A 57,671-nucleotide genomic window follows, 5' to 3' on the forward strand; every position below is an offset into this window, starting at 1 on the left:
ATAGTTAAATCTCCCGTATTTTCTCTTATTGAACCGAATATTTCACATAAAAATACTTGGTCTGCCTTACTTAAACTCTCAGCAAATTCGTTTAAAAATGCTTGAGTTCTTGAGAACGTATGTGGTTGAAAAACGGCAACAACATCTTTTTGTGGATATTTTTTTCGCGCTGTCTCAATTGTAGCACTAATTTCTCTTGGATGGTGTGCATAATCGTCTACTAATACTTGATTTGATACTTTTGTTTCATTAAAACGACGTTTTACACCACCAAATGTTATCAGGGCTTCTTTAATATTCTCTACATTCATGTCTTCTAAATAACTAATTGCTATTACAGCAAGTGCGTTTAGAATGTTGTGATTTCCAAATTGTGGGGATAAGAATTGATCATAAAATTCACCTTGAATATATACATCAAATTGCGTACCCTTTTCAGTAATTTGAATATTTTTAGCATAGATGTCATCTGTTTCTTTAAAGCCATAATAATAAACCGGAATATCCACATCTAATTTACGTAAATATTCATCATCACCCCAAGCAATAATTCCTTTTTTAACATTTAACGCCATATGTTGGAATGCATCATAAACATCATCGATATTTTTAAAATAATCTGGATGGTCAAAATCAATATTAGTCATAATTGCATAATCAGGATGATAACTTAAGAAGTGCCTACGGTATTCACAAGCCTCAAAAGCAAAATAGTCACTTCCTGGTAGTCCCATACCTGTACCATCACCGATTAGGAATGAGGTCTTTTTATCTCCATTCATCACATGTGATAACAAACCAGTTGTAGACGTTTTACCGTGTGCGCCTGTAACAGCAACAGATGTATATTGATTTATAACATGACCAAGAAAGTCATGATACTTAATGACATCAAGCTTTAATTCATGTGCTTTAACAATTTCTTCATGATTATCAGGAAATGCATTACCTTGGATGACAACCATTTCTTTTGTAATATTATTTGCGTCAAAGGGTAAGATTTTTATCCCTTTATTTCTTAAGGCAACTTCTGTAAAAACGTAAGATTCTATGTCTGAACCTTGTACTTCATGACCGAGGTCATGCATGATTTGTGCTAATGAACTCATGCCTGAACCTTTAATTCCGACAAAATGATAGTGTGTCATTTCAATACTCCTTACTCATTTTATTCTTTATTTAAATCCGCTTCTGTAATATAAACATCCCTTGGTTTAGAACCATTAGCACCTGAAATATATCCTAATTGTTCTAGTTGATCGATAATTCTTGCCGCTCTGTTATAACCAATTTGGAAATGCCTTTGGATAAGAGAAGTAGAAATATGTCCCTCTTCAACCATAAACTCACATACATCATCAAATAAATCATCTTGTGCTTGAGTTTGTGTTTTCTTTAATAATTCTTTTTCTTCAAATAAATATTCAGGATCACGCTGTTGCTTAATAAAGTCAACAACTTCATCTATTTCGTCATCTGAAACAAATGTACCTTGAACACGTATAGGTTTATTCATACCGCTACCTAGATAAAGCATATCACCATAACCTAATAATCTTTCAGCGCCACCACTGTCTAAAATCGTTCTAGAATCAACACTCGATGAAACCATAAATGCAATTCTAGTAGGTATATTAGCTTTAATAAGACCAGTGATTACATTCACTGATGGTCGTTGTGTAGCAACTAACATATGGATACCACAAGCTCGAGCTTTTTGAGCTATACGTGCAATTGATTGTTCTACATCTTGTGGTGCCATCATCATGAGATCAGCTAACTCATCAATAACTATAACAATTTTAGGCATTCTTTGCTCATAAGGTGCTTTTTTATTGAAAGCAGTAATATTTCTGACATGATATTGAGCAAACAATTTATAACGTTTTTCCATTTCTTCAACAGCCCATTTTAAACTTTGTGTAGCTGCTTTTACATCTGTTATTACGGGTGATACAAGATGTGGTAAATCGTTATACGGTGCAAGTTCTACCATTTTCGGATCAATGAGTAATAAACGCAATTCTTCTGGATGATTTTTATAAAGTAAAGACATTAAGATACTATTGATACATACTGATTTGCCTGACCCTGTAGCACCAGCGATAAGTGCATGAGGCGTTTTAGCGATATCCATCAATAAAGGTTCATTATTAATTCGATATCCCATTGCAACCGTAAGTTTGGACTCTGTATTTTTAAATTTAGGAGATTCAATAATTGACCTTAAATTCACTTTCGTAGGATTTTGATTTGGCACTTCAATACCTACTAAACTTGTACCTGGAATTGGTGCTTCAATTCTAATATCTTTAGCAGCTAAAGCCATTTTTATATCATCTTGTAATGCAGTGATTCTTGATACTTTAACACCTTTTTCAACAGATAATTCGAATCGAGTAACACTCGGTCCTTCTGTTACATTTTTCACTTCCGCAGGCACGTTGAAATAATATAATGCGTCATTTAATTCTTGCTTTTTATTATCTATCCAATCTTGATCTTTTTCATGTGGTTCTGGTTCTTCCAATAATTGATAGCTCGGCAATTTAATATTCGGACCTTTACGAATACGTTGAAAATTTTGATTTGATGTACTTGAATTTGAAGTTTGTGTATCAATATTTTCACTTTCATTTGTTGAATATTGCGACCGTTTTGAATGACTTATATTACTTTGATTGCCAGTTTCATTTGAATTGTTAGTTTTAGCATGGTTTGGGTTCTCAAAATGAAAATCATCTTGTAGCTTTTGTATTTGCTCATCGTGTTGTTTGGATGATGTTTCATGTACGCGATTATAACTTGCTGAATTAATATCATGCTCAATGCCATTAGCTTCATTACTATTAGAATCCGTTTTTCTATTATTATTGATTTGTTTAAATTCTTCAGATTTATTAGATTCCCTGTCTTTTCTATGATTTGCATTCGCTTTTCTTTCAGGTGTAAGCTCTGGAACACTTATTTTTTTGTGTTTTTGATCCATCATTCTCTTTTTATCTGACGGTGTCATTAAAACATTAAACGGTCTACTACCACCAAAACGTTGTTTTCTTGTTTGAACTGTATCAGAATTTGAAGATTTGGATGAATTTACATTTTTTAATTTTACATTCTTATCTTGTTCTAAATAATTGTTTGTATTAGATTTAGTCTTCTCGTCACTAACTTTTGCACTTGTTGTTTCATCTAAGTGTGTAATTTCTGTATCATTTTTATCCTCATTTGGTTTAGCTCTTTCAGTGTCATTATCTACACTTGCACTGATTGCATTATCATCCATATTTGAATTAATTGATTCTGAACTAATTATATCCTCTTGGGACTTACTTTGGTTTTGTTGTCGGTTATCATCTAATTCGTGATATTCGGCATCTTCTACTTCCGAATCATCATTAGAATGATAATGATTAGATGATACTAAATCTTCATCAATTTTAGATTCAGTTTCTTCTTCATTAACTTTATATACATCTGTTGTCGCATCTAAGTCAATTTCTTCGTAGTTAAATGAAGGTGCATTATTTTTCACTTCTTTATTGTCTATGTTGTTGCTGTTTGTTTGTTTCTCAAGGCTATTAGGTGACGAATCTTGATTGCTTTCATTTTCTAAATCCAATGAACTTTCGCCTGTATAATGCTGGGCTTGCTTCGCATACATTTCATCAATAGCTTTTTGAATTGAATCTTCTTCTGACTGTTGATTTTGTTGACGTTTTTGTTGTAAGGCTTTCTTAAAACGTCGTTTCTGAAGAACTTTACGTTCTCTTTCTCTTCTGATTTCTTCTACAATTTGTGAAGCATAGATGTTTTCAATATTAATCGTATTATCTACTTTAGAGTAATTTGGTGTTTTACGCTTAGTAGTTTGATAATTGGACTTTTCAACATTATGAATATTTTCTGATGATGACTCAGTTTGAGCAGTTGTTTGTTGTTTTTTCTGTTTATTTTTTTCAACATTATCATCGTTAGTATTAGAAACATTTATTGACGCATCTATTGATTTCGTTGAATGTGAGACTTCATCCTTTTGAACAATCTCTTTATCATTTAATTCCTTATGTTCAGGTGGTATGACACCATTTTCAATCGGTCTTCGTTTTTTTGTACCAAAAATCGCTGAGGGTACCTCACTTGATTTAAAACTATGATTTAAATATGTAAATTCAGGAGATGTCGACGTATTCTTAGTGTTTGCTTTGTTTTTAATATTTTCAGATTGTATTGATTTGCGTTGTTGTGAAGATTTCTGATTGTCGTTTTGATTAAAAACACTGTTATTATTTGTATAATTATTATCTGCAAATTGCTTTTGCTGTGTAATCTTAGATTGATTGTGTTTTGAATACGCTTGGCGACGACGTCGATGTCTTTTACCAGAAGAATCAAAATCAAGGTTATCATGCTGGTTATATGAACTCATCGTATCATTTGTTTCTTCTTGGCTATGTTCATTATAACTTTCATTTTTTTGCGTATATTCATTTTCAGAAACTTGTATAGGAAATCTAAATTTACCTCTTGGTCGACTATAAATATCATTATTTTGAGGCAGTAATGAGTCTTGATTATTTTGTTTTGATTGCTGAGACTGACGTCTATTTTTATTTTTGCGTAACAAATCGTCATTCGAACCGTTGTCATCGCCAAATAATTTATCAAACCAGCTCATAATTACACTACCTTTCTTAATTATTCAAAAAATGCCTGACCAATATCATAGTCATCATTAAGTACCATAATTCCTTTTTCTTTAGGAGCATTAGGCAAATTTAATTCTTTCATTGAGCAAATCATACCACTAGAATCCACCCCACGTAATTGGGCATCTTTGATTACCATGCCACTTGGCATAACGGCTCCAACTTTTGCAACAACGACCTTCTGACCAGATTCTACATTTGGAGCCCCACAAACAATTTGAAGTTTTTCAGTACCAACATTTACATTTAACACACTTAGTTTGTCTGCATTAGGGTGTTTTTCTTTAGTTTCTACGTAACCCACTACAAATTTAGGCGATACATCAGTATCAAGTTGATAATCAAAACCTGCTTCAGTAATTAGTTGTTGGAAATCTTTGATTAATTCAGTAGTTAGTTTAATATGTCCATTATCATTTATTGTCACATTGTTAGACACACGAAATATATTATAACCTACGACCTTATTTTCTTTTTTTATTTCTACCACATTCTGTTTTTGCTCATATTCAAAGGGGCCAACTGAAGGTTCAATTTGAATAAATGCAACATCTCCAACACCTTTAGGATTGTAAAATAAGTTCATTTATAAAACTCCATTTCTTTCATTAATCTTTTTTGAATTTTTTTCTGTTAGCTTCTAAACGTTGAATAACGTTAGGGTCTCTTTTTTGTTTATTATTTTTTCCCAAAATAAATATTGGCTCTAGATGTCCGTTATCATAACCAAATGATAAAGAAGTAATCGGAACAAGTCCTTTAGTAAAGAATTCCATAGTCAAATGAGCCATAACATCATAACCTGTTTTATTTCTAATATCCGCAAGAATTAATACATCTTGATGTGGCACACCAACAAGCATTTCACCTTCACATTGGTGTTGAATATGATTTAAAAAGGAAGTATTTAAAATACGACTTGCATCATATCCATCATTTGTGTTGATAAAGTAAAAAATATTACCTTTAACTTCATCCGTACTATAGCGACACTCTAACTTACGAACATTAAATAGTGACATTTCTTTCACTTGTTGAGCAGTTAAATTTAATGTTTGTAACATATTTTCATCTATTAGCCGGTAAGATTTTCCTAAATCAAGAGCGTAATATATATTAGTTTCAGCAGTATGTTCTGTTAACACAAATGCATGACCTTCTTTAGTTTCTTTATCGAAACTTGTAGCTCTTATAACCGGCATAATTTGTATGTCCTCAACATTATTTATCTCTTCATCACCCATCTGAGCGATTGCTTCCTCGACATAATAACAAATTTCATCTATAATCTTTTCTTTTTGTTCTTCGTATTTTGCGACGATAGCGTTAAGTTTAATCGTTACACCTTTGTGATTGTCAATTCTTACAATACGTAACGTTTCTTCTTCTCTATCAAACTTGAATTCTACGTCTAATTGTTTTAAACGCGCTTTCAATTTATCTCTCATTTGGAAGACATTCATTATTAACACTCCCTATTTTCGCACCTTTTTACAGTTTACAATAAATAATGTTGAGTTAACAGAAAAAACTCAGATAATCACATTAATTTGTTATTATAAATTAATGTAGATTTGCTGAGTCATTTTCTGACTAATTATTAAATGTGTTGAGATAAAAATTGATCAATTTGATCAATTGATTTTCTCTCTTTACCTATATAACTTCCTAAAAGTTGACCTTCTTTAAAGATAAGAAAACTAGGAATACCTAAAATATCATTTTGAACACAAATATCTATAAATTGATCTCTATCTACAGACACAAATTGTAATTGACTGTATTTTTTCTCTAATTTAGGTAAATCCGGTTCAATCACCTTACAATCTGGACACCATTCAGCAGTGAATTCAAATACTGTATACCCTTTTTTTAATTCTTCAAATTGTTGTTCTGATTCAAGTTTAATCATAAATGTCAAAGTTCCTTTCCATATTGTAATTGTTGAATTTGTTCACTTGTTAAATGAATAATACTTTCTTTTAACAAGTGACGTGCAGCAAAATAATCTCTAATATCAAACACCGCATCTGTACTATGAATATAGCGTGCACACACTCCAATAACAGCTGTTGGTATACCTTCATTCGCTTTATGAATCTCCCCACCATCTGTACCTCCAGGTGATATATAATATTGATATGCAATCTGATTTTCTTGTGCTAGCTTAAGGAGATAATCTCTAAATATTGGTTTAAGTATCATAGTACCATCTTTGATACGAATTAAAGTCCCCTCCCCTAACATACCAGAAAGTTGTTGTTTACCTTTGATATCATTTGCAGGGGAACAATCGACAACGAATGCAATATCAGGATCAATTTGCTTTGCGGCAGCTTTAGCTCCTCTAAGACCAACTTCTTCTTGTACATTGGCACCAACATATAAATCAACATCTAGTTGAACGTCTTTTAATAATTCTAATATCTCAATAGCTAAGACACAACCATATCTATTGTCCCAGGCTTTCGCGCTGTATCTGTTTTTTGACAACTGAGTCATTATTGTGTGAGGAACTATTGTATCACCAACCTCCACACCCCGATTGCGTACTTCTTCTGATGAAGAGGCACCAATATCTAACATTAAATCTTTGATTTGAGGTATGCTTTCATTTCCTGTTCTAAAATGTTTAGGAATATTAGCAACTACTCCGATAATTTCTTTACCGTACCTATTTTTTATCTTTAACCTTTGCCCTTGCCAAATATCATTAGCTACGCCACCTAAATTTGAAAATTGAATCATTCCATTATCATTAATATGAGTAATCATAAAACCTATTTCATCCATATGTGCTGCTATCATAACTCGAGGTGCGTTTTCTTTATTTGATTTTTTTATTCCATAGAAACCACCCATCTTATTTTGAATAAACTTATCCACGAACGGTTCCATTTCACTCTTCATATAACTTCTCACTTCATCTTCAAAACCGGGTGCTCCATGAAGTTCTGTTAATATTTTAATTCGTTCCAATGTTTTTGAGTTATCAATAGTCATATAAATTCTCACTCCTTATGCTTAATTATATCATCTTCAATATGGTAAACTAATGATATGAATTATGTAAGAGGAGAATTTGTAATGAAGTCAGTTAATTTTAAAAAAATAACCATATTGTTTTTTTCTACAGCTTTTTTAATATTAATCTTTTCTCTCATTTTTTTGACGAAGAAAAAACTGTATAACGCCGAATTATTACTTAATGAAGTCAAAACTTATTTTAGAGAAGTAAAAGGTTCCTATATTGTGCAAGAACCAATTGTTTTAGAAAATATAAATCAGAACCAACCAATATACCAAGGTGGCATCACAGTATTAAAAAATGACCGTCTTATTAATTATGAGTTTTATGCAGATGCTGTGTCAGGACAAATTATTGACATTATTGAACTCTGAGTCAAAATTGATATTATATAATAACAAAACCCTATCACAATAACTTCGCCCCAAATGAATTTATATTTAAAATCATTTGGGGCTTTTTGTAAAAAAACCAACTTTCATGATAATTTTAAACATAAAAGTTGGTTTGATATTAATCATAAGTTACTTATTCTATTCAAAACATTTATGAAATTTAGCTTCCATTCGATAAATACGAGATCCCTTTTCAGAAAATTTCTTCTCATATTCTGTCACAATATTATCTTCATCATCTTCATCGTGTAAATTTAAATTCATTTTAGTAAAATACATTCCAAATTGCGACATACTTTCTATACTAAATGCGAACAAACCACGATTATCAGTTTTAAAATGAATTTCACCGTCATCTTTAAGTATTTGTTTATATAATGCAAGGTATGTATGATACGTTAGACGTCTTTTTGCATGGCGCTTTTTAGGCCAAGGATCTGAAAAATTTAAGTAAATTCTAGATATTTCATTATCTTGAAAATACTCATTAAGCTCAATAGCATCATTACAAATCATTTTTAAATTTTTTAGGCCCATCTCTTTAGTTTTATCAAGAACTTTGTACATCACACTTTTTTCACGTTCCATTGATACAAAATTAATCTCTGGATATTGTGCTGCTAATGTTGTTATAAATTGTCCCATTCCTGAACCAATTTCAATATAAATCGGTTGTTCTTTTTCGAACCACTCAGACATTTTACCAGCGTGAGCACCGTCCATGTCTACTAAATCAGGATGGTTCTTTAAATAATCTTCGGCCCACGGTTTGTAACGAACTCTCATCATTAATTACTCCTTATATAAATAAGTTACTATTCATTACTTCATTTAAAAATTTCAGCCATGTATTCATATCTTTATAGCGTTTTTGTTCTTCATACCACTGAATGAGACCAATTGCTTGAATAACTGTGTACCATTTCATACGTTTATTCAAATTGACACTTTCTTCAACGCCATAAGTTTTAAACCACTGAGACCATTTGTTTTGAGGAACGTAATTGTAAAGCAGCATACCAATGTCAATCGCTGGGTCTGCAATCATTGCACCTTCCCAATCCACAAGGTAAAGTTCATCACGATCTGATAATAACCAGTTGTTATGATTAACATCTCCATGTACAACAGTAAAGAAACGTGCGTCTAAATTCGGTATATAATCTTCAAGATAGGTTAAAGCTCTTCTCACAACATGATGCGTTAAAACTTCTCTTGAAAGTGATGCGTTAATTTTATTCAACATAATTTCAGGCGTAATAGGTTCCATCTCCATACGCTTTAACATTGTTAATAAAGGTCTTGAACCATGAATTTTATGTAGTAGTTCAGCAACTCTGGTTTGATTCATTTCATCTTCATTTAATTCTCTACCATTTTTCCAATGCTGAGCTGTTACTACTTCACCTGTTTCAATACGTTTCGTCCAAACAAGTTTAGGTACAATACCTTCTGCAGATAGCGCAGCAATAAAAGGATTTGAATTGCGTTTTAAAAATAATTTTTGTCCATCTTGTTCAGCCATATATGCTTCACCAGAAGCACCTCCTGCTGAATCAAGTGTCCACCCTAACTGATAAAACTGCTCCAACACGTTCACCTCACTTTCAACTAGAAAATGGCTCAAGAAATAGTTTTTCTGAGCCATATATTCTAATTTTTACAAAGCGTTTGTTTTTTACGCTTTACATTTAATTTGTTAACAGTTTATGTGAGCTATTTAAGTCAATATTTAGTCCCATCTTAATTCGACTTATTTAAGTCCGTTCATAATTTATCACTCATAAAAGATTTTATAATTTTTAGGGTTACATTTCAACTAAAAATCAGAAACAAAAAGATACATTTTACTAGTCTAATGTCTCTTTGATTTCTAAATCGCTTTATTATAAATTATAACACATTATCAGATCAGATTTTCGGTGAAATAAGACAATTATTTTAAATTTTCATCCTCAAACTATAAATTTAAAAATTCTAAATACTATGTGATTGAATATACTTTTCAAATCCTTGTTGTAATTGGCGTGTTATAGTACCAACTTGTCCATCTTTAACATTTTCACCATCAATTTTTGTAATTGGCATAACTTCTGCAGAAGTACTAGAAATGATAACTTCATCAGCATTTTTAAGAAATTCTACTGTAAATGTTTCTTCTTTGAATGGTATTTGTTCATCCTCTGCTATCCACTTTATGACACGGCGTGTAATTCCGTTCAATATAAAATTATTGACAGGATGCGTGTATATTACTCCATCTTTAATTGCGTAAACATTACTAGATGCACCCTCAGTGACAATATCACTTCGGTGTTGTATAGCCTCTGCAGCATTATATTTAACAGCATATTCTTTAGCTAATACATTACCTAATAAATTTAAACTTTTAATATCACAACGTAACCATCTAATATCTTCAGTTGTAATGGCATAAACACCTTGTTCTAATTCTTCATAAGGTCTATCATAACTTTTCGTAAAAGCCATAATAACAGGTTTTACAGGTGGTGTTGGAAATGAATGATTTCGGGGAGCAGCACCACGGGTAGCTTGTATATAAATACCGCCATTCACAACGTTATTTTCTTTTAATAATCGACGTACTAATTCAACTAATTCCTCGATAGTAAAATTTAAATCTAGACCTATTTCTTCAGCACTTCTTAAAAATCTTTCAAAATGCTCTTTAACGGTAAACAATTTCCCATCATATGCACGGATATATTCATAGATTCCGTCCCCAAACACGTATCCTCGATCTTCGTATGAAACCTTAGCATCCTCTTCATTAACAAATTCACCATTTATAAAAACTTTTGTCATAAATTAATCCTCCACACATAAAGCGTAAATAGCTTCTAAATAAATACTTGTTGCATTGATCAATTGCTTTTTAGTTATATACTCATTTTTTTGATGCATTAAATCTTCTGAATCTGCAAACATCGCACCAAATGCGACACCCTTATCTAAATTTCTCGCATATGTTCCTCCACCAATCGTATATGGTTCAGTCATATCACCTGTTTGATTTCTATATGCGTTTACAAGTGTTTTTACAAATGGGTCATTTTTATCAACATAATGCGGTTTTTGAACTTTACCAAGTTCTAAGCTAAAACCTAGTTCATTAATTTCGCTTTTAAATCTTTCGATTGCGTCTTCAAATTTAAATCCTTCGGGATATCTTAGATTAACACCATAACGGCCTGCTTTTTCTTTATCATAACTAATAACCCCGATATTAGTAGTGACATCTCCCATAATATCAGTATGGAACTTCATACCCATTTTTTCACCAAAGTGAGATTCAAATAAGTATCGCTCATTGAATTCTACAAAATCTTTTGCGCTTTTATTTAGATTAAGACTTACTAAAAATTTCAGTAAAAACAACCCTGCATTAACACCTAAAGATGGATCCATGCCATGAACTGCTTTACCTTCAACTGTTAATATTAAAATACCACTGTCAACTGTACTTTCACCCTGCAGTTGATTTTGTTGTAAAAAGTTTTCAAAGTTTTGAATGACATCTGTCATATTTTCTTTGACGAGCACTTCTGCCTTAGCGTGATCAGGAACCATATTGTATCTTTGACCAGATTCAAATTTTAATAACTCATAGTCAGGTTCATCTGTATCTTCCGTCACTTCATTTTGTACTAAATCAAAGGTTGTAATACCTTTTTCACCATGTATAGCTGGGAATTCTGCATCTGGTGCAAAACCTAAGGCAGGCATTTCTTCTGTTTTGAAATATCTGTCTGTACATTTCCAATCTGATTCCTCATCAGTTCCGATAATAATGTGTATACGTTTTTTCCAATCTACCTTCATCTCATTTAAAATTTTAACTGCATAATAGGCAGCAATGGTTGGTCCTTTATCATCCAGTGTCCCTCTGGCTATAATTGCATTGTCTGTCACTACTGGTTGGAATGGGTTTGAATCCCATCCGTCGCCTGCGGGTACTACATCGACATGACATAAAATACCTAATACATCTTTTCCTTTACCAGCTTCAATTCTACCAGCTATATGATCAACATCATGCGTTGAAAAACCATCTCTTTTACCTAGCTTGTACATGTAATCAAGAGCTTCTCTCGGCCCTGGTCCCACAGGTGCATCAGCTGTGGCTTTAGAATCATCTCTGATGCTTTCTATAGATAATAAGCCTTTAAGATCTTCAATCATTTGATTTTCGTACTCTAGAACCTTTTCTTTCCACATTCGAGATCAACTTCCTTTTTTCTAAGTTATGTTCCATTTTACATGATGTTTAAAAGAAACTACAGTAAGATGTCAGAAAAATAACTTAATTTTTATTAATAAGTTGCGACTAAAAGATTAACTTATATTTAAAAAAATATAAAAAAGCCTAGGTACAAGTTAATGTCCTAGGCTCCTCTTTTTCTTAACAATCGATAAACGGATTGAAAATAAACATATAACACTTATGTTTAAAACTAATCCTTGTAATCGCTATGGAACAACGAATTCAAATTCTGTTCCACTAAAGTTAAAATGTATAACTATTCTTTTTTATCTTGTAATGCATTTTTATTATTTTTTAAGTCATCTTCAGTAACAACTCTTAAATTATTATTGGCAGTTGCGCCACCTTCAGCATCGAATTTTCCTTCTTCGATATCATCTTGAGTCTGATCATTTTTGCCAATAATTTTAGACTTTTCTTCTTCTAAAAATTCTTTAGGATTACTTTTGATACGTTCAACATAGTCTTTAGGGTTCTTCTTAACTTCTTGAATTGTTTCATTAGCTTTATTACCTATTTGAGTTGCTAAATCTTTAGCGCTAGATTTATATAATTCAGGATCTTCTTTATATTTATTATATTCTTGTTTAAGTTTATCTCGACTTTCTTTACGTGATAATGCTACAGCAGTAATAGCACCACCAATGCCTAATGCAACTTTAAATAAATTAGTACTTTTTCCCATTTTACATCTCTCCTTTGTTAGTTTTTAAGGTTATCAAAATCCAATTGTGTTAACAAACGATAACTACCTAAATCTAAATTATGGTCTAGTTCTAGTTCAGCAATCTTTATGCGTTTCAATTCTAATACCTCATTTTCGATACTATGAAACATTCTTTTAACTTGATGATATTTTCCTTCGTAAATGGTGACATGTGATACATAATCATCAACTTTCTTTAAAATTGCAGGCTTTAATTTTCCATCTGATAATTCTATTCCGGATTTAAATTCATCAATATCAAATTGAGTTATTGGGTGTTTTGAATAGACTTCATAAGTCTTTGAAACATGCTTATTGGGATTCATTACTTCATGATTAAACTGCCCATCATTTGTAACTAGGAGTAATCCTTCTGTATCTTTGTCCAAACGTCCGACCGGAAAAATATTTAAATGTGCGTATTCAGGTATCAAATCAATAATAGTAGGATGCAACTCATCCTCTGTAGCTGAAATATAACCTTTTGGTTTGTTTAACATGATATACACTTTGTCAATATAACTTACTACTTCATCATTTACCATTATCTCATCAGAATTAGGATTAACATGAAGTTTAGGTGACTTAACTTTATTTTGGTTGACCTTAACAGCTCCTTTTTTGAGTAACTGTTTAACTTCTGATCGCGTTCCAACGCCCATATTAGCTAGAAATTTATCTAATCTCATCGCAATATCTTCACTTTACGTCTTATTTTAGCGGGAATATCACCTAAAAATTCATCAGCTAATTTAGTCTTGATTGTAATACCTCCATAAATGATTGCTCCTACAATGACACCAATTGCAACAATAATCAAGTAATTAAATCTAGTTGGTTCCAAGAATAATCTTAAAATGAAGAAAATCACCTCAACCCCAATCATCATGATGATTGAAATTAGAATAATCTTAGCTAGATGTATCCAACTGTAACTAAATTTAAAGTTTGCGTATTTTTTAAGAATATAGAAATTGCAACAAATTGCAAATAATAAAGCTATTGCTGTACTTAATACAGCGCCAGGTGTATGTAATAACATAATTAAAGGATAATTGAGAATTAATTTAATTAAAACAGATCCTAAAATAACAAAAACCGTTAATTTTTGTTTATCGATACCCTGTAACATTGATGCTGTAACACTTAATAATGAAATTAAAATTGCAACAGGAGCATAATAAAATAATAATCTACTTCCATCGAAATTTGGATCGTGACCGTGAACAACTGGATCAAAACCATAAAATACTGTGAATAAAGGTTGCGCTAATGCCATGATCCCAATACTAGCTGGAACAGTAATGAACATTAAAACTCCAATCGAAGTTCTAATTTGTCGATGCATCTCTGCATATCTACCTTCTTCATAGGTTTTAGTTATAAATGGTATTAAACTGACAGCAAATCCAGCACTTAATGATGTTGGAATCATTACAATTTTGTTTGTAGACATGTTTAACATGTTAAAGAATATATCTTGCAAACCAGGTTTGACACCTACAAGGTTAAGCGCACCATTATGAGTAAACTGATCAACCAAATTAAATAGTGGAAAATTCAAACTTACTATGACAAATGGAATGCTATAAGCAATAATTTCTTTGTACATTTTCCCGTATGAAACATTTAAATTCGCTGTATCTGAGTCGACCATTTTTTTAATATTATTTCTTCTTTTAATCCAGTAATACCATAATGTAAGTATTCCTGCGATTGCACCTATTGCCGCTGCAAACGTTGCAATACCATTTGCCTGAAGAACTGTACCTCCAAATACATTGAGCGTTAAATAACTACCTACTAAAATAAATACAATTCTTGCAATTTGTTCTGTAACTTCTGATACTGCAGTAGGTCCCATCGATTTGTATCCTTGAAATATACCTCTCCAAGTTGCGAGAACTGGAATAAATATAACTACCATACTTATTATTCTAATAATCCAAGTGATATCAGCAACTGTCCACCCATTCTTACCATGAGTATTACGTGATAAAGTTAATTCGGCTATGTATGGTGCTAATAAATATAAAACTAGGAAACCTACAATACCAGTAATACTCATGACTACAAAACTTGATTTATAAAACTTCTGACTGACTTTATATGCACCCAGCGCATTATATTTAGCAACATATTTTGACGCGGCAAGCGGAACACCTGCTGTTGCTATAGCTATAGCTATATTGTATGGTGCATAAGCATAAGTAAAAGGTGCCATGTTGGCTTGTCCACCTATTAAAGCAGTAAACGGAATAATAAATAAGACACCTAATACTTTTGTAATTAAAATACTTATTGTAATTAAAAAGGTTCCACGAACCATTTCTTTACTTTCACTCATAACCTATCTTCCTATCTTAATAATTATTAATGCTTGTCAGTTCTATATTTACTGTTAAACACATTATCTTGCATTACTTTAAAATATATCACAAAATAATAGTTGTTTGTCCTATAAAGATAACTTTAATTAAAATCGATATGACTTTAAAAGACTCTCAACTTCAATTTTAATATTATTTGCCAAGTTTTATATTATAATTATTATCTTAAGCTCTGTCATCCTATTCCATTTACAATAATTAAGATAAAAAAGTGTGGAGGTTATCATTATGTATCAAACAATTGTTATCGGAGGCGGCCCTAGTGGGGCTATGGCTGCAGTTGCTGCAAGTGAAAAAAATGAATCAGTTTTATTAATCGAAAAGAAAAAAGGTCTTGGACGAAAACTAAAAATCTCAGGTGGTGGTCGTTGCAACGTAACTAATAGACTTCCGTATGATGAAATCATAAAAAATATTCCGGGTAATGGTAAATTCCTATATAGCCCTTTCTCAGTTTTTGATAATCTTTCTATTATAAATTTTTTTGAAACCCATGGAGTCAAACTTAAAGAAGAAGATCATGGTAGAATGTTCCCAGTTTCAAATAAATCTCAAGATGTTGTTGATGTGCTTATTAACCAGCTCAAAGAGAATCATGTTGAGATTAAGGAAGAAACACCAGTTGTCAGTGTTTCGTATGACCATAATTTTAAAGTTAAAACACAAATAGGTGAATTTGAAAGTCACAGTTTAATTATTGCTACAGGAGGTACATCAGTGCCTCAAACCGGTTCTACTGGAGATGGTTACAAATTTGCAAAATCTCTGGGTCATTCTATAACAGAATTATTCCCTACTGAAGTACCTATCACTTCTTCAGAAACTTTTATCAAATCAAATCGCTTAAAAGGGTTAAGTTTAAAAAATGTTAATTTATCGGTTTTAAAGAAAAATGGTAAAAAAAGAGTAAGTCATCAAATGGATATGATATTCACACATTTTGGAATTAGTGGTCCTGCTGCTCTTAGATGCAGTCAGTTTGTTTATAAAGAGCAGAAAAATCAAAAAAAGAAAAATATCCAAATGCAATTAGATGTTTTCCCTGAACTAAACGTAGATCAACTATCTCAAAAAGTGAGAAAAATACTTAAAGCAGAACCAGATAAATATATTAAAAATAGCTTGCGTGGAATAATAGAAGAGCGATATTTATTATTTATTCTCGAACAATCTGGTATTCATGATGAAATGACTGCACATCATTTATCAAACCAACAGTTTCAAACTTTTGTTAATCTTCTAAAGACTTTTACCTTTACAGTAGATGGTACACTTCCATTAGACAAAGCTTTTGTGACAGGTGGCGGTATTTCTTTAAAAGAAATAGAACCTAAAACTATGATGTCCAAATTAGTGCCAGGATTATTTTTATGTGGCGAAGTCTTAGATATTCATGGATACACTGGAGGTTATAATATAACAAGTGCATTAGTTACGGGTCATGTTGCTGGAACGTTTGCCGGTGAATTTAAAATAGATAAAAACAAATAATTTTATTAATATAATACAAATTAGCATAAGCTATAAAGTACTTGTTAATAATCAAATACTTTATAGCAATTTTTTTATATTAGACACATCTAGATTGTACATACACTAATTCATAAAATGTATTTCTTCATATTTTCACAAGATGACCACCACAAATATAAGCAAAATGATATGCTAGATTTTTATTATTTAATAGCTTATATGTTTTATATTTTATTAAAAATATTTAATTGCTATATCTGAATTCAAATATTCATTTACAATTATTAATTTGTTGTTCTTTGAATAACGATTGTTATTAGAATGTGATAAAGGTGTTAAACTCCATATTATATTTCACATATAGGTGGTTAATATAAATAACTACCTTAATAGTATTGAAAAGAATTTACATTTTGCTATCCTTAAAAAACGTTTAATAATAGATTAGCGACGATTTTATGTTGAATAGCTAAAAATACTCCCTTCAAAGTTTTCATTATATTAATGTCTACTTTGAAGGGAGTTTATTAATTGATATCTCCGGTTCTGTGGTTTATAAATTTATAATATTAGTCATTCACTTTTTTATCTTTTTTCTTTTTGCGTGAGGACATGATTGCTAAACCAGATATTAAAGTAACTCCAGCTAAAGGCACTGATTTATCAACATTTCCTGTCTCTGGTAGAGATTTAATTGTATTATTCTCGGAACTATAACATTGATTAGATTTTTCTGTCATAGATGTTGTTGAGCGTTGACTACTCAATATTTTATCTTCTCTTAATTGTATTGACTTAAGTTTTTCAATCGTCTCGTTAACTAATTCATCAACTTCTTTATTTGTGGTTACTTTATTAAGTTGACTTAAAGCGTTACTAACAATTTCATTTATCAATGTACGAGCATTTTGTTTCACTCTAGTACTAGCACTTAAATTTGCATTTATCATTTGCTTTACATGGTCTGCTTCTAATTCAATTTCCTTCAACGCTTTAGCTTTTTTACGTACAATTGAGTTTAATTTATCCACTTCAACTTTAAAGTTTCGGACAATTGTATCAACTGAAACAAATGTTTCAGCTTCGTCAATCTGTTTATGTGCATGATTGATTAATGCTTTAAGTTTACTTACAAATATTTGTTTTTCTTCGTTAGTCGCTCTAGAAGATATGTCATTAATTTTATCGTCACTATATCCATCAATATATGCTTTAGCTTCTAATTTTTTATGTGCTTGAATTTCAATCGAGTCTATTAAAGATATACTTTCTTTTAATGCAGCGCTCACTGATTCATTATTTTGAGATTGATGAATATGATTAATAGCTGATTTTAAAGCTTGTTCTAATTCATTGATAGCTGATTGATTTTCTTCAATAGTAGCTTCTTGATTTTGTTTAAATTTATTTAATTTTTTATCTGCTAGTTCTTGAATTTCTGCTATAGCTTCAGGCTTTTTAATGGTAATGACAGAAATTTTATTAATTTCAGAAGTTGCTATTTCTTTAGCTCTATTAACAGCTTCATTAGTTAATGCTTGGTCAATTGAAAGATTTGCTTGTGTTAGAGTTGTGTCTAATTGATTTAATGCTACATCTTTTTCTTCTTTAGTCGCTTCTTCATTATTATTAATTAATCCACGAATAACTTCAGCTTTTTGATGAATTTCATTTCTTGCAGCTAATTTAATTTCAATAACAGGTAGTATTTTAGAAATTTCATCAATACTTTGTTTTTTAATATTTTTAACATCTTCATTTGTTTGAGCTTTATCTATTGCTTCAGCAATTCTTGCCGCAGTTTTAATTAATTTATCGATAGCCGATGCTTTTTCTTCAACTGTAGACTCATTATTATTCTTTATTAAATCACGTTGAGCGTCTAATTGATTAGTGATTTCATTTAATGCTTGTGGTTTGATGATTGTTATTGGTTTGATTTTATGAATAGCTTCAATCGTTTTGTTTTTAGTATCGTAAACTTCTTGATTTTTATTAACATTATTAATTGTAATAAATGATTGATTTACTAATGTATCAACTTGTTTTAAAGCTTCTTCTTTTTCTTCTCTTGTCGCATCACTATTTCCATTGATACGTTCTCTTTGAATTTCAGCTTGTGCGTTGATTTCTTCAAATGCTTGCGGTTTAACTTGTACATCCGCACTGATCGCTTGTAATAATGTTATTGCGTTTGATTTTGTTCCAAGTACTTCGCTATCAGTGTTAGCTTCTCGTATTTTTTCATTTGCATCATCAACAATCGCCTTAACTTTATTCAGTGCAATTTGTCGTTCTTCTTCTGTAGCATATGGCGTATTATTGATAGAGTTGTTTAATTGACTCGCCTTATCACTAATTGCTTTTCTGGCAGTAGGCTTTTGAGTTATGTTGATAAATATACTATTTAATTCATTTAATCCAAATAATTCATCTTGCGCAACTTGTATATCTTTTTGGTCTTTTTCAATGGCATTGAATACTAATGATAATTGTTCTTTTACATGATTAATCGCATCATTACGTTCCTCATGAGTAACATCTGGAGTATTTTCAAAAGTTTTAATCAATTGTTTAGCAAGTGCATTAAGTACAGAACGTGCTACCGCTTTTGTATCTACACGAGGTAAAATAGTTTTCATTTTTTGGGAAACTTCATTATAAATATCATCAACTTCATTATTTGTGTGTGCAAGTCCAATTTGTTTTTTTGCATCTAAAAGTATTTTATTTAACTTACTATTAGCTTCTTGAAGTTCATCTTCAGTTGCATCAGGATAACCATTAATTATAGCTTCATGAGTATCTGAAACATCATATAATTTCAATATAGCATTTTTCTTTTTATTATATTCTGGTCTGTATTCATTTATATTATTCAAGCCAGAAGTTTTAGCATTATCTACTTCATTATCTGTATTAGCTCGATTTATAGAATTAATGATTTCTTTAACCTGTTCATCTAAATGTTGTAACGCATTATCTTTTTCTTCTTGTGTAGCACTAAATTCTTGCTCTATTTCATCAATTTTATTTTGTTGCGCTTTAACAATTTCAGCTACTGCATTACGTTTTTTACTGAAATCTGGTCTGAAGTTATTGATTAGATCTAAACTATTTTGCTCAGCATTTTCAACTTGCTGATTAGTTTGAGATTGATTTACATCATTTTTGGCTTTTTCATGAATTTGATTTAACTGATTTAAACCCTCTCTTACTTCATCATCAGTTGCATTTTGGGTTTGATTAATTTCAGTTTTCTTTTTTTCTACTGCGCTTTCAATTTTAGATTTGGCAGTAGGTTTTTTAACTACAAGTGGTTGAATATCTCTAATTGTACCTATTCCTTTGTTCTTTTCTACATTCACTTGGTTGGTATCTGGCGCATCCTCAATAGCTTGATTTGTTGTCTCGACAACGTGATTTAAATTGTCACTAGCAACTAATTTTTCTTCAGTCGTTGCTTCATCATTACTATTAATTTGTATGTTTTTCTGCTCTTTTTCAGCATTTACATCAGCTTTAGCTTTATCTTTAACTGTAGTAGTAGGTAATATATTTTCAATTTCAGCTATTCCGTTTACTACAGTCTTTTCTACATCATCATTCGTTTGACCTTTATCTATTTTAGCTATGGCTTTTTTAAGGACTTCTTGTAGTTTTGCACTTGCTTCCTGTCTTTCTTCAATTGTTGAATTAGGATGAGTTGCAATAGTACTTTGTTGTTGGTTAGCTTTTTCATTTAATCTGTGACGCCCTGTTTCTTTTGTTTGTGGATGTGCTTGAATTTGCTCTATATCTTGAATAATACGTGTTTTCGCATTATCTACATCTTTATTTGACTGTGCTTGATCAATATTTACTTTAGCCTGATTAAGTAATTGGTTTATTTTATTTAATGCTTCAGTCTTTTCTTCATTCGTAGCTTCTTGGTTCTCTTGTATTTCTTGAGTTTGTGAATTAAATGCTTCTTGGATTGCATTTAAAGCATCACGTTTCTTACTAACTTGTGGTACAATTGCCTCAATTTTAGGTCTAGCTTTATCTAAAGCTTGATCAACCTCGTTGTTATGAACTACATTAGCAATTTCATCTGATGCGGACGTTAGTACATTTTGAAGTAATCTATTAGCTTCAGCTTTTTCTTCTAGTGTTGCATCAGGCGTATTTTCAATAATTTTCTTTTGATTATCAACGAATTGATTCAATTGGTTTTTAACGTTTTGCTTCTTGATAACTTCAACTTGAACAGCGTTAATATTTTGAACAGCTTGATTTTTAATATTATTTACTTCCTCAGTAGTGTGCGCTTTCAGGATATTAGCATCTGCTTCTTCTTGAAGACCATCAACTTTATTATTTGCTTCTTCTTTTTCTTCTGCTGTTGCATTTGGCGTTTGATCTATTATAGCGTTTTTATTTTTAGCTTCGGTAGCTAGAGCTGCTAATGCATTAGTTTTGACTGCTGTACTTGGTAATATTTGGGTAATACTCGTGTTACCATTATTTTTAGCATCATTGACTAATTGCGTAGTTGTAGCATTAGCAATATTATTAATAGCATCAATTTTAGCTACATTAACTCTATCTATAGCGGCTGATTTTTCTTCATTAGTTGATTTATTATTTGCATTGATAGTATCAATTTGACTTTGCGCAACTTGTTCAATCTCTTGTTTAGCATTACGTTTAATACTAGTCTCAGGATGGACCTCAGAAATTTTAGCAATTCCATTATTTTCCGCAATTTTCACATCATTATTTGAGTGTGCCTGTGATACTTGATTTAACGCTTCATTTTTTACTTCTTCTAATTTGCCAAGTGCTATTTGTTTTTCTTCTAGTGTCGCATCTTGATTTTGATTTATTAAAGTCGTTTGTTCCGCAGCTTTTTTTCTAATATTTTCATTCGCCTTAGGTTTTACAACTACAATAGGTTCAACATTTCTTATTGTTTCTAATATATTATTTTTTTCGTCTGTAACATTTTGATTTGCTAAAGCTGCTTGTATTCTATCATTGACTCCATTTGTGTCTTGATTAAGTCTCTCAAGTGCTTCTTGTTTTTCTTCAGTTGTAGCATTTTGATTCTGATCTATTGTCGATCTTTGTTGACCTATTGCTTGGGCAATATCTGCTTTAGCTTGTGTTTTAGTTTGGGTAGACAACTCAATACGTTGTAACTTTTGCTTACCATCTTCTAAATTCTCGTCCACTAACACATTTGTATTTGCACCATTAATATTGTTACGTGCTTGTGCTAACGTATCATCTATAGATTGTATTGCCGTATTTTTTTCTTCAGTAGTTGCATCTTGATTGGCTCTTATATCTGATTTTTTACTTTCAGCTAGATTAGTCAAAATATTGATGGCATCTTGTCTTTTATGTGCATTTGCATTAATCAATTTAATTGCAGTAATAGCTTGTGCTTTTACATTATCAACTTGATTATCTTGTGTACTTTCATGAATTTTTTGAATTTCTTCATTTAATTTTTGGGTCACTAATTGTTTTGCAGCCTCTTTTTCATCATCAGTAGCATTACCATCATTACCTATTAACGTCTTTTGGTTATTAGCTTCTTGAGTCAAATCATTTATAGCAGTCGGTTTTTTGATCACATTGGGTAGTATACTCTTGATTGTAGCAATACTATGTGTTTTAGATTCATTTACTTCTTGAGTACTATGTGCATTATTAATATTTTGTATTGCTTGTGCTAATCCGGCATTGACTCTATTTGTTGCCTCTTGCTTTTCTTCTTCGGTTGCATCATTATTACCATTGATGATTGTAACTTGTTGCTCAGCTTTTTTATCAATCGCCGTTTTAGCATCTGTTTTAATTGTTGTTGCTGGTATTATGGTAGCAATCTCATTCATGCCGTTATCTTTAGCATTATCAACTTGATTATTAGTTTGCGCTTGATTGATATTTGTTATAGTTTTATTTTTACTAATCTCCAGAAGTCGTTTAGCTTCAGCTTTTTCTTCATTAGTTGCATCTTTATTATTATTAATTAACTCTGTTTGTGAAATAAATTTAGTTTGTAACTCTTGAAGCGCGTCAGATTTTCTAGTTGGATTAGCATGAATCGTTTCTAATTCTTGAAGTCCAGTATTTTTGTGCTGTTCAACGTCATTGTCACGTCTGTCTTGATTTATTAGATTCTTAACTTCTTCTCTTTTAACATTCAATCTTTGAATTGCATCTTGTTTTTCTTCTTCTGTAGCATTAGGCGTTGCATTGATTTGACGCTTTAAATCTTCAAACTTTGAATCTAATTCCATTCGCGCGGATGGTTTTTTTGCAACATTTGCTTGAATATTAGTTATCGTATCTATAGCCTCAGTTTTTGCATCAGATACTTGTTGGTTTGTTTGCGCTTGATCAACTTTGTTGTATCCTGCATCTTTAGCTATTTTTAATTTATCTAATGCTTTTTGCTTTTCTTCATCTGTTGCATCTGGTGTAGTGTTGATAGTATTACTTTGCTCATTATATTTATCATCGATACTTTGTTTAGCATCAGATTTTTTGTGCGCATCTGGCGTAACTAATTCAATTTCATGAATGCCGTTAGATTTAGCTTGTGCGACACCATTGTTACTATGTTCATTTTGAATTGCTGTTCTTGCTTCATTTGCTTTTTGATTTGCCAATTGAATAGCCGCTTCTTTTTCCTCAATTGTAGTAGTTTGATGTGTTTGAATTTGATTAATCTGTTGCGCGAGTTTTTGATCAATATCTTTTTTTGCTTTAGACTTAACAGAGGTTGCTGGTAAAACTTTAGCTATTTCATTTATTCCTGTTACTTTAGCAATTTCAATATCACTATTTGAAGATAAAGAGTTAATATTATCTAACGCATTTTGTTTTCTAGCTATAACTAAATTGTTGGCGACCTCTTTTTCTTCATCTGTAGCATTATCATTATCATTAATGAATTGCGTTTGTTGTGTTGACTTTTGTTCGATTGCATTTCTTGCCGACTCTTTCTCAACAACTTGCGCATTAATTCGAGATAAAGAAGTTATCGCATCGTCTTTGATATTTTTAACACCTTGGGTTGTATGTTCTGCATTTATTTGTGCTTGAACTCTTGCTAATTCAGCACTTACTCTGTTTATTGCCTCTTGTTTTTCTTCATTAGTAGCATCAGGCGTGTTTTGAATATGATTAATCTGTTCATTTGCTTTATTCTGGACTGCTTGTCTAGCTTCAGATTTCACAGTAGTTGCTGGAGTTATATTTTCTATTTTATTTATTCCATTAGTTTTCGCTTCATTTACTTGGTCTCTAGTGCTACTGTGTTGAATATTATCTTTTGCTTCAATTTTAGCTTCTTCAATTTTACGATTCGCTTCTTGAATTTCCTCAGCTGTAGCATCATTTATTCTTTGAATTTTTATTTTCCTATCAGCTGCTTTACCATCAATATCATTTTTTGCATTTCTTTTAATTGATGTATCAGGTGTGATTGCATTTATGGTTTGTCTACCATCACTCACAATACCATCAATTTGGTTATTGGTTGTAGCATTATCAATCTTACTAATTACATTTTGCTGTGATACATTAACTAAATTATTTGCGACTTCCTTCTCTTCAGTTGTAGCATCATCATTATTTTGTATAGTTTGTTTATGTTGTTGAACAATATCATTAATCGTAGTTCTGGCTTCTTGTTTTTTCCTAACATCCACTTGTATATTTTGAATATTTTGAATTCCATTAGTAAGTGCTGTATCAACATTTTGATTTGTTTGTGCTTGATTTATGTCATTGAGTATACTTTCTTTTACTTGTGTTAATCTAGTTAACGCATCTTGTTTTTCATCGTGAGTTGCATGAGGAGTTGAATTTAATTCAGCTTCTTTTTCTTGAAACTTTTGATTTACTTGATCTCTAGCTTGTTGCTTTTTAGTGAAATTAGTCTGTATTTTACTGATATTACTTATACCTATATTTAAGGCGTTATCAACATTTTGATTAGAAGCAGCCTGTGTAATTTGTTCATCAGCTGAATTTTTAACATCATTCAAACTTTGAATTGCTTTTTGTTTTTCTTCTATAGTGCCTTCATTATCAGTATTAATCGCACTCTGCTTTTCATTTACTTTAGCAATCAGTGCTTGTCTAGCTTGAGGTTTTTTTGAACATTAACATCAGTATGAGTAATAATTTGTTCTGCATTACTAAGTGCTTGATCTACATCATCATTAGAATTTGCTTGGTTGATATGATTATTGCCATTGGTAACAGCTTGCGAAACAACACTGACAGCTTCTTGTTTCTCTTCAATCGTAGCATCAGGTGTTTGAGCTATTGCTGACTTTTTCTCGTTTCCTTTTTGTTCTAATAATGTTTTTGTATTATTTTTCTTAACTGCATTAGGTTGATCTTGATTAATAGTATTTATGCCATTATTCCTAGCTTCAGAAACTTGTTGAGTTGACTGAGCTTGATTGATATTTGTTATTGTAGCTTGCTTATGTGCTTCTACTTGATTTAATGCATCCTGCTTTTCTTCAGTTGTTGCCATATTATTTGAATTAATTTGTTGATTTTGTGCAATAGCTTTAGCTTCAACTGCTGCACGTGCATCCTCTTTAATCTTCGTTGCAGGACTTATTGTGGATATGATACCACTTCCCGTTGTTTGTGCTTGATCAACATCTCTATTAGTAGGTGCATTGCTAATATTTTGAGTTGCAGTTAATAATGCTTCATTAACTTTACGCTCAGCATCTGCCTTTTCTTCAGTCGTTGCATTATTGTTCGCTTGAATTAAACGTTTTTGTTCATCCGCTTTAGCATTGATAGTTGCTATTGCATTTTGTCTTTTCACTGGAGTTAATGGTACTTGTTGTATCGTATTCGTTCCATTGTTTTGTGCTTCAGTGACATCATCATTACCTTGTGCAGTGTTAATATTTTGAATCGCTTCATCTTTTGATCTATTAACAAGTGTGATAGCATCATTTCTTTCGTCTAATGTAGCTTGTGTATTATTGTTGATATCTTTAATTTTTGAATTTGCACTGTTGGTAACTGCCTCTCTAGCTTCTGCTTTTTTAGTTGGATTTGGAACATCTGTAGCTATTAATTTCGTACCATTATCTCTTGCTTCATTCACAGTGGTATCTGTTTCTGCCTCACCTATTTTGGCGATAGCATCGGATGAATGTGCCTCAACTTGACTAATCGCTTCATTTTGTTCCTCAGTCGTTGCCTCATGATTGTTACGTATAAGCGTCTTTTGTTGTTCCGCTTTGTTATTCACAACTTGTCGAGCATTTGGTTTAGTTACTGGATGTGGAGTATCACTTTCTAGAGTGTGTAATCCAGCCTCTTTAACTCTTTCAACACCATCATCTGTAAGTTCATCATCAATGTTATTAGAAATTTCATTTTTATGATTTTCAATTTGATCAACTAATGTATCTTTTTCTTCAGTAGTTAATTCTGCACTATCATATACACCATCAGTCATTTCTTGAGCTTTATCATTAATTTCTCTCGAAGCACTCACACGACTTATTAGTGTTGTTTGTAATTCGTGTAATAAATCATCAATTTGAGTTTGAGAGTATCTTTGGTTAAAAGGTGTATTGTTTGTTTCTTCATCCAGAACATTCTGAGCACGTTCTTTCAACTTATTATATTTATTATAAGAAGCAAGTGTATAGTTCGATGGGATGATATCCTTATTGACCTGTTCTGATAAATCGTCTTTATTCATGATGACATTAATACTAAAAGGCGTTTGTTGACCTGTAACAGTATTGTCAGTAGTGTTAATGTAATATTCAGAAAATGTTTTATATTTAATTGCTTCATTGAAAGTCACTTCACGTGGCGTTGAGATGTTGACAGGTCTAAGCTTGTATCTAATATTTAGTACTTTATTGGGCAAGAATCTAGCAACATCTTGTGAACTTCTGCTTAAATTTAAACCATTACTACTAAATGTTAAAGTATGATTTTGTCTATCGAAATTAACTGAAAACGGATTTACCGTAGAATTAGGCACATTCCCGTTAACAAATGAAACTTCAGTTGAATTATCAACGTATTCGAAATTGTCTGGTAATGTGACTTTATAAGTAAGTTCATTTTGACCTATAGCGGCAGCGAAGTTACCATTATTCTCTATACGAGTATTAACTTCAAATTCTTTACCATTCTTTACATTTTTGTTAACTTGTCTAGATTTCACATATAAATGTGAACCCGAATTAATTCCTACTGTATCAATAAATGAGTAATATTTATAACCATCTTGTAATTGATAAATCCGTCTTGCATCTCTCATTAATTCATTATTCGGCAAAAATTGTACTTTAATACGATAAACATTATCTGGTAATTTAAATAATCGATATATACCTCCGCCTTGCACATCAGCGGTTGCTATTTCTTGATTATTCTCAGCATTCCTTAGAACTAGATTAGTTCCACCCTTATAATTTCGAGCTGTCATAGTATTAAAACTAAAGATCAATTCTGAATTAGGATTAACATTAAATTCTTTTTCTATACCGTTAAAATCACCGTGGTCATTAACATCATTACCATGTATACGACCTAGAGCAACAACATTTTCAATTGCTTGAGAGTTCTTAGGATCACCAGTATCAAACACGCTTGTACGTTCTAACACACTATTTAATAAACCGACCTTACCACCATTAACCATTGTAAAGCCATTTAGACTATCAACTACCTTTACCTCAGGTCGAGAGCGATTTGTACTTGTCTTTATTCCTAAATCATCAAATGTAATTACAGTGTTAATGCTATTTGGACCTGTATTACTTAAATTTGGATCCGTATTTTGAGTTGTACTTGTAGCGTCATTTCCGCTATTTGTATCTAATGATCTTTTCCCTCTCTTTTTAGGTTTACTTGATGATTCTGTTGTAGCTTTATTTTCCGGAATCGATGAATTTGAATGATTTGAGTTCGTATGATTTGTTACATCTTCAGATTGGGCTTCAATATGATGTTTAACCGGCTGATTAACATGTAACCCGTTGTCACTCGTATCATTATTTTCATAGATATTGGTATAAGGTGCTGTTTGAGCAGATTCAGCTTCTTCAGCATTTATTGCAATGGGTTGAGCATTATGATGAGGATCATTTTGTGTTTGCTTATTTTCAGTAGATGAAGGTACTGTTTGCTCAGATAATGTATTTGTTGTTTCCTCACTTATAGGATTAGACTGAGATGTGTTTTCTAACCCTCCATCAGATTGAGCTGTAGTGTCATTATTTTGAAAAGGTTCCAGTTCTGAAGCTGTTGCTTGCCCCGGATGAGCTAAAAATGCGACTGTAGCTATTAATGCTGAAAAAATACCTATATTAAATTTTCTAATACTAAATTTCTGTTTTCTAAATAGATTCATTAAATTGGCCTCCTAGTTGTAAATTCTTTATGATGTATGTCTAATGAACTTTGAAAAATATTTAAAGTAATGACTCTTCCCAATATCGCTCATTTAATTAAACACAACTATTTAAAGTCTTTTTAATTTTATCATCTATATTATTCTAAATCTAGTAGTATAAAAATTTATCTTAATATATTTTTAATTGATATCAGAATTTGTTTTTTGAGATCCACATTGAATTATTTAATGATTTTTATATCAAAAAAAGTACGATTAAGATTTCAAATCAAAATCTTAATCGTACTCAGTGACCACATTTGTGATTTACATTCTAATTCCAGAAATTCCTAGAATATATTATAAACTCATTTGTATTAATTTTTAACTTAGAATATCATTATCTACAACTTCGAAGTTCTTTAAATATTATCAATGACAGTACCTTCATCGCCCCAAGCATTCATTCCACCTTCGACATTTACAGCATGAACACCTTGTTCTTCTAAATATGAAACTACTTTAGCACTGCGTGATCCTGCTGCACATACAATATAATACGTGTCATTTTTATTGAATTCTTTCAAATTATCAGGAATTTCATCCATAGGAATTGTTTTTGCTCCAGGAATAACACCCATTTCAGTTTCTTCGTTCGTGCGAACATCTACAATGTTAACTGGATTTGAATCTAATATTTTTTTCTTTAATTCATCTACTGTTATTGACTCCATTTAATAGCACTCCTTTAGAAAAATATTATTTAGCAACTATATTAACTAGCTTTTGGGGTACAGCAATAACTTTTTTAACTTCTTTACCTTCAATACTCATTTTAACATTATCGTTAGACAAGGCTAAGGTTTGCATTTCTTCTTTAGATAAATCTTTTGGTATATTGATTTTTGCTCTAACTTTACCATTGACTTGAACTACGATTTCAACTTCATCATCTACTAATAAGCTTTCATCAAATGTTGGCCATGGTTGATAAGTAATGGTATTTTCATGCCCTAATCGATCCCATAATTCTTCACCAATGTGTGGTGCAATAGGCGCTAACATTTTTACAAACCCTTCGATATAAGGTTTGTAAACTTCATTTGTTTTATAACACTCATTAATAAACACCATTAATTGACTGATTGCAGTATTAAAACTAAGTGTATCAAAATCTTCTGTTACTTTTTTCACTGTTTGATTGTATACTTTATCAAGTGAATGATCGTTAGAATCTACAATTTTTTTATTGATTGAATTCTCATCAGTGATGATAAGTCTCCAAACGCGATCTAAGAATCTTCTAGAACCATCCAAACCTTTTTCACTCCATGCGATCGCAGCATCTAAAGGTCCCATAAACATTTCATATAGTCGTAATGTATCAGCACCATGTGATGCAACAATATCATCTGGATTAATCACATTACCTTTAGACTTACTCATTTTTTCATTGCCTTCGCCTAAAATCATTCCCTGGTTGTATAGTTTTTGGAATGGTTCTTTTGTCGGTACAACACCTAAGTCATATAACACTTTATGCCAGAATCTTGCATATAATAAGTGAAGTACTGCATGTTCCACGCCTCCAATATATAAATCAACAGGTAGCCAATGTTTTAATTTTTCAGGATCCGCTATCATTTTTTCGTTATGTGGATCAATGTAACGTAAATAGTACCAGCAACTGCCAGCCCATTGAGGCATTGTATTGGTTTCTCGGCGCCCCTTCATACCTGTCTTTTCATCGATAACGTTTACGAACGCATCTATATTTGCAAGTGGAGATTCACCGGTACCTGATGGCTTAATTTCATCTGTTTCTGGAAGTAATAAAGGCAATTCATCTTCAGGAACTGTAGTCATTGATCCATCTTCCCAATGTATAATAGGAATTGGTTCTCCCCAATAACGTTGCCTACTAAATAACCAATCACGTAATTTATAATTGACTTTTTTCTCACCAGCACCTTTAGATTCAAGCAATTCTATCGCTTTACTTATTGCCACTTCATTTTCTAGACCGTCTAATTCTCCAGAATTAATGTGTTTTCCTTCACCTGTGTATGCATTTTTTTGAACTTCGCCACCCTCTATAACTTCGATAATTGGTAAATTAAACTTCGTAGCAAATTCATGATCTCGCTCATCATGTCCAGGCACAGCCATTACTGCACCAGTACCGTAAGTTGATAAAACATAATCTGCTATCCAAATAGGTAATTTATCGCCAGAGAGCGGATTAATTGCAAACGCTCCAGTAAACACACCTGTTTTTTCTTTAGCTAAGTCTGTACGTTCTAAATCAGATTTTTTTGATGCTTCATTTTGATACAATTTGACTTCTTGTTCTTTATCACTTGTCGTAATTTCATTCACAAGTGGGTGTTCTGGGCTTAAAACTAAGAAAGAAGTACCATAGATTGTATCTGGTCGTGTCGTAAACACTTCAATATTTTGGTCAGATTGCTCAATTTTAAATGTTACTTTGGCACCTTCTGAACGTCCAATCCAGTTTCGTTGCATGTCTTTAATTGATTCAGGCCAATCTAACTCATCTAAATCTTCTAGTAATCTATCAGCATATTCTGTAATTTTGAGCACCCATTGTTTCATAGGCTTACGGTAAACAGGATGACCGCCACGTTCTGATACCCCATCGACAACCTCTTCATTCGACAAAACAGTACCTAATGCAGGACACCAATTGACAGCAACTTCATCAACATAAGCTAAACCTTTATTATACAACTGAATAAATATCCACTGCGTCCATTTATAATATTCAGGATCTGTAGTATTCACTTCTCTATCCCAATCATAACTAAATCCTAATTCTTGAATTTGTCTTTTGAAAGTTTGAATATTCTTCTGTGTAAATTCACGAGGATCATTACCGGTATCTAAAGCATATTGTTCTGCCGGTAAACCAAAAGCGTCCCATCCCATAGGATGTAATACATTGTAACCTTGCATTCTTTTATATCGTGAGATGATATCTGTTGCCGTATATCCTTCTGGGTGACCTACGTGTAAACCAGCACCAGATGGATAAGGAAACATGTCTAATGCATAAAATTTCTTTTGTCCTAAATTGTCATTCGTTTTAAAGGTCTTATTTTCTTCCCAGTAATTCTGCCACTTCTTTTCAATTTCCTTATGATTATAATTCAACACATTTCCTCCTAATTCATAAAAAAGACATCCCTACTATTAATGATTTGAAAGGGACGACCTGCGCCGCGTTACCACCCTTATTCGCTAACAATTAGCGCACTTCATTTTAATAGTAAGAGATGTCTAATTAAATGTCGTTTATGTTAATAAGTCATTTAGTCCTTAACACTAGTTCTCATCAACACTAGCTCTCTGTAGAAAAGCCTCTAAATGCTTAATACTATACGTGTTTAATATTATTGTATATAGTCAATGAATGCAAGTAGTTAATTAAACATCATTACATTATTAAACACCATTCTGATTTCGTCGTCCTCTTGATTGATGTTGATTTTTAAAATTCTTAGGCAACACTTTATCATAGAAACTTAAAAATAACAGTGCAAAACTTAATAATATAATCATCCCAATAAACATCATACTCATATTAAATGTATCTACAAGTATACCGCCAATAAAAGGTCCAAATGCTTTTCCCACTGTAGATGCTGAATTAACAAATCCTTGGTATTGACCTTGCTTTCCAACTGGTGCAAGTTGATTTGCTATAGTTGGTACTGCAGGCCAAACAAACATTTCTCCAAATGTTAAAATGACCATGCCAACTACAAATATTGCAAAGTGATTTGCAAAACTCGTTACTAGGAAAGAACTCATAAAAATAAAAATACCTACAAACATCTGATGCTTTAAATTACCTTTTAATAAGATGATAATTGGTCTTATTAACGGTTGAGCTACTAAAATCATTATTCCATTGATTGTCCATAATACACTATATTGGGACATTGAAATATTAATTGATTGAGTGAATGAAGCTATCGTTGTTTCCCATTGAATATATGCAATCCAACAAATTGCAAACATTGCACATACTAGCATCATAGCAGTAAATCGTTTTTTATTTTCTTTGCTTTTTAAATCTATCGAATCTTGTGGTTTAAATTTAGCATTAATCTCTAAATTAAACTGTGTAATCGCCACGATGGCAAAAAGTACATACATAATGAGATTTGCCATAAAAATATAATTGAAACTAAATTCAGCCACAAAACCTCCTAATGCCGCACCTAAAGCAACTCCTATATTTTGTGCTAAGTATATAGCATTAAAAGTTTGTCTCCCTCCATTAGGCCAAACGGCACCTGCCATCGCATAAATAGCAGGAACTATCATTCCGCCACCAAATCCAAGTAGTACTAACCAAATTGCGTACCAAGGCCAGCCATGAAACAAATTGAGTAATGTTGTACTACATAAACAAGTAAATGTACCTATTAAAATCGTTTTGTAACCGCCAAGTTTATCAAACAAAGAACCACCTAACAAATTACCTACAACCATTCCAAATGAATTAATCATCAAAACGATACCTGCAATTGTTAAACTCTTATGAAGTTCTTCCTTCATGAAAATTGTATTTAAAGGCCACAAAAAACTGGCGCCAGTTATATTAAGTGCCATACCTATAACTAGCCACCAAACTGATTTAGGTATATTCATATCATGAGTCCCTCTCTTTATATTTTTCTCAATCTACAATAGACACTATAACACTAAAATATGTTAAAATCTGTACTTAGAACTTAAATAGAAAGGAAAATGTATTATGGGTAACTATTTCCCGTATGCCTTTGAAGATAAACGCTATCACACATGGAACTATCATTTAAAAAACAAGTTTGGTCAAAAAATATTTAAAGTCGCTTTAGATGGAGGATTTGATTGCCCAAATAGAGATGGTACTGTAGCTCATGGAGGTTGCACATTTTGTTCTGCAGCAGGAAGCGGTGACTTTGCAGGTAATAGAGCTGAACCAATTGAAGTTCAATTCAAAAAAATAAAAGAACGAATGCATGAAAAATGGAGTGAAGGTCAATATATTGCATACTTTCAGGCGTTTACAAATACGCATGCACCTGTAGAAGTATTAAAAGAAAAATATGAACCTGTATTAAAAGAAGATGGCGTCGTTGGTTTATCAATCGCGACAAGACCTGATTGTTTGCCTGATGATGTTGTAGAATATTTAGCTGAACTTAATCAGCGCACTTACTTATGGGTAGAATTGGGCCTACAAACTGTGCATCAGTCCACTTCCGATTTAATAAATCGTGCTCATGATATGCAAACATACTATGACGGCGTAACAAAATTACGCAAGCATAATATAAATGTTTGTACACACATAATCAACGGCTTACCAGGTGAAAATTATGACATGATGATGGAGACTGCTAAAGAAGTCGCTCAGATGGACGTTCAAGGTATTAAAATTCATTTATTACACTTGCTAAAAGGAACGCCTATGGTTAAACAATATGAAAAAGGTATGCTCGAGTTTATGAGTCAACAAGATTATACTAATCTTGTTTGCGATCAACTTGAAGTATTACCCCCAGAAATGATTGTGCACAGAATCACTGGAGATGGACCTATAGATTTAATGGTTGGACCAATGTGGAGTGTTAATAAATGGGAAGTATTAAATGAAATTGATAATGAGCTTGCTAGACGAAACTCCTATCAAGGTAAAATGAACAAGCAGAGTATACAATCATGAAACTAGAACGTATTTTACCCTTCGCTAAATCGTTAATTGATTCTCATATTAATCATAATAGTATTGTAATTGATGCAACATGTGGTAATGGGAATGATACTGCTTATTTTGCTCAACATGTTCCAAATGGATTTGTCTATGGATTCGATATACAAGAACAAGCAATTTTGAATACGCACAAAAAAATAAAAGATTATTCGAATGTAAAATTAATCCAATCTGGTCATGAAAATGCTAAATTGCACATTCCTGCCCAATATCATGGCCACATAGATGCTGCTATTTTTAATTTAGGTTATTTACCGAAAGGTAACAAAGAAATTGTCACTAAACCTGAAACAACAATTATGGCTATTAATGAAATCTTTGATATCTTAAGTATTGAAGGAATTATTATATTAGTTATATATCACGGTCATGAAGAAGGTAAAATAGAAAAAGAAGCACTACTTGAATTTTTACAAAACTTTGATCAAAATAAAGCTCATATATTGCAATATCAATTCATAAATCAAAAGAATAACGCTCCTTTTATCTGTGCTATTGAAAAGCGTAATTAAAGAGTTTATACATGTATATTTTCAATTCAGTCATAGAATACGTGCACATAAAAAGAACCTGAGACAAGCAAACATTTTGCCCCAGGTTCTTTTTTTAATTATAAATTTCATCATGAAGTATACCTTACTTTTAATTGCTATTAAGTTTACTGATTATCATAATTTTGAACACATTCTTTAATACATAGTTCAACAAATAATTCTCATAAGTGTACTCATGCTTTAAATAAAATAATTTATTCAATTAAAGATTTAAAGCGCGTTAAATTAAACCGCTAAAATAGATTGTAAACTAGATTGCATTGGTTCAGACTTGATTTTAATTGAGTCATCAATAAACTCTAACAAATCTTCTTTTTTTGAATTTTGCTTGTCATTAAAATGAATAATAACTGTACGTTCATCATCTTGAGGTCTTTCTTTGTAAATCCACTCAAGATTAACTAAATTATTATAAGTACGTGTACGTTTATACGGCTTAATATGAACATATTTATCCATTTCCTTTAAAGTCATTGAGCCTTTTTCTAAAAGTGTAAGTAAAATCAAAATTTCCTCTTTAGACATTCCATATTCTTCTTTGATTGTATTAAAAATTGAATCAATCTCTTTGAATAATGTCTCTAATTGTAAAATACCATAAACCCTGTTCTTTTCACTATTAGCCAAAATTAACATCTCCCAAATAAAAAATTGTGAATTCTATAAACTAACTTAACCATTTCCCCCAAATTTAATTTTACAAATGGTAAAGTTATTAAACTTTAGAATTATACCCTTTTATTTCAATGATTGAGCTACTTAAAATCAACTTTATCCGTAAAAAGATTTAAAAATGAGATTTAAAACAAATCTTACATCTAGTGCAACTCAAATTCTAACCCAAAAACTTAGTGTTAATACATAATAAAATTAAATTAATTATATAATCAAAATATATCAATTCTACATTTAAAACGCAATAATTTTGACAAAACTTTCTATACAAATTGTTAAATATATTTTTTATTAAACCAAACTAAATATATCATTAAGAATTATAAGAGCCCGTAGATGTTTAGGATCTACGGACTCATTACTATAGTCCCGGTATAAAACCGAGTTACTTATTCACATTATAGAATCGTATACAAATTGATAACATTTTTCTTTCGCTCACTTAAATGTCTTCAATTTCCTCTTCATTTACTATAAAGCCCATAGTATTTACACTATTATTTAAAAATGATAGAACATATCTCATCACCAAATCGCGTTCAGGTTCATTATGTATTTCATGATATAATCCATCCCAAACTTTAAAGTACATCTCTTTCGACTTTAATTTATCTTTCATTTCATTAATAGATTGAGTTTCTAAAATTTTGTCTTTGGTACCATACATTATCAATGCTGAAATAGGTTTAATATCTCTGATATGATCCATTGTTTCTTTCATCTTTTCATTTATAAGGTTATACCAACTATATGTTACCTTTTTAAGCATTAGCCCATCATTTGCTGTTTCTTCAATAATTTCATCATTACGTGTTAAATCATGAGGGGTTATACCAACTTTAAATCTAGTATCTTTAGAAATTTTACCAACATTAGAAATCAATTTGTTTTTGCGCCCTTTATAGTCTTTCTTTAGTTCTAACATAGGTGAAAATAATAATATACCCTCAATAGGTAATTCTGTTTTCTCAAGCAGATTTAAAATAATGAGACCACCTAATCCCACACCTAAAACAAATGTTGGAATTTTATATTCATTAGCTATTTTTATCCACTCTAATATATTCTCATGGTACGTATTAAAATCATCTATTTGTCCCTTTTGAGCTCGTGATGTTTGCCCTTGTCCTGGTAAATCGCCCATGATAACGTGATAACCATTTCTTCTTAACATCGTGATAACATATGCATATCTACCTGTATGTTCTAATATATTATGAGCAATGACAACAACGCCTTTTGCGTCATTTTCTGTTTCCCACTTCCACATTTTCTAATTGCCCCTTTTTATATGTTCTTTATTAATATAATTATAGCAAATCAAACATATTGAATGCTATTTTAAGTGAAATTTGATAGATATTTAAGTGTTTTCTTTAACTCTTCCAATATAGCCTAAAGTATAATTACTCTTTAAGTGTGCAAGATCTTAATGTAAACGCTTTCTTAAACTTAATTTTCATGATACACTATTTAAAAATATCATAGTTTAGTATAACGGAGGTATTGCATATGTCCTTATTTAAAGATTTTTTCATTGCGTTATCTAATCATACATATCTTAATAAAATAGCTAAAAAGATGGGACCTCAAATGGGAGCAAATCGTGTAGTCGCAGGAAATACGATTCATCAATTAATTGAGACCATACAATATTTAAATGATTATAATATTTCAGTTACTGTCGACTCATTGGGTGAATTTGTTAGTACTAGAGAAGAAAGTATTAAAGCTAAAGAAGAGATTTTAGAAATTATTGATGCAATCTATAACAATAATGTTAAGGCACATATGTCAGTTAAAATTAGCCAACTTGGAAGTGAGTTTGATTTAAATCTTGCTTATGAAAATATGAGAGAAATTTTACTTAAAGCTGATAAGAATGGAAAGATGCACATTAATATTGATACAGAGAAGTACGATAGTCTTTCTAAAATTCAACATATTATTGATAGATTGAAAGGTGAATTTAAAAATGTGGGTACAGTCATTCAAGCCTATCTGTATGAAGCCGATGATTTAATTGATAAATATCCTGAATTACGTTTGAGACTAGTGAAAGGTGCTTATAAGGAAGATGCATCAATCGCTTATCAATCGAAAGAAGAAATTGACGCAAATTATATTAGAATTATTAAAAAACGACTACTAAATTCAAAGAACTTTACATCTGTAGCTACACATGACAATGAAATTATCAACCATGTCAAACAATTTATGAAAGAAAATCATATTAGCAAAGATAAAATGGAATTTCAAATGTTGTACGGTTTCCGCACGGAATTAGCACAAAAAATAGCTAATGAAGGTTATTTATTTACAGTTTATGTACCATACGGTAATGATTGGTTTGCGTACTTTATGAGAAGACTAGCAGAACGCCCTCAAAACTTGTCATTAGCTATAAAAGAATTTACTAAACCCAAAATCTTAAAAAAGATAACTTTGGGTATCGGTATATTTGCAACTTTATTGACGTCTCTTATCCTTGGCATTAAAAGACATAAAAAATAAAATAAAGGCATGAAGTATTTTGATATCTACTTCATGCCTTTATTTTTTAATTGATTTGCTTAATTAGATTAGCCATTTCGATTGCACTAACTGCTGCTTCTGAACCTTTATTTCCAGCTTTAGTACCAGCTCTTTCTACTGCTTGCTCAATACTTTCAGTTGTTAGAACTCCAAAAATCACTGGAGTATCTGAAATATCATTTGCTTTAGAAACACCTTTAGCTACTTCATTACATACATAGTCATAATGTGAAGTTGCGCCTCTAATCACACATCCTAATGTAATCACAGCATCATATTCACCTTTTTGAGCTAATTTTTTTGCAACGAGTGGTATTTCAAATGCACCAGGCACATAAGCTACATCAATATTAGTATCTACTACTTCATGACGAATGAGTGTATCTTTAGCCCCTTCAAGTAAACGTGTAGTAATAAAATCATTAAATCTACTAACAACAATCGCAATTTTTAAATCCTTACCAACTAATTTACCTTCAAACTTCATTTTCGAGTCCTCCTATATTAAATGTCCCATTTTATTTTTTTTAGTTTCCATATAACTATGGTTATGTTGCGTTTCTGGTACGATAAGTTCAATTCTATCTACGATCTCAATGCCGTAATCTTTTAAACCTTCAAATTTTTTAGGATTATTGCTGAGCAAGTTAATTTTACTTAAACCAAAATACTTTAATATTTCAGCTGCAACATGATAATCCCTCAAATCCTCATCAAAACCAAGAGCAAGATTTGCAGTAACTGTATCATAGCCTTTTTCTATTAACTCATATGCGCGCAACTTATTCATTAACCCTATTCCTCTACCTTCTTGAGGTAAATAAATAATCATTCCACCATGTTCTTCAATATATTTCATTGACGCTTCAAGTTGCGCCCCGCAATCACATCTTTGGCTATGAAAAATATCCCCAGTCAGACAAGCAGAATGCATACGTACATTAGGATTGCTTTTTAAATCTCCTTTAACAATAGCAACGATTTCTTCTTCGCTATAATCCGTTGTAAATCCATACATATCAAAATGACCAAAATCTGTTGGCATCTTGACCTTTGCCTTGAGATTAACATTAAGTTCAACAGCCTTACGAAAGGCAACCAAACTTTTTATAGTAATCATTTTTAAATGGTGACGTTCTTTAAAGGACTGGAGATCTTCACCCTTAGCCATTGTTCCATCATCATTCATAATTTCGCAGATTACGCCAGCTGGTTGTGCTCCTGTTAAACGTGCCAAATCTACGGCAGCTTCAGTATGACCATTACGTGTTAACACACCATTTTCTTTTGCTATAAGTGGAAATAAGTGCCCCGGACGATGAAAATCTTCAGGATTAGTCTTTTCATCTATGAGTGCTCTAGCCGTTTGTGTACGTTCATGTGCACTGATTCCTGTAGTAGTTTTATAATGATCAACACTTACAGTAAAATGTGTGCCATAAATATCTGTGTTATTTTGCTCCATAGATTGTAGTTTTAATCTTTCAGCTATAGATCTATCAATTGGTGCACAAATCAGACCACGACCCTCTTTAGCCATAAAATTAATGGTATTATCATCCATCCATTCCGTAACAGCTACAAGATCTCCTTCATTTTCTCTATCTTCATCGTCAACTACAATAATGCTCTCTCCATTTCTTAAAGCCTCTATAGCCAACTCAATTGTATCGAATTGCATGTGATATTCCTCCTAAAAACCAAATGCTCTAAGCTTTTCTTCCGTTATCTGCGATTGATTTTGATTCATGATGTTTTCAACATATTTGAATAATACGTCAGACTCCAAATGCACTTTGTCGCCCACTTTTTTAGATGAAAGAATAGTAGATCGACGTGTCTCTGGTATAAGATGTATATCAAAAGTATGATCATGTAAATCAAATACAGTAAGACTAACTCCGTCTACAGTTATAGAACCTTGCTTGACCATTTGATTCAAAATATTTTTAGTTGTTTTAATAGAAATAATTCTTGAGTTAGCAGTTTCATTGATTTTAGAAATTGTTCCAAGCTCATCAACATGACCTAACACGAAATGTCCACCAAATCTCCCACTTCCACTCATGGCTCTTTCGAGATTAACTTCTGTATTACGTTGAACATTTCCAAGATATGTTTTGTTTTCAGTCCCTTTGATGACTTGAACTGAAAAACTTGAATCAGTGAAATCTATCACAGTTAAACATGCACCGTTAACACTTATTGAATCACCAATATGCATATCAACTAAAATGTTTTGTGCTTTAATTTCAAGCGTTCTTACTGATTGCTCAGAGCGAACTTGTTGTACAGTACCTATTTCTTCAATGATACCTGTAAACATAGACATTCACTTCTTTCGTAATTTCAATTTTAAATTTTGATTAATTAACTTGGAATCAACAATTTCAAATTGAGTTGCTTCAGGCAAATCAATCACTTCGTCAGTCTTATAAAATTGATGTTTGCCAGAACCACCAATTAATTTCGGGGCTATATATAAAATGAGTTCATTTAGATGTTTGGATTGGAGAAATTGCGAAGTAATATTTGGGCCTGCCTCGACTAGCAGTTTCCCAATACCTCTTTGATATAAGTCTTGTAATATTGTCGTTGTATCACAATTACTTATATTTATTATTTTAATAAAACTTTTATCTGTTTTTAATTTTTCATTTTCAGTGTAAATCCATATCTCCGATGCAGTATCTTTAAATATTTGTTGATTAAAATCGAGTTGTCCTGTCTTAGAGAGAATAACACGAATCGGATGTTTTCCATCAGGAACCCTGGTTGTATACAATGGATTGTCTTCTTCAATGGTTCTACGCCCAGTAATAACTGCATCATGCTCATGTCTTAATTGATAAACATCTTCTTTAACTTCTTTGTTTGTTATCCACTTACTTTCATTAAAGTCTGTTGCTTGTTTACCATCTAAACTAGATGAGACCTTTACAGTTACTTCCGGAACTTCGTTTCTTTTAGCAGTAAAAAAGTCACGGTATAGTGTAGCTGCATTTTCATTATATTGAAATTCAACCTCTATACCAGCTTCTCTCAGAATCTCGTCACCCTTGCTTACTAAAGTAGTATCTTTAACAGCATAGATGACCTTTGATATACCCGCTTCAATAATTTTATCCACACAAGGTGGCGTTGAACCATGATGTGTGCATGGTTCTAATGAAACGTATATGGTAGCACCTTGGGCTTTTAAACCTGCCATTTCAATAGCTTGTACTTCAGCATGTTTATCTCCCTTTTTTAAATGTGCACCTAAACCTACAATCCTACCATTTTTAACAACAACGGATCCTACTGGAGGATTAACACCTGTTTGTCCATTTACCATTTTTGCTAGTTGAATAGCATCATCCATAAATCTACTCAATTGATCACCTCAAAAAAAAACCTTATACCTATACTGTAGGCATAAGGAGATATCTATATCTTTAAATAAGCCTATTGGCATACTTAAAATTGCACATAAGTATACAATACGCTTATCATAACTACACGAATTTGTGTAAGTCGATAATTCATCTTCTTTCTCCCATCCAGACTCTAACTGTCGGCTCTAGATTCACACTAGATCAGCCACTAACATCAAAAAAACAATACTAGTGGGTCGCAGGCTTAATTTACTGCCGGTTGGGAATTTCACCCTGCCCCGAAAGAAATATATGAAATTGTTATGATTAATTGAGTCCAGTAGTTCTTCACTACATTTTAAATCTTACTATATTTAAATTTAAAATACAATTTTATAGCTTATTTTATTCAATGATTTTATGAAGATATATTAAACTCACAAACACGCTAAATGCATATTACTTATTTCGATTTTCCTGTGTTATATATAATTGAGATACTGTATCAACAACTTGATTAACAATCATCTTTACACCATTTCTAAGTTTATTGACACCGTTGGTCATTTGTCCAATTGCAATCACATTTTTTAAGGTTCCATATCTAGGACTTATGACTTGATTTGTTTCTGGGATAATTTGAATGCCACCCATAGGATGACGTTGAACAATTTGTCTATTTTCTAAGTTTAAAATTAATTGATCATCCTCATCTAATTGAGAAAGATGTGTTTTAGAACCTGTAGCATTAATAACAATGTCAAACGACTCATAATTTTGCGTGGTGTCGTTGTACTTTAACATAAATTGCTCATTTTTATGGACTATGTCTTCTAGTCCCTTTTTAATGACAAGTTCATTATTCTGTATTAACTTAATTAGTAAACGAGCCGTTCTAGGAGGCATTGGATTAGAATTTAATTGAATGATTTTAGTGTACTTACGATTAAAAGTTTCTTGATCTTTAACGCTCAAACTATTCCAAATCCAGTTTAAATTTTCTTTTAAATGTTCAATGATACTTTGGAATATCCCCATTTCTTCTTCATGATTCAAATCATACTCCAAGTCTTTCACATGGTTTCCAGTTCTACGATAAATAAGTTTTTTAAAGTCTATTCCATAATCTTCACATTCTTTTAAAAATAATGAAACTACCTTTTCTAATGGTACATTACCAAAGTGTTTTTTCATAATTCCATTAAATCGTGATTTAGTTAAATGCGTAAACTGAATTTTAGTCATTTTTCCTCTAACACTTGGCAATGCTGCGGAACGACTTGTCATAGTAATGGGTAAATATGGATGATGTGCAGCTACATATCTCACAGCATCTAAACTAGCCAACCCTGTTCCAATAATCACGATTCGATCTGAATCTTTAACATTATCAAGTGTATGATATGTAGGATAAGGCGTTTGGATATAGCCTTTAGTTCCCTTCAAATCATAAGGGTCATGGTAACTAAAAGTTCCAAAAGTTAAAAATAAATAATCATATTCACGCCATTCTTTTTCATCATCACATGTACATACATGATATTTTAAATCTGTGTCATCAACATCGGATTGTGTAAAAATTTCTTGTACTTTATCATTGATAATAGTTAAATTATCAAATTGGTCATTATAATAAGATAAATAAGACTTCATATAATGCCCAAATACAAATCTAGGCAAATATTGAGGATTACTAAAATTGAATTCTGTCTGATTTTGATACCACTTCCAAAACTCTTGGTCATCATCAAGATTTAAGCTCATAGATTTTGATGGCATGTTAATAAGTAGTTCGCTACTATCATTTTGAAATGGAACACCTTGACCCATATTTCTATCATCATCATATACATCTACTTTTAATTGAGAAAAGTTTTCATGTTTAACGAGTTGGCGTAACACACTTACACCAGCTGTTCCCATACCTATTATTGCTACACGCATATCAATCATCCTTATGTATTTATTATTAGTAGTTACATTTTATTGTACACTTTTTCACTATATCTATATTACCTATTTGATTGACTTTTAATCTTAAAATAGTATGCTAAAATTTTATTTGAGGTGAAGCTTATGAAATTTATAGTTAAAGTTTTAATTGCTTTTGCAGTTCTGTTTACAATACTATCGCGAAAAAACAAAGCTGAATAATTCAACATTTAATCCAATAAATTAAAAACACCACTATAAAACTATTGAAAGTTAACTATTGCTTAAATCTAAATTAATTTTAATTAGCACGATTAACTTCACAACTTTTATTAGTGGTGTTTAGTTTAACTATTTAATTTATTTTTGGTGTTTATCGTCATCTTTATAAACATATAATTTGAAGTATTTACCTTCTGTTTTCATGTTCTTGTAGAAATCTGCAATGATATTCGCGTTACTTTCAGCCCATTTTATATCAGTAGCATATTGGTGTTCACCCGGATTTTTAGGATTCCATCTCATACTATAAAGTGTATTTTGATCATCATGAGATAAGAAATGCTTATGAATAAAATCAGCGCCACCATATATAGCTTTTTGTGGTGTGTCCCATCCATGTTTTTTAGCATATTCGGCACCTGTTTTAATAGGGTCACTATCTAATGCACCAACACCATAGAAATTGTAATATTTTTTACCATCTATTTCTACACCATTAGCGAGTTCACTTTTAGCTGCGCCTGTTTCTAATAGAGCATGAGAAATAAGATATACTTCATTGACATGTTTAGACTTTGCGGCATTAATAAAATCATCTGTATGTTTTAGTAGTACTGGTCTATCAAACAACATACGTTTAATTCTATTTTTATCAATGCCTTGATACTTAGACAAATCTAAAAATTGATATTTTTGTTTATCATCATCTATGAATTTACTACTATCCATAGCTTCTTTAATTTCTGTACCAGACGCATCACGCCAAGCTGTATTAGCTTTGTTAGATACTTGTTGGCTCGTATAATTGTGTATTTGCTTTTTAGATGCTTTATCTAAAGTTTTATCTAATTTTTCAACCTTTTCAACTGGTTTGACATGTTTAAAAAATATTTGATCTGAAATCATTGAAAAGAAGATAAAACCTGTAACAACAAATACAATTAGCAAACCTATGATAGCTAATATTGAGCCTTTCTTGTGCTTAGTCATATTCACACCTCTTAGGTCATTGTTGTTAAACTAGTCATTCTATTACGATAATCAAGTTTAACATTATTCAAACACATTCACAATTTGAAACTTCTTTTGTTACAAATTCATAAATAAATGGTAATCAAATTGAAATTTAAATAAATAGGTTACACGATGCACATATTAAAAAAATAAGACAAGAATCGAAATTTTTTAATGCCAAATGAATGTTTTTATATACTGACAAAACTGAAAAATTCATTGATTATTAAACAGCAATATTACCTTTTGTTTTTATGGCAATTAGATTTAAATTTTAATTTATTTAAACATTATAGTGTTGAATAGGTTTTATAAATCCAAATTTAGTCACTATGGTGACATTCTAAATATCAGTTCTTATAATTCATCATTATGAAACTTACAGCTTGTGATCTATTTTTATAATAGTATTGATTTAAATCGATAGTTCCTTCAATTTCACCTTCACGGTATTTCATCTCATTGGTGAAATTATTAATCATCACAAAATCAGATCGATCTCTAATGATATCCAAATCATCATTTCGTGCAAAAAAGTGCTCTAGATTTAAATGTGCGTAATCCATAAAAGTCCCTCCTCTTTATTCAAAAAGTATTTATGTTGAAAAGCCAAGTTAGCATGCAAATAAAACACTTATTTTACATATTAATAAAGTCTATGACTACTATTTAACACCTATTGCTTCAATTACGCAAATGATTATTTTCAAACAATAAGTTAACTTCTATTTATCCGGAAATCACTTTATGTACATAAATAGGAGTTAATTACATGTCATTTGAGGAATCATATAAAAAATACAATAATATCATACATTATTTGTTAAAAAGTTATCAAATCACTTATAATTATGATGAATTTTATCAACAAATGCTCATTAAAATGTGGCAACTTACACTCGATTTTGATGAACAACAATCTTCTTCTTTTAAATCTTATCTATTTATACGCTTAAAATTCTATCTTATAGATTTATTTAGACAAAAAGATACTACGCTTAATATATGTAGTATTGATACCCTTTCAGAACTTTCTCCGTCAATTTCAATCAACGAAATCGATTTATTTATTAAAGATATTTCACAACAGTTACTTCCACGCGAACGAGATTGGTTAGCCTTATATTTACAAGGATACAAACAATATGAAATTTCCCAAATCTTAGATTTTTCACCTACAACGATTAAAAAAATAAAATCTAACACAATACGAAAACTACGTCGTTATTTAATTTTATCTACAAAGGATTGATATCTATGAAATGTATATCAACGCATTCACTTTTATATCTTCAAACTGCGTTTTCAACACATGTTGAAACCTATATTCAGTATGAACATTACAATATTCATTTACCATGTTCACCTGAAAAAACATTACATTATTTATTGGAATTACATCAAAAATCTTATCATCATCAATGTATGTTATCTAAAAATATTTTAAACATAAAAAAACTCATACCTATCTATATCAATGAGGAAACCATATTATTTCCAGTTACGCAAAAACGTGCATCGATTAAATATTTTATCAATGCACGCAATATTATAGGAATTCATTCTTCAATTCATACCACAAAGATAGTTTTTGAAAATGGTTCGACTATCGAAGTGAACATCCCCTATACCCTTGTAACAAAAAAGTGGCAAGAAAGTCTTACCGTAGGTCATATCATAGAGAAAACTACTTTTTATTAAATTTATATTCTAAAAGCTTTTTAGTGAATAAGGCAGTCGTATGTTTAATAGCATATAAACTAGCAATCATCATAACTATCGCAATAATCAAAACAGTTAACATAACAAAACCTGATAAATCAATACGTGGGTTGATATAGGCATGTACTATAGCTAAGCTGGTCACTAACCCTAAAATAAAGAGTCCGAGCAAAAATGCATAAGCTAAAACCATACAAATTAAAAGTACGAACACATGAGAAGTCGATTTTTTCTTATGATTAAATATAAATTTCTTTAAATATTCATTTGAAAATCTTATTGGCTTATTTGTGTCAACACTTTTATCCTGATCAACTGAGTCAATATATTTGTTAAGCGCATTTTTCTCTTTAGCATTTAAAAACCATAATTGCTTATTTACTCTTTTGATGAATTCATTTTTACTCATTTGATAGGTACCTCTCTTCAGAATTAGTCATATTTATCAATAGTAAATGAATTAAACTATTCTTTCAAATCTTCTTATATAACTAAAATAAAACAGCAATCTAGTGAAATATATTCACTAATTTGCTGTTTTTTTACATTTATAGAATTGACAAACCGGAACTTTGAATATCTTTGGCAAAACCTTTGACTGTATCTACTGAAAGTTCTCCTATATCACGGCCTAAATTATTATTAACTTTTTTGACAACATCAGCAGGGCAGGTAATAATATCAGCGCCAATTTCATCAGCTTGAATTACATTATATACTTCACGACAACTAGCCCATAATAATTGAACGCCCTCTTTACTATGAGTTACCTTAACGGCTTCTTTCATCAAAGGAAGTGGATCAATACCAGTATCTGCAATGCGTCCTGCAAATACTGACACATATGTTGGCACACCTTCAGTTACAGCGTCAGTAATTGCTTTTACTTGCTCTATAGTATAGACAGCCGTGACATTCAACCTTACCTGTTTCGATGATAAACTTTTAATTAATGGTAGTGTAGACTCACCGGTTGTTGTAACAATAGGAATTTTTACAAATACATTATCACCATATTGTTTTAAAATCTCAGCTTCTTTTTCCATAGTAGGTAAATCGTCAGCAAACACCTCAAAAGAAATTGATGCGTCGGGTATTTCACTAACCGCTTCCTCTGCAAAAGCTTTATAATCAGTTACACCTGCTTTAGCCATCAAGCTTGGATTCGTTGTAAAACCATCAACGAGTTGATTCTTATATGCTGATTTCATTTCTTCAATATCTGCACCATCCGCAAACACTTTAACATTTAATTTTGTCATGTCATTTCTCCTCCTTAACGTGAAAGATCAATACTATCAATTATATGTATAGAATTGATTATTTGTATGTATATCAGACTAAAACTATGGATAGCGTTTTGTAATCACGTTTTAAATTTAAAAATTTTATAACTTATTTATAACATGACCTTGAAATGTAAGCGAATTATTTGCTTTAATTTTAAATATACTGTCTAAAATGGAATGAAAATTACTATGTTTAAGTTTAATAAATATGATAGTATATTGTAATAATGTTTATCTAGGAGGCAGTTTATGGCTCGGTCAAAAAAGTATTTTTATCTTAGTCTATTAATGATAATTTTAAGTTTTTTCTTTAATACCAATAATTCATTATTGAGTAATATATTTCAATCGTTTATGAAAATTGTTGTAGTTACGAGTATCGTTAATATTATAATACTTATTTTATCGATAATTTTTGCCGATAAATCTATAAAGTATGCTAAGGAAAGTTCAGACTGGATTAGATTTGCAAGCAAAATATTACCATTGATTATTTTAATCACTATTATTATCCATATTCTTTCATCTTTACATACTTTTGGTTACATTTTTAAATAAACAATCAACTCTTTTATATTTTGAGGTGAAATATAGATGCAATATCTATATATTTTTGTAGGCGGTGCTTTAGGTGCATTGATAAGATTCTGTTTATCAATGCTTAATGAAGGTTCAACCTTTCCGTTGGGAACATTTGTTGCAAATTTATTGGGGGCTTTTTTAATGGGCAGTATCGGCGCTTTAAGCGTTTCACTCTTTAAAACTCATCCAAACATAAAAAAAGGGCTTACCACTGGTTTACTTGGTGCGTTAACTACTTTTTCAACATTTCAATTTGAACTTATAACACTATTTAATCAACATCATTTTATACTGTTTACTGTATATGGTGTAACGAGTTATATTTTAGGAATACTAAGCTGTTTCCTCGGTGTCAAAATAGGAGGTAGATTTTCTTGATTACTATTTTGCTCGTTATGTTAGGTGGAGGAATCGGTGCTGTATTTAGAGCCCTAATCACAAATATATGCCAAAGCTTATTCAATAGTAAAATTCCTATTGGAACATCTATAGTAAATATTACAGGTAGCTTAATTATCGGGTTTATGATGGGGCACGCACTCGCTAGCCAGCATATGTTTCCTTTCTTTATTACAGGTGTTCTCGGAGGTTTAACTACTTTTTCAACATTATCATCTGAACTTGTTAATATGTTAAGCCCTCAATTTAAACCATTACGTTTTGTAGTTTATTCCTTATTACAATTTATTTTAGGTTTCATTGCTTGCTTCTATGGATATCATATCTAATATTAAAATAACTTTTACTTACGGTTATAGTAACGTATTTCATAGATTATGATTTCTATTTGTATCTTTAATTATCTTATTAATTTAGAAGCTCAACGAAACTAAATCCTTCTTAAGGTCCTCAAGCTATCATGACAACGAGAATAATTGTAGTTAAAAATAAACATATTCTCAACTCAACGATGTTGTACCAATATATAATAATGGCTAAGACAAATGCTATTGTCTTAGCCATTTTACTATTGATTTACTTACCGTCAAATTCAAGAGGGTTAGGTCCAATTCTTTTATCTTGATTTAATTGATCGATTCTTTCCATTTGGTTGTCGCTTAATTCAAAATTCCATACGTCTAAATTTTCTTCTATGCGATGTGGTGTTACGGATTTAGGTATAACAACAACATCGTGCTGAATATTCCATCTTATTACAACTTGGGCTGGAGTTTTCCCTACTTCATTAGCTACTTTATTTATGACATCATCATGGAGAATTTGTGAATTCATTAATGGAGACCATGATTCCATGATAATATTTTGGGCTTCTAAATACTTTCGCAATTTATTTTGTGTTAAATAAGGATGAAATTCTACTTGGTTAATGACCGGTTTAATAGAAACTTGGGCAAGCAAAGCTTCAAAATGTTCTGGGGTAAAATTGCTCACACCAATATTTTTCACCTGATTTTGTTTATATAAGTCTTCCATACCTCTCCAACTATCAATCATTACCGCTTCATTTGTACCTGGCCAATGCATTAGATATAAATCTAAATAATCCAGTCCTAATTTTTCAACAGATTGGCGATAGGCTTCTTCCACATTTTGACGTCCAAAATCAGTTAGCCATAATTTAGAAGTTATAAATAAATCTTCACGGCTCAAACCAGTCGATTTTAATCCTTCCTTAATACCTTGACCTACCGTTTCTTCGTTACTATAAATCATTGCCGTATCTATACTTCTATAACCTTGTTCGATAGCATGTTTTACAGATTCTCTACATTCATCGCTATCTTTTACTCTATAAGTTCCGAGTCCTATTTTAGGCATTGTTCTTCCGTTATAAAATTGAACCGTCTCCATATGATCTCTCCTTTAATCATTGTAATTAAAAAATTCACTAGTAATACATACCCTTTTTTTACTTTTTAAAAAAGTAATACTATCAAATCAAAAAAGTCTTCAAAACAATTAATTTGTAGTAATTGTTTTGAAGACTATAATAAGCACTCATATGAAAAATAAAGTAATTTCTTTAATAATTTAATTGAATGACTCAATTTTATCCATGATATCTTGTAAATCATCCACATTGTACTGTATGCGTCCATGGAAAACAAACTTGTTAAAGAATTCTTCTAATTGTTCAGGACCAACTAAAACTTTAACATTTGATGATTGTGTATAATGAGAAATAGTCACATCATTATCCTTTTTAGGATTAAAATACAGTATTGATGTTGGCGTATATTTAGTATTCAATTCATTTTGTAAGTCTCCTGCTAATTTTTCAATATGTTTAATCTTATCCGAATAATTAACAAAAGATAATGAATGTTGATCTTCATTTTGATCCAAGACCAATGTCTGTGGCTGTGATGAATCTAAGTCGAGCGTGTCAAAAACTTGTGACATCGTAGGTAATTCTTTAAATTGCGCACCACTAATGCCATTATAAACATGGCCTTTTAATAATTGAGAGTCAATAATATATAAGCCAGTTCGTGTAAGTACTAAATGACTCACACGTTCAATATTAGTTAACTCATTACTAGGCAAGAAAATATTTGCCATAATATGCATATCTTCAGGACGTATTCTCTTTTCATTTACTAGTCTCTCACGAATACCAATTAATCTCATATCTGTAACATATTCGCTATGATTTTTTGAGAATAGTTTCAACGCATCAATTTCACGATTTTTGTTACTAACTGTCACGTCAAAATCTTCTTGTTGTTTTGTAACAACTTTTTTATTCTCTACTCTCTCTTTTTCTAAAGCTTCTTCATGAGATTCTTTAAGATGTTGCTCTTTTTCTTTATAATGTGCTTCTGTTTGATTCTTCACTTTCTTCTTACTATGGTTCGCTACTAAGAAGAGTACAAAGAATAAAACAGCCACAAGTATTGCAACAATTAAGCCGATTACTGTCGGTGAAGAAAAATCCATTAAAACAACGCTCCTTTATCAGTTTCAATAACTCTAATTATAATAGAAAAAAGGCTTATTTTCGACATATATTTTATAATTATTTATTTTCTATTTTACAAGTCATTGAATTTCAACTGCATCTTTTAAAAGGTTGACTTTATCTAATTTTTCCCATGGTAATAATACGTCTGTACGTCCAAAATGACCATACGCTGCTGTTTGTTTATATATCGGTTGTTTTAAGTCTAACATTTTAATGATACCTGCTGGTCTTAAATCAAAATGCTTTCTTACAGCTTCAACTAAACGTGCTTCTGAAACCTTTCCAGTATCAAACGTATTAATTGAAATAGAAACGGGTTCTGCTACACCGATTGCATATGCAAGTTGTACTTCACATTGTTTAGCTAAACCAGCTGCAACAATATTTTTAGCTACATATCTTGCAGCATAAGCTGCCGAACGATCTACTTTAGTAGGATCTTTACCACTAAAACAACCTCCACCATGACGGGCATATCCACCATAAGTATCAACTATAATTTTACGTCCAGTCAAACCAGCATCTCCTTGAGGTCCTCCAATAACAAAACGTCCAGTCGGGTTAATGTAAAATTTAGTTTCTTCATCTAATAAAGCTTTATCTACAGTTGGGTAGATAACATGCGTTTTAATGTCCTTTTCGATTTGTGCTAACTCTACATCTTCAGCATGTTGTGTAGAAACAACAATGGTATCAATACGTCTAGGTTGGTCATCTTCATCATATTCAACAGTCACCTGTACTTTTCCATCTGGACGAAGATAATCTAAAATTTCATCTTTTCGTACATCAGATAATCGTTTAGCAAGTTGATGTGACAGGAATATAGGTAGAGGCATATACGTATCAGTTTCATCAGTTGCGTATCCAAACATTAATCCTTGGTCACCTGCACCTGTTGCTTCAATTTCTTCTTCAGAAATTTCATTTCGATATTCAAGCGCTTTGTCTACACCCTGTGCAATATCAGGTGACTGTTCATCAATCGCAGTTAACACTGCCATTGTTTGTGAATCATAACCATATTTTGCTCTAGTATAACCAATATCTTTAATCGTTTCCCTCACCACTTTAGGAATATCTACATAAGTAGTTGTTGAGATTTCTCCAGAAATAAGTGCCATTCCTGTTGTTACTGTTGTTTCACATGCTACACGAGCATTGGGATCATCCTTTAATATTTCATCAAGAATGGCATCTGAAACTTGGTCAGCAATTTTATCAGGATGGCCTTCAGTAACTGATTCTGAGGTAAATAATCGTTTATTGTATGTCATCATTTTCTCCTTTAAATAAATTACGAAAATTCTCTTTAAATATGAGAGCTAAATAAAAGAGCCTTCTTCACTATATAGATAGAGAGGAGGCTCTTAAACGTCCATTCGCTCTTATCGTTCAGACCATATTTGTCTGCAAACGGTTTGGCACCTTTCTTTAAATAAAGAGGTTGCTGGGTTTCATTGGGTCCATGTCCCTCCACCACTCAGGATAAGAGAATCCGTTAAACTTAATAATATCTAATTCAAAGTATGTTGTCAATTTTATACATTGTCACTATTTCTATTTTAAAGTGGATAAATTCAATCGGTGTGTTATACTATCTAAATGTAAGGGCTTACATAAATTATTGTATGGAGGGATTGGGTATGTCTATAGATACATACACAGAAACACTTAAGATAAATCAGCTAATAGAAAAAGCTACATCACATTTTCAACTATCATCAACACAATTATACAAAAAAATTTTAAAAAACCATGAGGGTGAATTAACTGAACTGGGGGCAATAAATGTTAAAACAGGTAAGTACACTGGTCGTTCCCCTAAAGATAAATTTATTGTCACTGAACCATCGTATAAGGATAATATAAATTGGGGAGATATCAATCAGCCCATGGATGAAGAAACATTTCTAAAACTTTACAATAAAGTACTCGACTATTTAAATCAGAAAGATGAACTTTACATATTTAGTGGATATGCAGGGAGCGATAAAGAGTCACGTCTTAAACTTAAGGTGATAAATGAATTAGCTTGGCATAACTTATTTGCTCGTAACATGTTTATTCGTCCAGAATCTATAGATGAAGCTCAAAATATAAAACCCAACTTTACGATTGTTTCAGCACCTAACTTTAAAGCTAATCCTGAATTAGATGAGACACATAGTGAAACATTTGTCATTATATCTTTTAAACATAAAGTGATTTTAATTGGTGGTACAGAATACGCTGGTGAAATGAAAAAAGGTATTTTCTCTGTAATGAATTATTTGCTTCCAATGCAGGATATCATGAGTATGCATTGTTCAGCTAATGTTGGAGAAAAAGGAGATGTAGCATTATTCTTTGGATTATCAGGAACTGGTAAGACGACGCTTTCTGCCGATCCAAAACGTAAGTTAATTGGTGACGATGAACACGGTTGGAATAAAAATGGCGTTTTTAATATCGAGGGTGGATGTTATGCAAAAGCAATTCATTTATCTAAACAGAAAGAGCCTCAAATTTATAATGCTATTAAATATGGAACAATCTTAGAAAATACAGTTACAAATGATGACGGTACAGTAGATTTTGATGATAACACCTATACTGAAAACACTCGTGCCGCCTACCCTATTGACTATATAGAGAATATTGTTACACCTTCAAAGGCAGCACATCCGAATACGATTATATTCTTAACCGCTGATGCATTTGGAGTTATCCCTCCTATTTCAAAGCTAACTAAAGATCAAGCAATGTATCATTTCTTAAGTGGATTTACGTCTAAACTAGCTGGAACAGAACGTGGTGTTACTGAACCTCAACCATCGTTTTCAACTTGCTTTGGTGCACCATTCTTACCTTTAAGTCCAACAAAGTATGCTGATCTACTTGGAAATTTGATCGATATTCATGATGTTGATGTATATCTAGTAAATACTGGATGGACAGGTGGCAAATATGGTATAGGGCGAAGAATTAGTCTACACTATACTCGTGAAATGGTAGATCAAGCTATATCAGGTAAATTAAAAAATACTAAATATATTAAAGATGATACATTTGGCTTAAATATTCCAGTTCAGATTGACAATGTACCTACAACTATTCTGAATCCTATCAATGCTTGGAACAATAAAGATAACTACAAAGCACAGGCTTACGATTTGATTCAACGCTTTAATAATAACTTTAAAAAATTCGGCAAGGAAGTCGAACATATTGCCAACAAAGGTGCATTTAATCAATAATTAATATGCACATTTATATGTTAAATTTAAAAGCATTGTGCCTGAGAAAGCTTTCAATACCTCAGGCACTTAAATTTTTATTTAAATGCCGAGTGGATTATTAATACATTTATTTGAGGATATCTATATATGATAATACATTTCTAAAGTTTCAAACAATCTCATTATTTAATATCTAATTATTCCTAATATATACATTGTTATCATCAACATGTATAATCCATTGTCACAATATATTTAAATTTTTATTTTCGACGTCGTTCATCCATTGATGTATATATTGAATTACGTCTCTCATCGAAGCAGGTCGTGGTACATGACCTTCATCCAATTGATAATAGGTTTGATAATAGGTTCCTTTGGATTTTAATTTTTTTTCTAAATCATAAGCTTGGTGTATTCCAACTTGAATATCTTTGCCACCATGAATAATGAGAATAGGAGGACTATCTTTTTTTATAAATTGCATTGCATCTCTGCTCTTATAAGCTTTCGTATCTTTTTTTGGATGTCCAACCATTCGTCGTAACATTCCTCTCAAATCAACTCGTTCTTCATACATTAAATGTATATCAGATACGCCACCCCAAATCATATAACTATCTACAGGCAAATCATTAAAAGTAAGTAATCCCTGTAGACCTCCACGTGAAAATCCTACCATATGTATAAATGCAGAAGGATAGTTTTGATTTAAAAGTCGAATCAAATGCGTTACATCATTTAAATCACCACGGTAAAATTCATCTCTTCCTTCACTTCCATTATTTCCTCTATAGTATGGACCTATAACTAAGGTATATTCATTTGCAAATTGCATAAGTCTTGCGGCTCTCACTCTTCCAACTTGCCCTTTACCACCTCTTAAGTATATAACAATACGTTTGATATCTTTTTTGCTTTTCGGAATCATCATCAGAGCCTTAACTTTTAAATAATCTACAATATATGTTACTTCATTAAAAAAATGAGTTTCATATTCGATTGGCATGCGCTTTTCCTTAATAAAATCCAAGTGCTCTCACCCTTTCCAAACAATGAAGAATCGCCTTATCATTGATTAAAAAACTTCTTTTATTTAAAGGAATATCATTAATATGATGATAAAGACAAGGGCCTAAAGTCTCGTAATAGGTATCTACATATTCCAAATGACTTACTTCAACGAAGTAAACATCCTTAATAAACGGCTCATCATGCTCCGTTTTTATACGATACTGTGCAAAATAGTAGATAAATTTTGCGATTGCACCCGTCTCTTCGTATAACTCTCTAATTACTGCTTCTTTACTTTGTTCGCTTATTTCAACTTTACCACCAGGAAACTCTATCCCACGTTGTTGATGGTGTGTAAATAATAACTGACTATTGTATACAGGAATTGCAAGAACGTGATTACCATTTGGCATATCATTTTCATTTTTATAGTTCAATGTTACAACCCTTCCATCTTTATCCTCAAACTCCACGTTCCTCACTTCCTCTCATCCTATGTTAAAATATATTTATCAAATATTTAGTTGGAGGCCTTTATCAATGTTGAAAAAAATATTGTTATCTCTAGTTGTATTTTATCAACGTTTTATTTCGCCACTTACACCCCCAACATGTCGATTTTATCCAACATGTTCACAATACACTAGAGAAGCCATCGAATACCATGGTGCTCTAAAAGGACTTTATCTCGGTGTACGGCGCATACTTAAATGTCATCCATTGCATAAAGGTGGCTTTGATCCTGTTCCATTAAAAAAGGATAAAAATTCTAAAACCACACATCATCATTAAACTTTGTTAAGTAAAGAACGCTTGACTTTAGGGGGAGTGAAATAAATCATTCCCTCTTTTAATATGCCACTTGTTTCTACGATATCATTAGCAAAATAATAACCGTGTGGCGTTATATCACCCGGATAATTTCCTTCTTTAGCTAACATTGCTGTAAAATATCTACTTAGACCAAACTCATACATGCCCCCAACTACAAACCTTATATTTTTTTCTTTCAAAATTTTCATGGCGTCTAACATTCTATCTATTCCTCCAAGTCTAAATGGTTTTAACACGACGACTTGTATGGGATATTGTTGAATTATTGATTGTATTTTTTCTATAGAAAGTGCCTTTTCATCGATGGCAATTCTAGGAAAAATAGACATATCAATATCATTTAAATCTTCTAGAATTTTAAAAGGTTCTTCAATATATATAATATCTGATGTTTTTTCATTGGCTAATTGTAAAAATGATGGCTTTGTTAATGATTCATTTGCATCTATTGCAATATCACACTCAAGATTTAATAAACGTATGGTTTCAAGATCTTTGATAAGTGATGTTGACCATTTAAGTTTAATACGTTTCGGTCTTGTTTCTAATAATGTTTCAATTTGACTATTAGTTAAGCCGCTAACTGTAGCACCATATTGTACTTCAAAATCATGCAGATCGTTATACATTTGATAAACAGCCATGACAACCATTGATCGAGCAGCTGGCGCATCATTCATTTGATTGAGGTAAGGTAACCATGAATCAAAAGATGTCATATCTTGATGAAGTACTTGTGGTATCCACTTTCTTAATCTATTTGCGACTGTGAGTATTGTTTCTTTATCATACCAATGAGTTAAAAATGCATTACACTCTCCATAATAAATTTCTCCACTATAAGTTACTATTTCCGTAAACAAACTTTCTCGATGCGTTAACTTCACTTTCGGTGTTGAAATTGGTGATTTAAAAGGTTCCTTATAAGTATATAGATTGATTGCCTTAACTTTCATTATTCTTTCCCTCATTCAAGTCTTCACTTTTGACCTTTTTACGTTGTAATTTACCTGTCGATGTATAAGGTAAATATTCTACCTGATAATATTTTTTAGGAATTTTATATCTAGCTACATGATTTTCAAAATGTTCTATTAATTCATTACGATTAATATCTTGATTTGTCACATAATATAATATTGGCACTTGCCCCCAAGTATCATCTGATATTCCCACACATACGGCATCTTCAATGCCTTCAAAGTCTTTTGCTATTGTTTCAATTTGGTAAGGGTAAATATTCTCTCCGCCACTTATAATCAAATCTTTGCGCCGATCATATATCATGACATAACCCTCATCATCTATTTCAGCTATATCTCCAGTTTGAAAATACCCATCATTATCAAATGTGTCTTTTAAATCTTTGGGATATAAATAACCATTCATCACATTTTCACCTTTAATTAATAACTCTCCATGGCCATATGCGTTGGGATTTTTTATTTTCACTTCAACATTTTCACTTGGTTTTCCAACAGTATCGAAACGTTCATTTAACATTTGAGGTGAGGCTGTTAGAAACTGAGAGCATGTTTCTGTCATACCAAAAGAATTATATACAGGTAAACGATAAGTCAATGCTTGCTCAATTAATTGTGGTGATAATTTAGCACCACCTAG

General features: G+C 31.5%; 46 protein-coding genes, 1 pseudogene and 2 riboswitches (2 of these 49 cut by a window edge). Of the genes and pseudogenes, 12 read left to right on the forward strand and 35 right to left on the reverse strand.

Going from position 1 to position 57,671, the window contains the following annotated elements:
- The 6 genes from murC to HMPREF3058_RS11085 form a co-directional block, all read right to left on the reverse strand.
- Positions 1 to 1,148 carry the 5' portion of a UDP-N-acetylmuramate--L-alanine ligase gene (gene murC, locus HMPREF3058_RS11060; RefSeq protein WP_002457837.1) on the reverse strand. It extends 166 nt beyond the left edge of the window, so the window shows 1,148 of its 1,314 coding nt (coding positions 1-1,148); its start codon is at positions 1,146 to 1,148; its stop codon lies off the left edge, out of view.
- Positions 1,149 to 1,168: 20 nt separating this feature from the next.
- On the reverse strand, positions 1,169 to 4,678 hold the full coding sequence (locus tag HMPREF3058_RS11065; RefSeq protein ID WP_070731404.1) for a DNA translocase FtsK: 3,510 nt from the start codon (positions 4,676 to 4,678) through the stop codon (positions 1,169 to 1,171).
- Positions 4,679 to 4,698: 20 nt separating this feature from the next.
- Complete coding sequence (gene ytpR / locus HMPREF3058_RS11070) at positions 4,699 to 5,295, reverse strand: YtpR family tRNA-binding protein (protein ID WP_002446696.1); 597 nt, start codon at positions 5,293 to 5,295, stop codon at positions 4,699 to 4,701.
- A gap of 22 nt (positions 5,296 to 5,317) precedes the next feature.
- Positions 5,318 to 6,172 (reverse strand): DUF1444 domain-containing protein, encoded by an 855-nt coding sequence (locus tag HMPREF3058_RS11075; protein WP_002457840.1) that lies wholly within the window; start codon positions 6,170 to 6,172, stop codon positions 5,318 to 5,320.
- Positions 6,173 to 6,309: 137 nt separating this feature from the next.
- The gene (locus tag HMPREF3058_RS11080) at positions 6,310 to 6,621 is read right to left on the reverse strand and encodes a thioredoxin family protein (protein WP_002446698.1); all 312 of its coding nucleotides are present in this window, start codon (positions 6,619 to 6,621) and stop codon (positions 6,310 to 6,312) included.
- A gap of 5 nt (positions 6,622 to 6,626) precedes the next feature.
- The gene (locus HMPREF3058_RS11085; protein WP_002491781.1) at positions 6,627 to 7,712 is read right to left on the reverse strand and encodes a M42 family metallopeptidase; all 1,086 of its coding nucleotides are present in this window, start codon (positions 7,710 to 7,712) and stop codon (positions 6,627 to 6,629) included.
- 84 nt (positions 7,713 to 7,796) lie between these two features.
- Here HMPREF3058_RS11085 and HMPREF3058_RS11090 point away from each other — a divergent pair, with 84 nt between their 5' ends.
- Positions 7,797 to 8,111, forward strand: coding sequence for a PepSY domain-containing protein (locus HMPREF3058_RS11090; RefSeq protein ID WP_002491796.1), 315 nt, complete (start codon positions 7,797 to 7,799; stop codon positions 8,109 to 8,111).
- A 159-nt stretch (positions 8,112 to 8,270) separates the two neighbouring features.
- Here HMPREF3058_RS11090 and trmB read toward each other — a convergent pair whose 3' ends face one another.
- The 7 genes from trmB to HMPREF3058_RS11125 form a co-directional block, all read right to left on the reverse strand.
- Positions 8,271 to 8,918 (reverse strand): tRNA (guanosine(46)-N7)-methyltransferase TrmB, encoded by a 648-nt coding sequence (trmB, locus tag HMPREF3058_RS11095; protein WP_002457843.1) that lies wholly within the window; start codon positions 8,916 to 8,918, stop codon positions 8,271 to 8,273.
- 13 nt (positions 8,919 to 8,931) lie between these two features.
- On the reverse strand, positions 8,932 to 9,723 hold the full coding sequence (locus HMPREF3058_RS11100) for a phosphotransferase family protein (protein ID WP_002491776.1): 792 nt from the start codon (positions 9,721 to 9,723) through the stop codon (positions 8,932 to 8,934).
- Positions 9,724 to 10,109: 386 nt separating this feature from the next.
- Positions 10,110 to 10,958 (reverse strand): D-amino-acid transaminase, encoded by an 849-nt coding sequence (gene dat, locus HMPREF3058_RS11105; protein ID WP_002491777.1) that lies wholly within the window; start codon positions 10,956 to 10,958, stop codon positions 10,110 to 10,112.
- 3 nt (positions 10,959 to 10,961) lie between these two features.
- Positions 10,962 to 12,371, reverse strand: a complete 1,410-nt coding sequence (pepV, locus tag HMPREF3058_RS11110) for a dipeptidase PepV (RefSeq protein ID WP_002491760.1) — start codon at positions 12,369 to 12,371, stop codon at positions 10,962 to 10,964.
- A 302-nt stretch (positions 12,372 to 12,673) separates the two neighbouring features.
- A complete protein-coding gene (locus HMPREF3058_RS11115) occupies positions 12,674 to 13,102 on the reverse strand; it encodes a YtxH domain-containing protein (protein WP_002491803.1) in 429 nt (142 codons plus the stop codon).
- Positions 13,103 to 13,119: 17 nt separating this feature from the next.
- Positions 13,120 to 13,812, reverse strand: a complete 693-nt coding sequence (locus HMPREF3058_RS11120) for a pseudouridine synthase (RefSeq protein WP_002446706.1) — start codon at positions 13,810 to 13,812, stop codon at positions 13,120 to 13,122.
- A complete protein-coding gene (locus HMPREF3058_RS11125; RefSeq protein WP_002491804.1) occupies positions 13,809 to 15,470 on the reverse strand; it encodes a putative polysaccharide biosynthesis protein in 1,662 nt (553 codons plus the stop codon). Before HMPREF3058_RS11125 ends, HMPREF3058_RS11120 begins: the two co-directional genes overlap by 4 nt.
- 271 nt (positions 15,471 to 15,741) lie before the next feature.
- On the opposite strand from HMPREF3058_RS11125, the gene HMPREF3058_RS11130 reads away from it, so the two are divergent.
- Positions 15,742 to 17,004 carry a BaiN/RdsA family NAD(P)/FAD-dependent oxidoreductase gene (locus tag HMPREF3058_RS11130; protein WP_002491789.1) on the forward strand — a complete coding sequence of 421 codons (1,263 nt, stop codon included), beginning with the start codon at positions 15,742 to 15,744 and terminating at the stop codon, positions 17,002 to 17,004.
- 551 nt (positions 17,005 to 17,555) lie between these two features.
- Here the strand turns inward: HMPREF3058_RS11130 and HMPREF3058_RS11135 are convergent.
- From HMPREF3058_RS11135 to HMPREF3058_RS11155, 4 genes and pseudogenes are all read right to left on the reverse strand, one after another.
- Positions 17,556 to 28,402, reverse strand: a pseudogene (locus HMPREF3058_RS11135) (SasC/FmtB family protein).
- A 404-nt stretch (positions 28,403 to 28,806) separates the two neighbouring features.
- A complete protein-coding gene (locus HMPREF3058_RS11145; protein WP_001830891.1) occupies positions 28,807 to 29,118 on the reverse strand; it encodes a rhodanese-like domain-containing protein in 312 nt (103 codons plus the stop codon).
- Between the two features lie 25 nt (positions 29,119 to 29,143).
- Positions 29,144 to 31,561, reverse strand: coding sequence for a leucine--tRNA ligase (gene leuS, locus HMPREF3058_RS11150; protein ID WP_002491824.1), 2,418 nt, complete (start codon positions 31,559 to 31,561; stop codon positions 29,144 to 29,146).
- Between the two features lie 288 nt (positions 31,562 to 31,849).
- Entirely contained in the window at positions 31,850 to 33,064 is a 1,215-nt protein-coding gene (locus HMPREF3058_RS11155; RefSeq protein WP_002474989.1) for an MDR family MFS transporter, read from the reverse strand.
- 106 nt (positions 33,065 to 33,170) lie between these two features.
- Between HMPREF3058_RS11155 and HMPREF3058_RS11160 the strand changes: the two genes are divergently transcribed.
- The gene (locus tag HMPREF3058_RS11160) at positions 33,171 to 34,124 is read left to right on the forward strand and encodes a tRNA modification radical SAM protein MnmL/YtqA (RefSeq protein ID WP_001830802.1); all 954 of its coding nucleotides are present in this window, start codon (positions 33,171 to 33,173) and stop codon (positions 34,122 to 34,124) included.
- On the forward strand, positions 34,121 to 34,684 hold the full coding sequence (locus HMPREF3058_RS11165) for a tRNA 5-(aminomethyl)-2-thiouridylate-methyltransferase MnmM (RefSeq protein WP_002491791.1): 564 nt from the start codon (positions 34,121 to 34,123) through the stop codon (positions 34,682 to 34,684). The genes HMPREF3058_RS11160 and HMPREF3058_RS11165 overlap by 4 nt, the downstream gene beginning before the upstream one ends.
- Before the next feature lie 267 nt (positions 34,685 to 34,951).
- Here the strand turns inward: HMPREF3058_RS11165 and HMPREF3058_RS11170 are convergent, their stop codons facing one another.
- Both HMPREF3058_RS11170 and HMPREF3058_RS11175 read right to left on the reverse strand, forming a co-directional pair.
- Positions 34,952 to 35,353, reverse strand: a complete 402-nt coding sequence (locus HMPREF3058_RS11170; protein WP_002457854.1) for a SarA family transcriptional regulator — start codon at positions 35,351 to 35,353, stop codon at positions 34,952 to 34,954.
- Between the two features lie 490 nt (positions 35,354 to 35,843).
- The gene (locus HMPREF3058_RS11175; protein ID WP_002446716.1) at positions 35,844 to 36,671 is read right to left on the reverse strand and encodes an alpha/beta fold hydrolase; all 828 of its coding nucleotides are present in this window, start codon (positions 36,669 to 36,671) and stop codon (positions 35,844 to 35,846) included.
- 242 nt (positions 36,672 to 36,913) lie between these two features.
- Here HMPREF3058_RS11175 and HMPREF3058_RS11180 point away from each other — a divergent pair, with 242 nt between their 5' ends.
- A complete protein-coding gene (locus HMPREF3058_RS11180) occupies positions 36,914 to 37,915 on the forward strand; it encodes a proline dehydrogenase family protein (protein WP_002491784.1) in 1,002 nt (333 codons plus the stop codon).
- 46 nt (positions 37,916 to 37,961) lie between these two features.
- Here HMPREF3058_RS11180 and ribE read toward each other — a convergent pair whose 3' ends face one another.
- The 7 genes from ribE to HMPREF3058_RS11215 form a co-directional block, all read right to left on the reverse strand.
- A complete protein-coding gene (gene ribE / locus HMPREF3058_RS11185; protein ID WP_002491831.1) occupies positions 37,962 to 38,423 on the reverse strand; it encodes a 6,7-dimethyl-8-ribityllumazine synthase in 462 nt (153 codons plus the stop codon).
- 12 nt (positions 38,424 to 38,435) lie between these two features.
- Positions 38,436 to 39,617 (reverse strand): bifunctional 3,4-dihydroxy-2-butanone-4-phosphate synthase/GTP cyclohydrolase II, encoded by a 1,182-nt coding sequence (locus tag HMPREF3058_RS11190; RefSeq protein WP_002487544.1) that lies wholly within the window; start codon positions 39,615 to 39,617, stop codon positions 38,436 to 38,438.
- 12 nt (positions 39,618 to 39,629) lie between these two features.
- Positions 39,630 to 40,262: a riboflavin synthase gene (locus HMPREF3058_RS11195; RefSeq protein ID WP_002457857.1), complete on the reverse strand. Its 633-nt coding sequence runs from the start codon at positions 40,260 to 40,262 to the stop codon at positions 39,630 to 39,632.
- Between the two features lie 6 nt (positions 40,263 to 40,268).
- Positions 40,269 to 41,312, reverse strand: coding sequence for a bifunctional diaminohydroxyphosphoribosylaminopyrimidine deaminase/5-amino-6-(5-phosphoribosylamino)uracil reductase RibD (gene ribD / locus HMPREF3058_RS11200; protein WP_002499463.1), 1,044 nt, complete (start codon positions 41,310 to 41,312; stop codon positions 40,269 to 40,271).
- 150 nt (positions 41,313 to 41,462) lie between these two features.
- Positions 41,463 to 41,603: riboswitch (FMN riboswitch) on the reverse strand.
- A gap of 148 nt (positions 41,604 to 41,751) precedes the next feature.
- A complete protein-coding gene (locus tag HMPREF3058_RS11205; RefSeq protein ID WP_002491809.1) occupies positions 41,752 to 43,236 on the reverse strand; it encodes an FAD/NAD(P)-binding protein in 1,485 nt (494 codons plus the stop codon).
- Positions 43,237 to 43,584: 348 nt separating this feature from the next.
- Complete coding sequence (locus HMPREF3058_RS11210) at positions 43,585 to 44,436, reverse strand: peptidoglycan release complex glucosaminidase SagB (RefSeq protein WP_001830727.1); 852 nt, start codon at positions 44,434 to 44,436, stop codon at positions 43,585 to 43,587.
- Positions 44,437 to 44,810: 374 nt separating this feature from the next.
- Positions 44,811 to 45,026 (reverse strand): hypothetical protein, encoded by a 216-nt coding sequence (locus HMPREF3058_RS11215; RefSeq protein WP_002456441.1) that lies wholly within the window; start codon positions 45,024 to 45,026, stop codon positions 44,811 to 44,813.
- 206 nt (positions 45,027 to 45,232) lie between these two features.
- Between HMPREF3058_RS11215 and HMPREF3058_RS11220 the strand changes: the two genes are divergently transcribed.
- Both HMPREF3058_RS11220 and HMPREF3058_RS11225 read left to right on the forward strand, forming a co-directional pair.
- Positions 45,233 to 45,712 carry a sigma-70 family RNA polymerase sigma factor gene (locus HMPREF3058_RS11220; protein ID WP_002446724.1) on the forward strand — a complete coding sequence of 160 codons (480 nt, stop codon included), beginning with the start codon at positions 45,233 to 45,235 and terminating at the stop codon, positions 45,710 to 45,712.
- Between the two features lie 5 nt (positions 45,713 to 45,717).
- Positions 45,718 to 46,161, forward strand: a complete 444-nt coding sequence (locus HMPREF3058_RS11225; RefSeq protein ID WP_002474984.1) for a competence protein ComK — start codon at positions 45,718 to 45,720, stop codon at positions 46,159 to 46,161.
- On the opposite strand, the gene HMPREF3058_RS11230 is transcribed toward HMPREF3058_RS11225, so the two are convergent.
- Together HMPREF3058_RS11230 and HMPREF3058_RS11235 are read right to left on the reverse strand one after the other, a co-directional pair.
- Entirely contained in the window at positions 46,148 to 46,591 is a 444-nt protein-coding gene (locus tag HMPREF3058_RS11230; protein WP_002446726.1) for a hypothetical protein, read from the reverse strand. The two genes, HMPREF3058_RS11225 and HMPREF3058_RS11230, sit on opposite strands and share 14 nt — an antisense overlap.
- 139 nt (positions 46,592 to 46,730) lie before the next feature.
- Positions 46,731 to 47,444 (reverse strand): transaldolase, encoded by a 714-nt coding sequence (locus HMPREF3058_RS11235; RefSeq protein WP_002487553.1) that lies wholly within the window; start codon positions 47,442 to 47,444, stop codon positions 46,731 to 46,733.
- 276 nt (positions 47,445 to 47,720) lie between these two features.
- Here HMPREF3058_RS11235 and HMPREF3058_RS11240 point away from each other — a divergent pair, with 276 nt between their 5' ends.
- Genes HMPREF3058_RS11240 through HMPREF3058_RS11250 form a run of 3 tightly spaced genes read left to right on the forward strand, consistent with a single transcriptional unit; the run spans position 47,721 to position 48,781 of the window.
- Positions 47,721 to 48,029, forward strand: a complete 309-nt coding sequence (locus HMPREF3058_RS11240; RefSeq protein ID WP_002487559.1) for a hypothetical protein — start codon at positions 47,721 to 47,723, stop codon at positions 48,027 to 48,029.
- 36 nt (positions 48,030 to 48,065) lie between these two features.
- Positions 48,066 to 48,431, forward strand: coding sequence for a fluoride efflux transporter CrcB (gene crcB, locus HMPREF3058_RS11245; RefSeq protein WP_002491766.1), 366 nt, complete (start codon positions 48,066 to 48,068; stop codon positions 48,429 to 48,431).
- Positions 48,428 to 48,781: a fluoride efflux transporter FluC gene (locus HMPREF3058_RS11250; protein ID WP_002491828.1), complete on the forward strand. Its 354-nt coding sequence runs from the start codon at positions 48,428 to 48,430 to the stop codon at positions 48,779 to 48,781. The genes crcB and HMPREF3058_RS11250 overlap by 4 nt, the downstream gene beginning before the upstream one ends.
- 247 nt (positions 48,782 to 49,028) lie before the next feature.
- Here the strand turns inward: HMPREF3058_RS11250 and HMPREF3058_RS11255 are convergent, their stop codons facing one another.
- The 3 genes from HMPREF3058_RS11255 to metK all read right to left on the reverse strand — a co-directional run bounded on the left by HMPREF3058_RS11255 (position 49,029) and on the right by metK (position 52,256).
- A complete protein-coding gene (locus HMPREF3058_RS11255; RefSeq protein ID WP_070731409.1) occupies positions 49,029 to 49,865 on the reverse strand; it encodes an aldo/keto reductase in 837 nt (278 codons plus the stop codon).
- A 180-nt stretch (positions 49,866 to 50,045) separates the two neighbouring features.
- Complete coding sequence (locus tag HMPREF3058_RS11260; protein ID WP_002476258.1) at positions 50,046 to 50,954, reverse strand: hypothetical protein; 909 nt, start codon at positions 50,952 to 50,954, stop codon at positions 50,046 to 50,048.
- A 102-nt stretch (positions 50,955 to 51,056) separates the two neighbouring features.
- Positions 51,057 to 52,256, reverse strand: a complete 1,200-nt coding sequence (metK, locus tag HMPREF3058_RS11265) for a methionine adenosyltransferase (RefSeq protein ID WP_002457863.1) — start codon at positions 52,254 to 52,256, stop codon at positions 51,057 to 51,059.
- Between the two features lie 108 nt (positions 52,257 to 52,364).
- Positions 52,365 to 52,474: riboswitch (SAM riboswitch) on the reverse strand.
- 151 nt (positions 52,475 to 52,625) lie between these two features.
- Here metK and pckA point away from each other — a divergent pair.
- Positions 52,626 to 54,218: a phosphoenolpyruvate carboxykinase (ATP) gene (gene pckA / locus HMPREF3058_RS11270; protein ID WP_002491762.1), complete on the forward strand. Its 1,593-nt coding sequence runs from the start codon at positions 52,626 to 52,628 to the stop codon at positions 54,216 to 54,218.
- Between the two features lie 226 nt (positions 54,219 to 54,444).
- Here the strand turns inward: pckA and HMPREF3058_RS11275 are convergent, their stop codons facing one another.
- Complete coding sequence (locus tag HMPREF3058_RS11275) at positions 54,445 to 55,233, reverse strand: alpha/beta hydrolase family protein (protein ID WP_002499464.1); 789 nt, start codon at positions 55,231 to 55,233, stop codon at positions 54,445 to 54,447.
- Entirely contained in the window at positions 55,220 to 55,687 is a 468-nt protein-coding gene (gene ytkD / locus HMPREF3058_RS11280; RefSeq protein WP_002446736.1) for an RNA deprotection pyrophosphohydrolase, read from the reverse strand. The genes HMPREF3058_RS11275 and ytkD overlap by 14 nt, the downstream gene beginning before the upstream one ends.
- A gap of 70 nt (positions 55,688 to 55,757) precedes the next feature.
- Between ytkD and yidD the strand changes: the two genes are divergently transcribed.
- Positions 55,758 to 56,006: a membrane protein insertion efficiency factor YidD gene (gene yidD, locus HMPREF3058_RS11285; RefSeq protein WP_002457867.1), complete on the forward strand. Its 249-nt coding sequence runs from the start codon at positions 55,758 to 55,760 to the stop codon at positions 56,004 to 56,006.
- Here the strand turns inward: yidD and menC are convergent.
- Complete coding sequence (gene menC, locus HMPREF3058_RS11290; protein ID WP_002491807.1) at positions 56,003 to 57,004, reverse strand: o-succinylbenzoate synthase; 1,002 nt, start codon at positions 57,002 to 57,004, stop codon at positions 56,003 to 56,005. The two genes, yidD and menC, sit on opposite strands and share 4 nt — an antisense overlap.
- Positions 56,994 to 57,671 carry the 3' end of an o-succinylbenzoate--CoA ligase gene (gene menE / locus HMPREF3058_RS11295; protein WP_002491773.1) on the reverse strand. The gene runs 747 nt beyond the window's last position, so 678 of the gene's 1,425 nt are visible here — the last part of the coding sequence; the start codon falls outside the window, past its right edge — the gene reads right to left on this strand; it ends in the stop codon at positions 56,994 to 56,996. Before menE ends, menC begins: the two co-directional genes overlap by 11 nt.

Origin of the sequence: Staphylococcus sp. HMSC068G11 (assembly GCF_001815825.1) — a bacterium.
GTDB lineage: Bacteria > Bacillota > Bacilli > Staphylococcales > Staphylococcaceae > Staphylococcus > Staphylococcus epidermidis.

Bases quoted from the DNA above. Each gene is read 5' to 3' on its own strand.
- trmB (WP_002457843.1), bottom strand. From the start codon at position 8,918: ATGAGAGTTCGTTACAAACCGTGGGCCGAAGATTATTTAAAGAACCAT.
- HMPREF3058_RS11195 (WP_002457857.1), bottom strand. From the start codon at position 40,262: ATGTTTACAGGTATCATTGAAGAAATAGGTACTGTACAACAAGTTCGC.
- HMPREF3058_RS11175 (WP_002446716.1), bottom strand. From the start codon at position 36,671: ATGTGGAAGTGGGAAACAGAAAATGACGCAAAAGGCGTTGTTGTCATT.
- HMPREF3058_RS11065 (WP_070731404.1), bottom strand. From the start codon at position 4,678: ATGAGCTGGTTTGATAAATTATTTGGCGATGACAACGGTTCGAATGAC.
- menC (WP_002491807.1), bottom strand. From the start codon at position 57,004: ATGAAAGTTAAGGCAATCAATCTATATACTTATAAGGAACCTTTTAAA.
- HMPREF3058_RS11085 (WP_002491781.1), bottom strand. From the start codon at position 7,712: ATGACTATTGATAACTCAAAAACATTGGAACGAATTAAAATATTAACA.
- HMPREF3058_RS11075 (WP_002457840.1), bottom strand. From the start codon at position 6,172: ATGAATGTCTTCCAAATGAGAGATAAATTGAAAGCGCGTTTAAAACAA.
- HMPREF3058_RS11260 (WP_002476258.1), bottom strand. From the start codon at position 50,954: ATGGATTTTTCTTCACCGACAGTAATCGGCTTAATTGTTGCAATACTT.
- HMPREF3058_RS11210 (WP_001830727.1), bottom strand. From the start codon at position 44,436: ATGACTAAGCACAAGAAAGGCTCAATATTAGCTATCATAGGTTTGCTA.
- crcB (WP_002491766.1), top strand. From the start codon at position 48,066: ATGCAATATCTATATATTTTTGTAGGCGGTGCTTTAGGTGCATTGATA.
- dat (WP_002491777.1), bottom strand. From the start codon at position 10,958: ATGACAAAAGTTTTTATAAATGGTGAATTTGTTAATGAAGAGGATGCT.
- pckA (WP_002491762.1), top strand. From the start codon at position 52,626: ATGTCTATAGATACATACACAGAAACACTTAAGATAAATCAGCTAATA.
- HMPREF3058_RS11145 (WP_001830891.1), bottom strand. From the start codon at position 29,118: ATGGAGTCAATAACAGTAGATGAATTAAAGAAAAAAATATTAGATTCA.
- HMPREF3058_RS11225 (WP_002474984.1), top strand. From the start codon at position 45,718: ATGAAATGTATATCAACGCATTCACTTTTATATCTTCAAACTGCGTTT.
- HMPREF3058_RS11220 (WP_002446724.1), top strand. From the start codon at position 45,233: ATGTCATTTGAGGAATCATATAAAAAATACAATAATATCATACATTAT.
- HMPREF3058_RS11240 (WP_002487559.1), top strand. From the start codon at position 47,721: ATGGCTCGGTCAAAAAAGTATTTTTATCTTAGTCTATTAATGATAATT.
- HMPREF3058_RS11080 (WP_002446698.1), bottom strand. From the start codon at position 6,621: ATGATTAAACTTGAATCAGAACAACAATTTGAAGAATTAAAAAAAGGG.
- HMPREF3058_RS11130 (WP_002491789.1), top strand. From the start codon at position 15,742: ATGTATCAAACAATTGTTATCGGAGGCGGCCCTAGTGGGGCTATGGCT.
- HMPREF3058_RS11090 (WP_002491796.1), top strand. From the start codon at position 7,797: ATGAAGTCAGTTAATTTTAAAAAAATAACCATATTGTTTTTTTCTACA.
- HMPREF3058_RS11235 (WP_002487553.1), bottom strand. From the start codon at position 47,444: ATGACAAAATTAAATGTTAAAGTGTTTGCGGATGGTGCAGATATTGAA.
- ribE (WP_002491831.1), bottom strand. From the start codon at position 38,423: ATGAAGTTTGAAGGTAAATTAGTTGGTAAGGATTTAAAAATTGCGATT.
- HMPREF3058_RS11230 (WP_002446726.1), bottom strand. From the start codon at position 46,591: ATGAGTAAAAATGAATTCATCAAAAGAGTAAATAAGCAATTATGGTTT.
- ytpR (WP_002446696.1), bottom strand. From the start codon at position 5,295: ATGAACTTATTTTACAATCCTAAAGGTGTTGGAGATGTTGCATTTATT.
- pepV (WP_002491760.1), bottom strand. From the start codon at position 12,371: ATGTGGAAAGAAAAGGTTCTAGAGTACGAAAATCAAATGATTGAAGAT.
- HMPREF3058_RS11115 (WP_002491803.1), bottom strand. From the start codon at position 13,102: ATGGGAAAAAGTACTAATTTATTTAAAGTTGCATTAGGCATTGGTGGT.
- HMPREF3058_RS11190 (WP_002487544.1), bottom strand. From the start codon at position 39,617: ATGCAATTCGATACAATTGAGTTGGCTATAGAGGCTTTAAGAAATGGA.
- HMPREF3058_RS11155 (WP_002474989.1), bottom strand. From the start codon at position 33,064: ATGAATATACCTAAATCAGTTTGGTGGCTAGTTATAGGTATGGCACTT.
- metK (WP_002457863.1), bottom strand. From the start codon at position 52,256: ATGACATACAATAAACGATTATTTACCTCAGAATCAGTTACTGAAGGC.
- HMPREF3058_RS11215 (WP_002456441.1), bottom strand. From the start codon at position 45,026: ATGGATTACGCACATTTAAATCTAGAGCACTTTTTTGCACGAAATGAT.
- HMPREF3058_RS11180 (WP_002491784.1), top strand. From the start codon at position 36,914: ATGTCCTTATTTAAAGATTTTTTCATTGCGTTATCTAATCATACATAT.
- HMPREF3058_RS11255 (WP_070731409.1), bottom strand. From the start codon at position 49,865: ATGGAGACGGTTCAATTTTATAACGGAAGAACAATGCCTAAAATAGGA.
- HMPREF3058_RS11120 (WP_002446706.1), bottom strand. From the start codon at position 13,812: ATGAGATTAGATAAATTTCTAGCTAATATGGGCGTTGGAACGCGATCA.
- HMPREF3058_RS11160 (WP_001830802.1), top strand. From the start codon at position 33,171: ATGGGTAACTATTTCCCGTATGCCTTTGAAGATAAACGCTATCACACA.
- HMPREF3058_RS11125 (WP_002491804.1), bottom strand. From the start codon at position 15,470: ATGAGTGAAAGTAAAGAAATGGTTCGTGGAACCTTTTTAATTACAATA.
- HMPREF3058_RS11165 (WP_002491791.1), top strand. From the start codon at position 34,121: ATGAAACTAGAACGTATTTTACCCTTCGCTAAATCGTTAATTGATTCT.
- HMPREF3058_RS11205 (WP_002491809.1), bottom strand. From the start codon at position 43,236: ATGCGTGTAGCAATAATAGGTATGGGAACAGCTGGTGTAAGTGTGTTA.